Raw genomic sequence first — 57,671 nt, 5'->3', positions numbered from 1 at the left:
TTGGCAATCATCCTTTTTACTTTCGCCGCCAGGCGGTGCGGTGGGGGGTTGCGAAGCCTTGCGTCAAAAAGCGCTGCATAAGCTGTCTATTGTCATTTAACATCCAGTTTCGTGACTGTTCAGCCACAAAATGAACGGGTCCGCTTGACAAACGGGGCGCCTGATACGTATGTTTCAAACGTTCGTTTGTTAGGCAGAGAGCCATGGCCCAGTCGGAAACCGTTGAACGCATTCTTGATGCTGCCGAGCAGTTATTCGCAGAAAAGGGGTTTGCTGAAACCTCCTTGCGTCTCATCACCAGCAAGGCTTCGGTCAATCTGGCTGCGGTGAACTATCACTTCGGTTCGAAAAAGGCGCTGATTCAGGCGGTGTTCTCACGTTTTCTCGGCCCGTTCTGCATCAGTCTCGATCGCGAGCTGGAGCGTCGCCAGGCAAAACCCGAACACAAGCCGAGCCTGGAAGAACTGCTGGAGATCCTCGTCGAGCAGGCGCTTGTCGTGCAACCGCGAAGCGGTAACGACCTGTCGATCTTCATGCGTCTTTTAGGGCTTGCCTTCAGTCAGAGTCAGGGCCACCTGCGCCGTTATCTTGAAGACATGTACGGTAAGGTGTTCCGTCGTTACATGACGCTGGTCAACGAAGCCGCCCCCCGTATTCCGCCTATCGAGCTGTTCTGGCGCGTGCACTTCATGCTCGGTGCCGCTGCATTCAGCATGTCTGGCATCAAGGCCTTGCGTGCGATTGCCGAAACCGATTTTGGCGTCAATACCTCCATCGAGCAGGTCATGCGCCTGATGGTGCCGTTTCTGGCCGCAGGCATGCGTGCCGACACCGGCGTCAGTGACCCGACCATGATCGCCGCTCAACTCAGGCCGCGCAGCAAGAGCAGCGCCGGCACGCCTGCGGTCGCCAAGGCCTGACCCGCAAAGCCTTAATGTACCGGCGCATCGCATTGCGTCAGGCTTCAGGATCAAGCACCATGCCCGGATTGCAAATGGGCACTGGTGTGTAAGGGTTTTTTCTATGAGTTCTGGCCTGCAAGGCTCCCTGATGGTCGATGTCGCCGGCACCTGGCTTACCAGCGAAGACCGTCAGTTTCTGCGTCAGCCCGAAGTGGGCGGTTTGATTATCTTTGCCCGAAACATCGAGCATCCCCGTCAGGTTCGTGAACTGAGTGCGGCGATTCGCGCCGTTCGCCCGGACTTGCTGCTGGCAGTGGATCAGGAGGGCGGCAGGGTCCAGCGCCTGCGGCAGGGGTTCGTGCGTCTACCGCCGATGCGCGCCATTGCCGACAAGCCAGATGCTGTGCTGCTGGCCGAGCATTGCGGCTGGCTGATGGCCACCGAAGTATTGGCTGTCGGCCTGGACCTGAGTTTTGCTCCGGTGCTGGATCTGGACTACCAGCGCAGCGCGGTCGTCGGGACGCGTTCGTTTGAGGGCGACCCGGAGCGTGCTGCGCTGCTGGCAGGGGCGTTTATTCGTGGCATGAACGCGGCTGGCATGGCTGCGACCGGCAAGCATTTCCCTGGCCACGGCTGGGCCGAAGCCGACTCTCACGTGGCTATCCCGAATGACGAGCGCAGTCTGGAACAGATTCGCGCCAGCGATCTGGTGCCGTTCGCACGCCTGAGCCGACAGCTCGCTGCAGTGATGCCTGCTCATGTCATCTACCCGAAAGTCGATTCGCAGCCTGCCGGTTTCTCCAAGCGCTGGCTGCAAGACATCCTGCGCGACGAACTGAAATTTGACGGTTTTATTTTCAGCGATGATCTGTCGATGGCCGGTGCCCATGTGGTCGGTGATGCCGCCAGCCGTATCGAGGCTGCGCTGACGGCGGGTTGCGACATAGGGCTGGTATGCAACGACCGCGCTGCGGCAGAGCTGGCCCTCGGTGCGGCTCAGCGCCTGAAAGTCAGGCCTTCGCCGCGCATCGCGCGTATGCGCGGTCAGGCATCAGCCAGTACTGATTATCGGCAACACCCGCGCTGGCAGGCCGCGCTTCAGGCCCTGCGCGCTGCTCAACTGATCGATTAAGGATTTGCGATGACTGTTTACGCGATTATTGGTGGGACTGGCCTGACCCAGCTGGAAGGCCTGAACATTCGGCAGTCCTTGCCGATGAACACGCCTTATGGCGCACCTTCCGGCGAAATCCAGATCGGCGATTATGCCGGTCGCGAAGTGATGTTTTTGGCGCGGCATGGTCATCCGCACCGTTTGCCACCGCATCAGGTCAACTACCGGGCCAACATCTGGGCCTTGAAGCAGGCTGGTGCCGAAGCGATTCTGGCGGTCAATGCGGTAGGTGGCATACATCCTGCGATGGGCACCGGGCACTTTTGCGTGCCGCATGATCTGGTCGACTACACCAGCGGTCGCCAGCACACGTTCTTTGCCGATGATCTGGAAGAGGTCACGCACATCGACTTCAGCTATCCCTACAGCGAAGCGTTACGGGCGCGGCTGGTTGCAGCACTGGCCGCTGAAGGGTGCGAGTTCTCTGATCGGGGTGTCTATGCCTGTACTCAGGGGCCGCGCCTGGAGACGGTCGCCGAAATCATCCGCCTTGAGCGTGATGGCTGCGACATCGTCGGCATGACTGGTATGCCCGAGGCCGCTCTGGCCCGTGAGCTGGAGCTGGAATACGCCTGCCTGGCGCTGGTGGTCAATCCGGCAGCGGGCAAGTCGACCACTGTCATAACCATGGCAGAAATCGAACAGGCCCTGCGCGATGGTATGGGCAAGGTAAAAGCCACGCTCGCCCGGGTTCTGTCAGCCTCCTGACTTACAGCATGCGCTTGAGGGTATTGTCCTTGCGCACAAGGTGATGCCAGAGCGCGGCGACTACGTGCAGGGCGATGACGTAATAGAAGATCGAGCCCAGCAGCTTGTGCACATCTTCGAACGTTTCGGCCCTGCGATCCGAGGTCGGCAGGGGCCAGGGTATCTGCAGGTCGGTGAGGGGAATGGGTAACGCGCCTTTTTCCACCATCACCGTCAGCAGACCCAATAAAGGCTGAGCGAACAGGAACGCATACAGCGCGTAATGCGTAAGTGTCGCGGCTAAGCGCAACGCGCCTTCAAGCGGCGGCGTTATGCCGGGCGGACGATGCCGTCGACGTTCGGCGACGCGGAAAAACGCCATGGCCAGAATCACAATCCCCACCCAGAAATGGCTCTGCACGACCAGTGTGCGGTATTCAGAACCCTTGCCAAACTGACTGCGGCTCAGAATCAGGGTATACGCCAGCACAATCAGTATGGCCATGACCCAGTGCAGCCATCTGGCTCGTGCGGTGTAGCGTTGAGAAGTCGGTGCATCCACGGTTGGATTCCTTGTCGCTTTTTTACAGGTCCCGTAAGCAGTTTAGGCAGTTGCCGGGATCCTGCGTTTCATTTGTACGCGTTTTTTTCAGCGTCAGATCAGTGCCATTGAATATGCCCGACTGAATATGGCAAATACGCAGCACAGGCGACACGGGACGGAACCTGTGCCGATGGGTGGCTTCATATGACGTGAATATTCACCCGGGAGCGAGTCTTGACCAGTGCCAATCCGCCTGTCGGCCCAGCAACGCCAGTGTCCGCCAGTGTTTCATTGAATGTACTGACCATGAACATGCACATGGGCTTTGGCATTTTCAATCGCCGCTTCATTTTGCCGGAGTTGCGTGAGGCTGTGCGTACTGTATCGGCCGATATCGTGTTTCTTCAGGAAGTGCACGGCGAGCACCAGAGCCATGCGCGCAGCGTCAAGGACTGGCCGACGATTTCCCAGTACGAGTTCCTCGCCGACAGCATGTGGAACGACTTTGCCTATGGTCGTAATGCGGTGTACCCGGATGGCGATCACGGTAACGCGCTGCTGTCCAAGTACCCGATCATCCAGCACGAGAACCTCGACATTTCCATTCATGGCACCGAGCAGCGCGGTTTGCTGCACTGCATCCTGGAGGTGCCATACGCCGGTCGGGTGCATGCGGTGTGTGTTCACTTGGGCTTGCGTGAAAGCCATCGGCGTCAGCAGCTCAACCTGCTCGCCGAACTGATGGAGCGTCTTCCCGAGGGTGAGCCGGTGATCGTTGCCGGTGATTTCAATGACTGGCGTCAGCGCGCCGATGCTTTGCTGGAGGGCACCGGGTTGCACGAGGTTTTTGTCGAGCGCTTCGGCGCGCCGGCCAAAAGCTTTCCGGCCCGCTGGCCGTTGCTCCGGCTGGACCGGATCTATGTCCGCAACGCGACTTCCCACAGGCCGAAAGTATTGTCCAGCCGCCCGTGGTCTCATCTTTCCGATCATGCACCGCTGGCGGTGGAGTTGACCTTATGAGTAATACGACAGGGCAGTGGTGTGATGGCAACTCGGTAGAGCTGCTGATCAACGGTGAAGACTTCTACGCCCGGGTGTTCGAGTGCATACGGGCCGCGCGCAAAGAGGTGTTGATCGAGACTTTCATCATCTTTGAAGACCGGATTGGCGAGGGCTTGCAACAGGCGTTGCTCCAAGCTGCGGCCAACGGCGCGAAAGTGGTTGTCACGGTAGATGACTACGGGACATCGGACCTGAGTTCGGTGTTTGTCAAAACCATGATCGATGCCGGTATTCAGATTCAGCTGTTCGACCCGCGTCCGCGATTCATGGGTATGCGCACCAACCTATTCCGCCGTCTGCACCGCAAGGTGGTCGTCATTGATGGCGAACTGGGCTTTATCGGCGGCATCAACTACAGCGTCGATCACATGACTGACACGGGGGTGACGGCCAAACAGGACTATGCCGTTCTGGTCCGTGGCCCGATTGTTGGCGATATTCACCACAGCGCGTTGAACATGCTCAGCAAGGTCGTTCGTGACAAATTGCCACCCATTGCACTGAAGCTGGACCGCGCCGGTGACGCCAGCATGCTGCTCGCCGAGCGCGACAATGACGAGCACAGTACCGATATCGAAGAGCAGTACCTTGAGGCGATTCGCGCTGCGAAGCAACGGATAACCCTGGCCAACGCGTATTTTTATCCCAGCTACCGCTTTCTGCGTGAGCTGCGCAATGCGTCACGGCGGGGCGTCAAGGTCACCCTGATTTTGCAAGGTCAGCCCGACATGCCGTTCGTGCGGGTCTGCTCGCGGCTGACCTACACCTACCTGCTGCGCGACGGCGTGGTCATTCACGAGTACAAGCAACGTGCATTGCACGGCAAGGTCGCGCTGATCGATCAGGACTGGTCCACCGTGGGCTCCAGCAATCTCGACCCGCTGAGCTTGGCGCTGAACCTGGAGGCCAATCTGTTCATCCGTGATCGCGGGCTCAATGAGCATCTGCAAAACCATCTGATGGAGCTTGCCGCTGCGCACGGTAAGCAGATGAGCCTCAAGGGCGCGGCGCGTGGTCAGTGGTGGCGTGCGCCGATGATCGTTTTAAGCTTCTTTTTCCTGCGGCGTTTTCCGGCCATTGCCGGCCTGTTCCCGGTTCACGGTGTGCGCCTCAAGCCGTTACGGGCCGGTGACGTGGTGCCGGAAGCGAAAGTCATCGAACAGCAACAGAACAACCACGAGATGGACCAGGAGAAAATTTCATGACTCAGGCCGCAAATGCAGCGCCGCGAAGTGCGCAGGGAGCCAGATGGAAATGGGCAAAGCGGATATTCAATCTGTTTTTCTTCATTGCTGTCCCGGTCCTGTTGTTTCTGCTGGTCAAGAACCTTGACTGGCAAGAGGTCAAGCAGGCGCTGTCGTCCTACAAGTCCAGCACTCTGGCCATTGCCGCTGTTGTGGCCTTTGCCAGTTATGCAACCTATTGCGGTTTTGACGTACTGGCGCGGTATTACACCCGCCACACATTGTCGATCAAACAGATCGTGCCTGTGACCTTTGTCTGCTACGCATTCAACCTCAATCTCAGTTCATGGGTTGGCGGCATCGCCTTGCGTTACCGGTTGTATTCCCGGTTGGGGCTGGACGTGTCGACCATCACCCGGATTCTGAGCCTCAGCCTGATTACCAACTGGCTGGGCTACATGCTGCTGGCCGGTTTCGTGTTTTCGATGCGTTTTCTGGAGTTGCCAGAGGAATGGTCGATCGGCACCACGACCCTGCAATTGATCGGTTTCGGACTGTTGGCCGTGTGTGTTGCCTACCTGTTGGCCTGCCGGTTTTCCAAAAAGCGCTCATGGACCGTTCGTGATCAGGAATTCAATCTACCGTCGATGAAGCAGGCCTTGATGCAGGCCAGCCTGGGGGCTCTGAACTGGTCGCTGATGGCTGCGGTGATTTACACGCTGCTGCCCGACAAGGCGTTTTACCCGGCGATTCTCGGTGTGTTGCTGATCAGCAGCATCGCGGGTGTCATTACTCACATTCCAGCCGGGCTGGGCGTGCTTGAGACTGTATTCATTACCTTGCTGGCTCACCAGTTCTCCAAGGGCAGTCTGCTGGCAGCTCTGATCGGCTACCGCGCCATTTACTTCCTGCTGCCGCTGTTGATTGCATTGGTGGTGTATCTGGTGCTGGAAAAACGCGCGAAGAAAATGGGCCAGAAGAACCAGCAGCGAATGGGGCAGGAAGCGAAGACCTGAGGGCCGGGAATCTCAGCCCTCAATCATCAAACCCGACCTGCTCGTGGATCTCGTCGACTTTCAGCTCCAGCCGATACGCCACTGCAATGAACAGTGCCTGGCAGAGGCACAGGGTGGCGCTCAGCGAACGGAAGGCGAACGAGCTGCCTTCATTGACCAGCAACACCGAGTTAGCACGCTTGGCCAGCGGCGACAGATTGCTGTCGGTGATGATCAGCGTCTTGGCCTGATGATGCTGGGCGATGCGCAGGCAATGCTGGGTTTCCTTGCCGTAGGGCGTGAAGCTGATGGCAATCACCAGATCGTTGGCACGCACGCTGCGCATCTGCTCTCGATAGCTGCCCCCCAGGCCCGATATCAAGTGAATACGCTTGTTGGTATGTTGCAGGTTGTAGACCAGATAATCCGCCACAGCAAATGAGCGGCGCACACCCACCACGTAGATATTGTCGGCGTTGACCACCAGATCTACAGCCTTTTCGAACTCATCGTCGTCCAGCTCTGCACTCAAACGCTCCAGTCCGGAGAGCGTTGCGCTCACGCATTCGCGTGCCAGATCACCCGAGTGGGCCTTCTGAGACTTATTGGCGATCATGCTGCGGATGCGTTGCTGGTAGTTCTGCACCGGCGTGGTCTTGTGCGTGTAAGCCTCGCGAAACAACGCCTGCATCTCACTGAAGCCGCTAAACCCGAAACGCTGGGAAAAGCGCACGATGGCCGACGGGTGGACTTCGCACTCGCGGGCAATGTCACTGATCCGGTCAACCATGATCCGGTCGCTCTGCTGGCTCATATAGCTGGCGATGCGCTTGAGCTGACGCGGTAAACCGTCGTACTCATCAGTGATCAGCCTTAGCAGGCCTTCGGCATTGGTCGGCGGCATGTCGACGCTCGTCTCGGGCAGAGTGGGCTGATCGGCGCGGGTCATATTCAAATCCTTTCTACCTGTTCTTTCAGGGCAATTTCTTACAGGGCAACATCTTTCAAGGTAACGCAGTTGTGTGCCCGACGATGGAGGCTGCCTTGGGCCGGGACGACTATAGCTTACCCGTCTGTGCATTGTGCCAGCACTTGAATAGCGGTATGGAAAAAATATTCCACTAAAAATAATTATAGAATAAATATTGATTGATGAGGCTCGACGTTTTACGCTGCATTCACAAAGCAGCGTGTACACATGATGCAGGCGCTGCAGGCTGATAAAAATAACAGGAGCCACCATGGGCCAGACACGCTTTGCCACTGGGCGTCAGTTGGATCTGATCTGCCTCGGACGCCTGGGCGTCGATCTTTATGCGCAACAAGTAGGTGCGCGGCTGGAAGACGTTTCCAGTTTCGCCAAATACCTGGGCGGCTCATCGGCCAATATCGCATTCGGTACTGCCAGGCTAGGGCTCAGGTCGGCCATGCTGAGCAGGGTAGGTGATGACCATATGGGTCGCTTCCTGGTCGAGTCGCTGGCCCGCGAAGGCTGTGATGTCAGCGCTATCAAGCGCGATCCCGAGCGCCTGACCGCCATGGTGCTGCTGGGGCTGAAAGACCGCGAAACGTTCCCCTTGGTGTTCTACCGCGAAAATTGCGCCGACATGGCTTTGCGCGCCGAGGACATCGACGAACGGCAGATCGCGTCGAGCAAGGCGCTGCTGATCACCGGCACGCATTTTTCTACCGATCAAGTGTTCAAGGCCAGCAGCCAGGCGCTCGACTACGCCGAAAAGCACGACGTCAAACGCGTGCTGGATATTGATTATCGCCCAGTGCTCTGGGGCCTGGCGGCCAAGGCTGATGGCGAGACACGTTTTGTTGCCGATCAGAAGGTCAGTCAGCATGTGTAGCGCATCCTGCCGCGTTTTGACCTGATTGTCGGTACTGAAGAAGAATTTCAGATTGCCGGCGGCTCTACCGATTTGCTCACTGCCCTGCGTACCGTGCGCGAACTGACGGCCGCAACGCTTGTGGTCAAGCTCGGCCCGCAAGGTTGCACAGTGATTCACGGTGCGATTCCTGCGCGGCTTGAAGACGGCGCAATCTACCCCGGCGTGCGGGTTGAAGTGCTCAACGTGCTGGGCGCTGGCGATGCGTTCATGTCCGGTTTTCTCAGCGGCTGGCTCAAGGATGCCAGCGACGAGCGCTGCTGCCAGCTGGCCAATGCCTGTGGCGGGCTGGTGGTATCGCGCCATGCCTGCGCGCCTGCGATGCCGACGCCTGCCGAACTGGATTACCTGTTCAGCAGCCCGCACCCCATTACCCGGCCTGATCAGGATGTTGTCCTGCAACGGCTGCATCAGGTCAGCTTGCCACGCAAGCAGTGGCGGCAGTTGTTCATCTTCGCCTTCGATCATCGCGGCCAACTGGTCGAGCTGGCCCAACAGGCCGGGCGCGACCTGAGCAGCATCAGCCAGCTCAAGCAACTGTTCGTGCAGGCGGTTGAGCGGGTCGAAGCCGGCCTGCGCCAGCGTGGCATCGAAGCCGATGTCGGGCTGCTCGCCGATCAGCGCTTCGGTCAGGATTCACTTAACGCTGCGACCGGTCGCGGTTGGTGGGTGGCGCGTCCGGTGGAAGTGCAGGGTTCAAGACCCCTGGCGTTCGAGCATGGCCGCTCCATCGGCAGCAATCTGCTCGCCTGGCCGCAAGAGCAGATCATCAAGTGCCTGGTGCAATATCACCCCGATGACGAGCCCATGCTGCGTCTGGAACAGGAAGCGCAGATCAAGGCGCTCTACGACGCGTCGAAAGTCAGTGGTCACGAACTGCTGCTGGAAATCATTCCACCCAAGGATCACCCCTCGTCTCATCCTGACGTGATGGTCCGGTCGCTGAAGCGTTTGTACAACCTGGGCATCTACCCGGCGTGGTGGAAGATCGAGGCGCAGAGCGCGCAGGTCTGGCAGCAGCTGGACGAGTTGATCCAGCAGCGCGATCCGTATTGCCGTGGCGTGGTACTGCTCGGGCTCAATGCGCCTGTCGAAGACCTCGCTGCCGGTTTTGCCGAAGCACGACACAGCCGCGTCTGCCAGGGTTTTGCCGTCGGCCGGACCATATTTCGCGAGCCAAGCCGGGCCTGGATGGCCGGGGAAATAGACGATGCGGCGCTGGTCAGTCGGGTGCAGAGCACCTTCAACTGGTTGATCGAGTCCTGGCGCGAAAGCCGCGCCTGACTCTTTCTTGATCTGACGTCGCGATAACAACAAAAAAGGTGCAGCCATGCCCGTTTCCATTTCCACACCCAGGATCCGCATCGGCATCAACCCGATCTCCTGGAGCAACGATGACTTGCCGGCCCTCGGCGGAGAGACGCCACTGAGCACCGCCTTGAGCGAAGGCAAAGCCATTGGTTACGAGGGCTTTGAGCTCAACGGCAAATTTCCGAAAGATGCCAAGGGCGTCGGCGATGTGCTGCGGCCCTATGATCTGGCGCTGGTTTCCGGCTGGTATTCAAGCCATTTGGCGCGGCGCTCGGTGGCCGAAGAAATCGAAGCCATTACCCCGCATGTGCAATTGCTCGCCGAGAATGGCGCTTCGGTACTGGTGTACGGTGAAGTGGCTGACTCGATTCAGGGGCAGCGCATTCCGTTGGTTGAACGACCGCGTTTTCACACCGATGCAGCCTGGCTTGAATATGCCGAAAAACTCACCGAACTGGCGCGTTTCACCCTGTCCCGAGGGGTACGCCTGGCGTATCACCACCACATGGGCGCTTACGTCGAGTCGCCACAGGATATTGATCGGCTGATGACACTGACCGGCAAGGAAGTCGGACTGCTGTTCGATTCGGGGCATTGTTACATGGGCGGCGGCGAGCCTTTGCAGGTGCTGAGCAAGCACATCGAGCGCGTCTGCCATGTGCATTTCAAGGATGTGCGCAAACCTGTGGTGCAACTGGCACGCAACAATCTCTGGAGCTTTCCGGACTGTATCATCAATGGCACGTTCACGGTGCCAGGCGACGGTGATATCGACTTTTCTGCGCTGCTCAAGGTGTTGTTGCAAGCCAGCTACAGCGGCTGGCTGGTGGTCGAGGCCGAACAGGACCCAGCGGTAGCGCCGAGTTATGTGTATGCCAAAAAGGGCTATGACACCTTGCGCCAACTGCTGGCCGATGCGCAATAAGGAGGATTGAACCATGAATCTGCTGACCAAGAGCAAACCCCAGGGCCGTGACATCGTGACGCTGGCGCCTGGCTCGCTCGAGTACGTGAACTTTGCCGCCTACCGACTGGAGGGCGGAGAGCGCCTGCCTCTCGCTGCAGAAGAAAACGAACTGTGCGTGGTCTTGCTGGCCGGGCACGCCTGCGTGAATGGCGAAGCACCGGGGCAGGGCGCTTTCAGTTGGGAAAACATCGGCGACCGGCAATCGGTGTTCGAGGAAAAATCGCCGTTTGCGGTCTACCTGCCACCGCATAGTCAGGCAGAGTTCGTTGCGCGTGGTCCGCTGCATCTGGCCGTATGCACGGCGCCGGGCGATGCGGGCAAACAGCTTGCGGCGCGGCTGATCATGCCGGGCAGCATGAAACGCAGCGTACGCGGCAAAGGGGCAAACACCCGTTACGTGTGCGACATTCTGCCGGACAGTGAACCGGCGCATTCGCTGCTGGTGGTCGAGGTACGGACTCCTTCGGGACATTCGTCCAGCTACCCGCCGCACAAGCACGACCGGGACAATCTGCCCCACGAGAGCTTTCTCGAAGAGACCTACTACCACCAGGTCAACCCGCCGCAGGGTTTCGTTTTCCAGCGGGTTTACACCGACGACCGCAGTATCGATCAGGCCATGGCCGTGGAAAACAATGATCTGGTGACAGTGCCCAAAGGTTATCACCCGGTGTCTGTGCCCTACGGTTACGAATCGTATTACCTGAACGTGATGGCCGGTCCGACACGCGCCTGGCAGTTCCACAACGACCCGCAGCACAGCTGGCTGCTGGATCTTTGATTTCCCCTTTTTACTCTGGAGGCATGAGATGAACGAGTCACCGGTAATCGGCCATTACATCAACGGACACCTGAATGACGGCGATGGTGAGCGTTACAGCGATGTCTTCAACCCGGCAATCGGCACTGTTCAAGCGCGCGTTGCGCTGGCCAGCGTGAAAACCGTGGATGAAGCGGTCGCTTCGGCCAAGGCTGCTTTTCCCGGCTGGGCCGATCAGTCCTCGCTGCGCCGGGCGCGGGTCATGTTCAAGTTCAAGGAATTGCTGGACCGGCACCACGACGAGCTGGCGCAGATCATTTGCCGCGAGCACGGCAAGGTGCTGTCCGGTGCGCGTGGTGAAGTGGTGCGCGGTATCGAGATTGTCGAATTTGCCTGCGGTGCGCCCAGCCTGCTGAAAAGTGATTTCAGCGACAACATTGGCGGTGGTATCGATAACTGGAACCTGCGTCAGCCACTGGGCGTCTGCGCCGGGGTCACGCCGTTCAACTTTCCGGTCATGGTGCCACTGTGGATGATCCCTATGGCATTGGTGACCGGCAACTGCTTCATCCTCAAACCTTCCGAGCGCGATCCGGCGGCCAGCCTGCTGATGGCGCGCCTGCTCAAGGAGGCCGGTCTGCCTGATGGTGTATTCAACGTGGTGCAGGGCGACAAGGTCGCGGTCGATGCCTTGCTGCAGCACCCTGACATCGAGGCCATTTCGTTCGTCGGTTCGACGCCGATTGCCGAGTACATCCACCAGCAGGGCACAGCCCACGGCAAGCGCGTGCAAGCGCTGGGCGGGGCCAAGAATCACATGATCGTGATGCCCGATGCGGACCTGGATCAAGCCGCCGATGCCTTGATCGGGGCGGCGTATGGTTTGGCGGGTGAGCGCTGCATGGCGATTTCCATTGCAGTGGTGGTAGGCGATGTCGGCCAGCAACTGATCGACAAGCTGCTGCCGCGCATCGATCAGCTCAAGGTCGGCAATGGCATGCAGGCCGATTCGGACATGGGGCCGTTGGTCACCGCCATGCACAAAGCCAAGGTAAAGGGTTTCATCGATCAGGGCGTCAAAGAGGGGGCGAAGCTGATTGTCGATGGTCGCCACTTCAAGGTGCCGGGTGCCGAGCAGGGCTTTTTCGTCGGGGCGACGCTGTTCGACCACGTCACGCCGCAGATGCAGATCTACAAGGAAGAAATATTCGGCCCGGTGCTGGGCATCGTCCACGTTGCGGATTTCGCCAGTGCCGTCGAGCTGATCAACGCACACGAATTCGGCAACGGTGTGTCGTGCTTTACCAGCGATGGTGGTGTGGCCCGTGCGTTTGTGCGGACCATCAAGGTCGGCATGGTCGGTATCAACGTGCCTATCCCGGTGCCCATGGCCTGGCATTCGTTTGGCGGCTGGAAACGTTCACTGTTTGGCGATCACCACGCGTATGGCGAAGAAGGCCTGCGCTTTTACAGTCGCTACAAGAGTGTCATGCAGCGCTGGCCGGACAGCATCGCCAAAGGCCCCGAGTTCAGTATGCCGACTGCCAAATAGCCTTCATCAATGGAATGTTGCGGAGAACAAGAACAATGAACCAACCTCTGCGTTTCGCCCTTAATCGAATGGTCGCGCCGCGCCTGTCTCTGGAAGGTTTCGTCGATCTGGCGGTGAAGCTGGGTGCCGATGCCATCGAGATTCGCAACGACCTCAAGGGTATCGAGATCGAGGACGGCACTGCACCCCAGGTCGTTCGTGACCTTTGCGCTGCCCGGGGGGTAAAGGTGCTGTCCATCAACGCCCTGTACCCATTCGATGTCTGGAATGAAGAGCGCGCCGCCCAGGCGACGAAGCTTGCGCAGTACGCTCGCGACTGCGGTGCGCGCGGTCTGGTGCTATGTTCGCTCAATGACCGTGCAGATCCGCGTAACGGCGCGCAGCGCGCTTCGGGGTTGCGCACCGCGTTGACTGCGTTGGCACCGATTCTTCGTGAGCACGGCATTCTCGGCTTCGTCGAACCGCTGGGCTTCGAGGAGTGCTCGTTGCGCCTCAAACGTCAGGCGGTGGACGCAATCAGGGCGGTGGGTGGGCTGGACGTTTATCGGCTGGTTCATGACACCTTTCACCACCACCTGGCCGGTGAGGTCGAGCTGTTTCCAGAGTTGACCGGGCTGGTGCATATCTCCGGTGTCGAGGATGCGCAGGCACCGCTCAACAGCATTCGCGATGGCCATCGCGTGCTGGTCGGCGAAGCTGACATTCTGGGTAATGCATCGCAGATCGAGCGTTTGCTGGACAGCGGCTATGAGGGCCATCTGTCGTTCGAACCATTCGCCGAAAGCGTCCATGCGCTGGCCGACATCCCTCAGGCGATAGCGGCGAGCATGACGCACTTGTCACGAGCCGTTTCGCAGCGTCACTGACGTCAGCTGTCAGGCCACCTCAAACCCTGGCCACCTCAAACAACAACAAGGTGCGAACATGAGTACAACCCGACTGACCATGGCCCAGGCCCTGGTGAAGTTTCTCGATAATCAGTACGTCGAAGTCGACGGCGTGCAGAGCAAATTCGTCGCTGGCATCTTCACCATTTTCGGGCATGGCAACGTGCTGGGTCTTGGGCAAGCGCTGGAACAGGACAGCGGCGACCTGGTGGTTCATCAAGGCCGTAACGAGCAGGGCATGTGCCACGCCGCCATCGGTTTTGCCAAGCAGCATCTGCGGCGCAAAATCTACGCGTGCAGCTCTTCGGTCGGGCCAGGCGCGGCGAACATGATCACCGCCGCCGCAACCGCCTCGGCCAACCGCATTCCGCTGCTGCTGTTGCCGGGCGATGTCTATGCCAGCCGCCAGCCTGACCCGGTGCTGCAACAGATCGAGCAGTTTCACGACCTGAGCATCAGCACCAACGATGCATTCAAGGCGGTGAGCAAATACTGGGACCGTATCAACCGTCCCGAGCAGTTGATGAGCGCGGCGCTCAATGCCATGCGCGTACTGACCGACCCGGCTGATACCGGTGCCGTCACGCTGGCGCTGCCTCAGGATGTGCAGGCCGAGGCCTACGATTATCCGGACAGCTTCCTGCAAAAACGTGTGCACCGTATCGACCGCCGCCCGCCCAGCAAGGCCATGCTTGACGACGCGTTGAAGCTGCTGGCCGGCAAGCGCAAACCGCTGCTGATCTGCGGTGGTGGCGTGCGTTATTCCGGCGCAGCCGATGCCTTGCAAGCCTTTGCCGAGCGCTTCGATATCCCGTTCGCCGAAACCCAGGCAGGCAAGAGTGCCATCGTTTCGGCGCACCCGCTGAACATGGGCGGCATCGGCGAAACCGGCACGGTGGCGGCCAATCGGTTGGCGAAAGAGGCGGACCTGATCATCGGCGTCGGCACCCGCTATAGCGATTTCACCACCGCGTCGAAATGGCTGTTCCAGAACCCGGATGTGCAGTTTCTCAACCTCAATGTCGGTGCCTTCGATGTGCAGAAGCTGGATGGCGTGCAGGTCCTGGCCGATGCGCAGGTGGCATTGCAGGCACTGACCGAAAGCCTGCAAGCCAGCGGTTACCGTGCTGCCTGGGACGATGCGCCGCAGACAGCCCGTGCGCAGCTGGATGCCGAGGTTGATCGCCTGTATGCGGTCGAGTACCAGAGCGAGGATTTCGTCCCGGAAATCAACGATCACCTGGATCCGGCCGTGCTGCGCGAGTTCATCGAGCTGACCGGCTCGTGTCTGACCCAGAGCGGCGTACTGGGCATCCTTAACCAGAACCTGCCTGCTGACGCAGTGATCGTTGCGGCGGCGGGCAGTTTGCCGGGCAACCTGCAGCGTGCCTGGCGCAGCACCGGGGTCGACACCTATCACGTCGAATACGGCTATTCATGCATGGGCTATGAGGTCAATGCCGCACTGGGCGTCAAGCTCGCTGCGCCGCACCACGAGGTTTTCGCGCTGGTCGGTGATGGCTCTTACATGATGCTTCATTCAGAGCTGGCGACCTCGATTCAGGAGCGGCGCAAGATCAACGTGGTGTTGCTGGACAACATGACCTTCGGCTGCATCAACAACCTGCAGATGGAGCACGGCATGGACAGTTTCGGCACCGAGTTCCGCTTTCGCAATCCCGACACAGGCAAGCTCGACGGCGACTTTGTACTGGTGGATTTCGCCATGAGCGCTGCCGCCTATGGCTGCAAGACCTATAAGGTCAGCACCGCCGAACAACTGCGTCAGGCGCTCGTCGATGCGCAACGTCAGACGGTCTCGACGCTGATCGACATCAAGGTCCTGCCCAAGACCATGATCCACAAATACCTGTCGTGGTGGCGTGTCGGCGTTGCCGAAGTATCAACGACCGGCACCACAGACCAGGTTTACGAAAAACTCAACCGCGAACTGGCCAAGGCTCGACAGTACTGATCACTGTTTATCGTTCAGCGCCCGTGACCCGTTCACGGCAACATCCAATAAAAAAAGGAACATGAAAATGGCATTGAAACTCGGCGTGATCGGTACAGGCGCAATCGGTCAGGATCATATCCGGCGTTGCAGCAAAACGCTGGTTGGCAGTCAGGTAGTAGCGGTCACCGACATCAACCTGGAGCAGGCAGCCAAAGTGGTGCGCGAGCTGGACATCGGCGCCGAAGTGTATGCCGATGGCCACGCGCTGATTGCCGCGCCCGACGTCGAGGCGGTGCTGGTCTGTTCCTGGGGCCCCAGCCATGAAGAGTACGTGCTGGCGGCCATTGCCGCAGGCAAGCCGGTGTTCTGCGAAAAGCCTTTGGCCGTTACCGCCGAGGGTTGCCGGCACATTGTCGAGGCCGAGATCGCCAGCGGCAGGCGTCTGGTTCAAGTGGGCTTCATGCGCCCCTATGATCAGGGCTATCGCGCCCTGAAATCGGTGATCGACAGCGGCCGTATCGGCGAACCGCTGATGCTTCACTGTGCGCACCGCAACCCTCGGGTCGGCGAGAACTACAAGACCGACATGGCGATCACCGACACGCTGATTCATGAACTCAATGTGCTGCGTTGGCTGCTCAACGATGACTATGTGTCGGTACAGGTGGTGTTCCCGCGCAAGACCAGCAAGGCCCTTGCGCACATGAAAGATCCGCAGAACGTGATGCTGGAAACGGCCAGAGGCACGCGCATCGACGTCGAAGTGTTCGTCAACTGCCAGTACGGCTACGACATCCAGTGTGAAGTGGTCGGCGAGAGCGGCATTGCCAAACTGCCTGAGCCTTCCCAGGTGCAGTTGCGTAGCGAAGCGAAATTGTCCAACGCGATCCTGATGGACTGGAAAGACCGGTTCATTGCCGCCTATGACGTCGAGTTGCAGGACTTCATCGATGGCGTTAACGCCGGCACGATTTACGGACCTTCTGCCTGGGATGGCTATGCCGCTGCGGTGGCCGCCGATGCCTGTGTGCAAGCGCAGAACAGTGGAGCAGTCGTGCCGATTGCCCTGGAGATGCGTCCCGCGTTTTATGACTGACAGAGGTGTCTGGAATCGGGCTGTCTTTCAAACAGTAAAAGGGAGGGCATCATGCGCATCGCACTGGATCCTTATATGTATCGCCACCTGTCGCTGGGTGCGATGGTCGATAAGACGGCGGAACTGGGCTACGACTACATAGAGCTTTCACCGCGCGAAGATTTCATGCCGTTCTACAAGTACCCGCGCGTGGATCGTGCGCGAATCAGGGAGTTTCGCTAAGCCCTGAGCGATGCTGGTGTGAAACTCTCCTCGCTGTTGCCGCTGTACCATTGGGCTGCGCCGGATGAAGATTTGCGTATTGCAGCGGTGCGCAACTGGAAGCGCGCCATTCAGGTGGCCGTGGAAATGGACTGCGACCTTATGAATACCGAGTTCAGCGGGCAATCCGATCATGCACTGGTGTGCGAAAACCAGTTCATGAAATCCATGGATGAACTGATGCCGTACTTCGAGCGAGAAGGCATCCGGCTCGATATCCAGGCGCATCCTTATGACTTCTGCGAACGTAACAACGAGTCAGTCGACATCATTCGCGGCCTGGACCGGGACTGGATCAATTACCTGTATGCCGCGCCACACACCTTTTTCTACGATGATGGCGTGGGGGACATTGCCTCGATGCTGCGGTACGCAGGTGACAAGCTCACCCACCTGATCATTGCCGACACCTATAATCACCGGGCTTCGTCCAACCTGCGCTACATCGTCAACCCGCCTGGCGTCACGGCAACGGTGCATCAGCATCTGGACATCGGGCAGGGCGAGGTGGACTGGGACGCGTTCTTCTCGACATTGCGGGACATTGATTTCGACGGTATTGCCACAGTGGCCGTATTTGCCTGGGAGGAGCGTGCAGATGAATCGAGCCGATTCATGCTGGAGCGGGTCAAAAGCGAGCTGCTTCGTTGAAACGGTGGCATCCAATACACGACCGATGGCTGCGGCCATGAGGTTCATGGACTACAGGAGATATCCATGCGAGCAGGGCTGGTGGGCTACGGCAAAGGCGGGCGTTACTTTCATGCAACGCTGATTTCGAGTTTGCCCGGTGCCACATTTGCAGGCGTTGTCACCCGTTCACCCGAGCGAAAACAGGAAGTGGTCAACGATCATCCCGGCGTGGCAACCTTCGACACGCTGGCCGAGCTGATCGCTGCCGGGGTAGATGTGGTGGTGATTTCCACGCCCCTGGCTTCGCGCCGAGCGTTGATCCTTGAAGCTATAGAGCTGGGCGTCGGGGTGGTCAGCGACAAGCCCTTTGCCAGCGACGCCGCCCAGGCGCGCGAGCTGGTGGAAGCGGCCGAACGGCGGGGCGTGCTGCTTAGCGTTTATCAGAATCGGCGCTGGGATTCCGACTTCCTCACCGTACGCAAGTTGATAGACAACAAGGCGCTGGGGCAGATCAGCCGGTTCGAGTCCAGTATCGAGCGCTATTCGCCACGCTCGGTAGGCAAGGCCAGCGGTGGTGGCATGCTGCGTGATCTGGGCAGTCATCTGGTGGATCAGGCACTGGTACTGTTCGGGCCGTTCGAGCGGGTGTATGCAGAATTGCAGTTCGCTACGCCGCAAGACGAACTGGACCACACGTTCTTCGTGTCCTTGAGGCATGCCAGCGGTGTGACTTCGCACCTGTCAGGCAGTTGTCTGCAAAATACCCCCAAGCCGCGTTTCAGGGTCAGTGGATCAAAGGGCTGTTACAGCGTCGAAGGGCTGGACGGTCAGGAGGAGGCTGCGTTTGCCGGCCTCACGCCACGGTCCGAGGGCGAGCGCTGGGGTGTCGAAGAGCATCGGCGCTGGGGCTGGTTCGAGCAGGGTGACCATCGCGAGCGTGTGCCTTCGGAGCGCGGTTGCTGGCTTGAGTTCTACCGCCTGTTGCAGAGCGCCGTTGACGAGCAGGGCGGTAATCCGGTTGATCCTCATGATGCCATCGCATCGGCACAGGTCATGGATGCAGCTCGCTTGAGCGCCAGTGAAGGGCGGGTTGTGGTGTTGTAATCATCGCGTGCCACGCTGCACATTCAAGCCTGCCATCGGACAAAGCCCGACGCCTGACAAGCGTCGGGCTTTGTCGTATGTGCAGCCGAATAAAAATGAAATGGAATAAAATTCTAAAATCAGTTGAATTGGAAAATATTTTCCAATAGAGTCTTTTTCAGGTTACCGACTATCGAATCACTCGGGCTTTGAAGGTATTTCAAGTCACGAGATGCACACCAACAAAAACAAAACAAAAGATAGGTACTGTCGATGAAAACCCCTACCTCTGGCCTCACCGCCAAGCGTTCTGCCACCTCTTCATTCTGGATTCGGACCATGGAGCGATTTCTCACAATCGTTGCCCGTGGCATGTGCGTGCAACACAAGGACGCGCAACTGTTCTGCATTCCTGGAGCGACCGGGATCCGCCTGTCACGCTGATTCGCTGCATCCGAACAACAATAATTTGGAGACAGATCCTCATGAAGACCAAGATTGCTTTGACCTCATTGGCCATGGCGCTGATGTTGGGCAGCGGTGCAGCTTTGGCCGATATCAAGATCGGTGTGGCCATGTCGCAGTTCGATGACACCTGGCTGACCTACCTGCGTGACGACATGAATGCCAAGGCCAAAGCCATGTCCACGACCGAGAAAGTGGACCTGCAGTTCGTCGATGCCCGCGCGGACGTCAACAAACAGCTCGACCAGGTCAAGGACCTGATCAACAAGAAAGTCGACGCCCTGATCGTCAATCCTGTCGACACCGCTGCCACTGCACGGATCACCAAGGACGCGGTCGCCGCCGGCATCCCGCTGGTCTACGTCAACCGCCGCCCTGACGATCCGAAACTGCCAGCAGGCGTCGCCATCGTTACGTCGGATGACATGGAGGCAGGTCGACTTCAGGCGCAATACATCGCCGACAAACTGAGGCAAGGGCAGTGTCATGATTCTTCTGGGTGACCTGGCCAACAACTCCACGCAAAACCGCACCAAGGGCATCAAGGAGGTGTTGGCCAAGTACCCGGACATCAAGATAGATCAGGAGCAGACCGGCATCTGGCTACGCCAGAAGGGCATGGACCTGACCAACGACTGGCTTACCCAGGGCCGTAAATTCAACGCGGTGCTGGCCAACAACGATGAAATGGCCATTGGCGCGGCGATGGCGCTGAAGCAGGCAGGCGTGGATGTGGATAAAGGCAGCGTGTTAGTCGCCGGTGTCGACGGTACGCCAGACGGGCTCAGCGCCGTTACCAAGGGCGACCTCGCAGTCTCCGTTTTTCAGGACGCCAAGGGCCAGGCCGACGGGGCGATTGATGCCGCCGTGAAAATGGCGAAAAAGGAAAAGGTCGAGCCCCAGGCGATCATCATCCCTTATCGCCTGATTACGCCTGAAAACGTCGCCACCTTCAAATAACAGCAATCGGCAGGCCAGGGAGGATCGTTCCTCCCGCAGCCTGCCGGTTGAGGAGTTGTGATCATGTTCGGTTCAGCTACTGCCAACCCGCCCGCACAACGCGATCTGCCGTCCAGTGACAGCGATAGCCCGACGCCGGATGCCCAGCCGCCTTATCTGCTTGAAATCAGCCATATCAGCAAGGGCTTCCCCGGTGTCATCGCGCTCAACGACGTCCAACTGCGTGTGCGCCCTGGCAGCGTGCTGGCGCTGATGGGCGAGAACGGTGCCGGAAAGTCAACGCTGATGAAAATCATCGCTGGCATCTACCAGCCGGACTCGGGCGAAATCCGTTTGCGTGGTAAGCCGATTCGCTTCGAGACGCCACTTTCGGCCCTGCAGGCCGGCATTGCGATGATCCATCAGGAGCTGAACCTGATGCCGTTCATGAGCATCGCCGAGAACATCTGGATCGGTCGCGAACAGCTCAACGGTCTGCACATGGTCGATCACCGGGAAATGCACCGCTGCACTGCCGAACTGCTGGAGCGCCTGCGCATCAGGCTCGATCCCGAAGATCTGGTGGGCAACCTGAGTATCGCCGAGCGGCAGATGGTCGAGATCGCCAAAGCTGTGTCATATAACTCGGACGTGCTGATCATGGATGAGCCGACTTCGGCCATCACCGAAACCGAAGTCGCTCACCTGTTTTCGATCATCAACGACCTGCGCGCTCAGGGTAAAGGCATCATCTACATCACCCACAAGATGAACGAAGTCTTCGAGATTGCCGACGAAGTAGCGGTTTTTCGCGACGGCGCCTATATCGGCCTGCAGCGCGCCGAAAGTATGGACGGCGACAGCCTGATCACCATGATGGTGGGGCGTGAGTTGACCCAACTGTTTCCCGAGCGGGAAAAGCCGCCAGGCGAAGTGCTGCTTTCAGTCAGCAACCTGTGCCTGAACGGCATTTTCAAGGACGTGAGTTTCGATTTGCGTGCCGGAGAGATTCTTGGCATTGCCGGATTGATGGGGTCGGGTCGGACCAATGTGGCCGAGACCCTGTTCGGCATAACCCCCAGCGACAGCGGCGAGGTACGCTTTGATGGCGCTACGGTACACATTGCCGACCCGCATCAGGCCATTGATCTGGGTTTTGCGCTGTTGACGGAAGACCGCAAGTTGACTGGGCTGTTTCCATGCCTGTCGGTGATGGAAAACATGGAAATGGCCGTGCTCGCCAACTATGCCGGCAACGGTTTCGTGCAACAGAAGGCACTGCGTGCGCTGTGCGAGGACATGTGCAAAAAACTTCGGGTCAAGACCCCGTCACTGGAGCAGTGCATCGACACCTTGTCGGGCGGTAACCAGCAGAAGGCGTTGCTGGCACGCTGGCTGATGACCAATCCCCGGGTACTCATTCTGGATGAGCCCACCCGCGGCATCGACGTAGGGGCCAAGGCGGAAATCTATCGCCTGATCTCCCTGCTGGCCAGTGAAGGCATGGCCGTCATTATGATCTCTTCAGAGCTGCCGGAAGTCCTCGGTATGAGCGACCGGGTGATGGTCATGCACGAAGGCGAAATGATGGGGATCCTCGATCGAGGCGAAGCGACCCAGGAAAAAGTCATGCATCTGGCCTCCGGCCACAAGGTTCATTGAGTTCGCACTACAGGGCTCGGTAGAAGAAGAACAAAAGGGGAACGAACATGAGCAACGCGATTTCGCAAAACAAACCAGCCTTGGCACCGACCAGGAACAAACGGCGGCTGCCAACCGAGCTGAGTATTTTTCTGGTGCTGATCGGTATCGGTCTGATCTTTGAGCTGTTTGGCTGGATCGTCCGTGATCAGAGCTTTCTGCTCAACTCCCAGCGTCTGGTACTGATGATCCTTCAGGTGTCGATCATCGGCTTGCTGGCCATCGGCGTGACTCAGGTGATCATTACCACAGGCATCGACCTGTCGTCCGGTTCGGTGCTGGCACTGTCAGCGATGATTGCCGCGAGCCTGGCGCAAACCTCGGACTTCTCCCGGGCGGTATTTCCTTCCTTGACCGACCTGCCCGTGTGGATTCCGATCGTGGTCGGGCTCGGAGTCGGGCTGCTGGCGGGTGCCATCAACGGCAGCATCATTGCCATAACCGGTATTCCGCCATTCATTGCCACGCTGGGCATGATGGTCTCCGCGCGTGGCCTGGCGCGCTTCTACACCGAAGGTCAGCCGGTGAGCATGCTCTCTGACTCCTACACGGCTATCGGACAGGGCGCGATGCCGGTGATCATCTTTCTGGTGGTGGCGGTGATCTTCCACATTGCCCTGCGTTATACCAAGTACGGCAAATACACCTACGCCATCGGCGGCAACATGCAGGCTGCGCGTACTTCCGGGATCAACGTCAAGCGCCACCTGGTTATCGTCTATAGCATCGCCGGGCTGCTGGCCGGGCTGGCAGGGGTGGTTGCCTCGGCACGTGCCGCAACCGGGCAGGCCGGAATGGGCATGTCCTATGAACTGGACGCTATCGCTGCCGCAGTCATCGGCGGCACCAGCCTGTCCGGTGGAGTAGGGCGAATCACCGGCACTGTGATCGGTGCGCTGATTCTCGGCGTAATGGCCAGTGGTTTCACCTTTGTCGGCGTAGACGCTTATGTTCAGGACATTATCAAAGGCCTGATCATTGTAGTGGCGGTGGTAATCGATCAATATCGCAACAAGCGCAAGACCAAGCGCTGATATTCAATAATCTGCATCAAAGGGCCTTTTCAGGCCCTTTTGTGCGTTGAATGTTGCAGGAACCGATTAGCTGTCAGCAGGTCAGAGCCTCATCAAGCAGCATGCTGGCCGGGTCTTTCGCCCGCATTTCAAGGGTTTTACGGCAATTGTTGTACAAAAATCCTTCAATTGTGTTGCCGAGCCCGCTAGCCGGCCTTAGACTGCCGCCCCTCGTAAATTGAGTGCCAGGTGGCGCTTGGAGATTATTGGTTTGCACGGCAACGTCAAGCCGCTCCTCAATGCACGTTTTTTTATAGAGAAATAAATGACAAAGGAAAAGTTGCTGGCCATGCCGGCCGATGACTACATGAACGCCGAGCAGCACGCTTTCTTCGTCGAGCTGTTGCAGGGCATGAAGGTCGAGATCCACGAGCGAATCGAGCAGAGCCGTATTGCGATCGAGAGCCTGGACACGCCTGCCGACCCTGCAGACGCCGCTTCGGTTGAAGAGGAGCGTCACTGGCTGGTCAATGTGATCGACCGCGACCAGCGCATGCTGCCCCAGTTGGAAATGGCCCTCTCGCGTATTGCCGACGATACCTTCGGCTGGTGCGATGACAGCGGTGAGCCAATCGGCCTGAAACGCCTGCTGATCAGCCCGACGACCAAATATTGCATCGAGGCGCAAGAGCGCCACGAGCAGATCGACAAGCACCAGCGCCAGGCCTGATACGCAGGCAGCAGCTGAGTGACCGAACCGGGAGGCAAGCGATTGCCTCCCGGTTTTGTTGTGCCCGGAATTTGTCCAAAACGTATTGCTCGCTACGACCAACGGGGCATGGCATAAGGCCGTTATCTAGCGTTTAATAAACGTAATAATGATAAATACCGATGGGGTGACGCAGCATGGCCGAGAACCTATCCATGGCAGCCGGATTACCACTGGCCGATGCTCGCGGCGCTGCGTCGAAGTGGTGGGTGCCAGCGGTGCAAAGTATCGTGTTGTGCCTGCTCTTCGCCGCCATGAGCGTTATCGGTTTGTCTCTTTATATCGTCATTCCCGCAGCGCTGCTGGTCGCCTGGCTGCCGCTTTTGTTGCGCAGAAGGCAGCCTGGCTTGCAAGTCGAGGCAAGTGACAGTGATATCGCGCTGCTGACCCGCGACCTGTCGCGCACCACTAGCCACAACGCACTGTCGGCCGCTCAGGTGGCATTTTCTGTCGGGCAACTGGCGGGCAAGGTGCAGTCGCAGTTGGGTGCTGCCGGACAGATAGTCAACAGCGCTGAACAGATGATTGCGACCGAGCAGCAGACTGCCCAGTTGAGTCAACAGGCATTGGTTGCAGCCAGTGAGGCGCGCCAGCGCAGCGAATCGGGAAGCGGCGTTCTGAATGAGTCCATCGAGCGCATGCACCTCTTGAGCAAGCGTGCTGTCGGCAGTCGTGAGTTGATCGAGGCGTTGAGCCAGCGCAGTGAAGAAATCCAGCGTGTGACGCTGGTCATTCAATCCATCGCCAGCCAGACCAACCTGCTGGCGCTCAATGCGGCCATCGAAGCTGCCCGGGCAGGTGAGCACGGGCGCGGTTTTGCGGTGGTCGCTGACGAAGTACGCGGGCTTGCGGGCCGTACTGCCAGTGCTACCGGGGAAGTCGGGCAGATGGTGGCCGATATCCAGCAACGCACCGCACAGGTGGTGGAGCAGATTCGCGAGCTGTCTTCTGATCTCGATGCGGGGGTCGAGCAGGTCGAGCTGACCGGACAGCATCTGGGCAATATCGCCCGGCTTGCGATTGAGGTGGAAAGCCAGGTCAGCGAAATTGCTCAAGGCGCGAGGAGCAACCAGGACCAGTTGGCCAGCCTGTTCGATGCTGTCGAGCACATGCGCAGTGATCTTGCCGTCAGCGATGAACAAACCCGGCAACTGGCCAAAGCCGCAGTACAGATGGAGGGGCAGGCCGAGACCATCAGCCAGCGGCTGGCTCAGGTCGGTCTGGATGACTATCACCAGCGTATCTACGACCTGGCCCGCGAAGGTGCGCGGCTGATCGCGGAAAAATTCGAGGCTGACATTGTGCAGGGGCGCGTCAGCCTGGATGACTTGTTTGATCGCAACTACAAACCCGTCCCCAATACCTCACCCACCCGCTTTACCACGCGTTTTGATCGCTACACCGATCAAGTATTGACGGCATTGCAAGAACCGTTGCTTTCGCGCCATGAAGGTCTGGTATTCGCCATTGCCTGCACGCAGCAAGGGTATGTGCCGACGCACAACAACGCTTTCAGTCAGCCTTTGACCGGCGATGCGACGGTGGACAATGCGCGTAATCGAAGCAAGCGCAAGTTTGATGATCGTACCGGCATTCGCTGCGGCAGCCATCAACAGCCTGTTCTGCTGCAAACCTACACCCGGGACACCGGCGAACTGATGCACGACCTGTCTGTGCCTATTGTGGTCAACGGGCGACATTGGGGTGGTCTGCGCCTTGGGTACAAACCGCAAAGCCGCTGATTCTTTAAAACAGGCGGCTCAGGTTAGATCAAGTATTAAATAACCTGCCCGGTTGGTTTTTCTGTTTGGTGAAATTGCGGGTTCTGAAACCCGTTTGCACGAACGTGTAGGTGTTTGTTTATAAATAATAAATACCTGACGACAGAAGTTGTAGGAATACTCTGAATACACGCTGCATGACTTGACTGATCACCGTCTTTAAGCAAGCTGTTTAAATCAACGTTATTTACGTTTTGATTTAAGTGCGGCCTTTTCTTGGCCTGCCTCTAAGGATGGAAAAGATATGAACGATAAATGGAGTGCCGAACAAACAGCAGCAATCTCGGATGTGGTAACGCGGCGTGTTACCGCACGGATCGGAATTTTCTTCGACGGCACGGGAAATAATCGCGTCAACAGCCAGATCGGGGCTGACTGTCAGGCATTGATTGAAATGAATGGTGGTCAGCACATTAAAGAGTGTGCGGGTCGTCATGTTCATCCTGGCAGTAGTTATAGTAATGATCTGAGTAATATAGCCAGGCTGGTTGATCTTTATCGGCTGCAACGTGTCGCCGAAAATGACAGTGCAGGCTTGAAGGTGTACTACCCGATCTATGTAAGCGGGGCGGGTACTACCTCCGGCGGGCGTGATTCGGTATGGCCGGGACAGAGTTTCGGCCGTGGCACCACTGGTGTGATATGCAAAGTGGAAAATGCATTCAGAAAGCTTGAAACGGTATTGAAGGCATTTCCACACGACAACCCGGATTGTGTACTGGAAGCGCTTGAACTGGACATATTCGGCTTCAGTCGAGGGGCTGCGTCGGCCAGGCACCTGGCCAACGAAATCCTGAAACAGCGGGCAGGAATGCTTGAGCCGATACTTCAAAGCCGCAAAGTCAGGCTGAGTGAGCATTTCAGCTGGCGCAACGGCAGTGTACAGCTCAAGGTTATCGGCCTGTTCGACACGGTCGCCGCCATCGGCAGTTTCAGGGATATGGGCAATACCCGGGACGCGAGCAACAGGAGGGTCAATCTGTACCTGCCGCCGGGTTGTGCCCAACAGGTGCTGCATCTGGTTGCTCGTGATGAATCACGGCGCAACTTCGCGCTTAACAGCGTCCTGCCGGAATGGCCGAAAGAAATCGTTTTACCCGGTGCCCATTCCGATATCGGCGGTGGTTATCCTCCTCAGATGGAAGAAAGCGTGTTGCTCACGCGTCCGCAAAGCAGCCTGGTCAACCGTGACAGCCCGTGTGAGGCGGCGCCTTGCTGGAAGAACGCCCAGGCCCTGTTAAGTACCATGAGCCGGGATGACTGGATCGACCCGCTGGACAGACAGGCATTTCTGAGGGTTCAGACCTGCGAAAGCAAATGTTACCCGTGCAAAAAAAAACCTGAGTGGCATGAAAACGATCGTTGCTGCAGTGGGTATGAACCGCCAGGTCTTTGGTCACATGTCGAGGGTGTCGTTACAGGTCATGCATGCACTGGCCTGTGATGAGGGGGTACCTTTCGACCCGGTGCCGAACAGCCCTGAATTTCAGCTTCCTCCCGAGCTCGAAGGCATTTCAGCCCGCCTGATCGATTATGCGCGAGGCGGGCCTTACTTACTGGACAGTCATGAAGAGCAGCTATTGCGCTGGCGCTATATCCATCAGTCTGCGCACTGGAACGCAGTGGTGGGCAGAATGGGCACCTTTAGTGACGCTGTTTTTGTGCATGCCCCGCAACCGGGTGGCAGGACATTGCACCCCAATGTCGGCCAGCCCGGTTATCCGCAATAGGAATCAACGCCCGAGTGGTTCACTCGGGCTTTTTGTGAAGGCGCACATTCAGTTCGTCGACCACCATCGCCCATTCGGCATCCTCATGCAGCTGCTCCTTGAGAAAGTCAGCCTGCCGCGGCGTCCAGAAGTCGGCATCAATCAGCTTTACGTCGTCAGGCAGGGGGTGGCTGGCGATGAACGCTTCGATGCTCTCATCGTCCGAATCCAGTGCCAATTGGGCGAACAGGTCGTTGATGGTCGTTGTAGTCTGTTCCATGTCATCTCCTCGCCGGGGGATATCCCCGTCTTCATCAGTTCTTATGGGAGTGGCCGACGCACGCAAGAGTTCGATGCATTTGGCCTTATGAGAAGATGGCCTTTTGTGCTCTGCCTACAAGTGATATGTTTCCAGTATCGCCGAATGCACATTGATCGCTTGGCTGGAACCCGTCCAGCCTTTAAGTCGTGGTCAAGCTGGCCGCCGGTTTCAGGGCTCCAGCGCTTTTGCGACACTGCAGTGTACAAAAGGTATATATCCCGTAGCTGCCATGAGCCGGTAGAATCCGCCACCCGCCTGCACAAGGTTTGCGGTGGCGCTTTCAGCGCTTCCGCGTGCAGCGTGCCGGAAAAAATCCGGTCGCTTGACGCGGTCTATGGATTAACCACTTTCTTGACTGCCCTGACATCAGGCAGCCTCATTTTTATGTTTGAGGGTTTGTACTTTGGCTGTAAGTAATCTGGATACACATGCCTTGTTCGTGCTCGGCGATCTCCGCGCACAGTTGGTCAAGCAGTTTCAGTCCCGTTTTGTCTACATCACCGAGCAGTCAGCCGAAGGTATTTATATCGCTGAAATCGACACCGAAACCGCTCTGGTCGTCGACGACAAGCCGCGCCTGGAGCTCAAGGTGGGCGATCATTTCCGCGCGTCTGTATTGCCAAGCCGTGAAGGCGGCAAGCTCGAATTGAAATTCCGTGAAATCAAAATGACTGTGTATGGATTGGGCGAATATGCATTCGTCGATATCCCTGAAGGCCACGGCATTGTGTTCAAGGAAGGTCAGGCTGTGGTCATGGTGTTTGCCGCAAAAGAGCAGCTGCAGACCGGTATGAGCAAGGTTCTCAAAGGCGCAGTCGGCAAGGCCGCCAAATGGCGCAAGGGCGAGCTGACCTTCAAGGCCAGCGAGTAACGCTGGCCAGGCTGAAGATTCAGCCGCCTGCCGATTCTCCATTGCCAGTGCCGCTACTGACTTCTGCGGGCACATCGTCACCGGCCATGCGCTTGCGGAACAGCGCCGTACGTGCCAGCAGCAGCGTGGTCACAGGTACGGTGATTGCCAGCAGCACCGGAATCAGCCAGGCGTGAATCACCGGCTCTGCCTTCAGTGCAGAGAAATAGATGATCGACGCCAGCGCAACGCACCAGGCGCCCAGCGTCGACGCGAGGGCTGGCGGGTGCATGCGCTGGAAGAAGTCCTTGAGGCGCAGCAGCCCGAGGGCACCGGTCAAGGCAAACAGACTGCTGGCGATCAGCAGCCCGGCGGTCAGTATCTCAGCCCAGAAGGGCACGGTGTTCGGCAGTCCGGTCATTCGATCACTTCTCCGCGCAGCAGGAATTTGGCCAGAGCGAAGGAGCCGACAAAGCCGAACAGGGCAATCAGCATGGCGGCTTCGAAGTACGTGTCACTGGCGTAACGGATGCCGAGCACCAGCATCATCAGCATGGCAATGATGTACAGGTAGTCCAGCGCCAGCACCCGGTCCTGGGCTGAGGGACCCTTGAGCAGGCGCAGCAGGGTGATCACCATCGCCAGGGCGAAGATCAGCAGGCTGATCAGGATCGCGTTGTCGAGCAATGCACTCATTGAAAGATCTCCATCAACGGTCGCTCATAGGTGGTCTTGAAGTGTTCGATGAATTGCGCTTCATCCTCCAGATCAAAAACATGCATCAGCAGCACACTGCGATCCAGCGCCAGTTCCGACCATACCGTTCCGGGTACGACCGTGGTGACCATCGCCAGCGCGGCGAGGCCATGGGCATCGTGCAGGTCCAGCGGGATACGCACGAAAGCCGAGCGTGGCGGACGACTTTCGAGCCGCCATACGCTCAAACCGACCTGAAGATTGGACACCACCACATCCCACCCGACCAGGCACAGAAACTTCAGGATTGTGCCAGGTTTGCGGATGCGCACCGGCAGCGGGCGCAGTGGTGCCATCAGCAAGGGCGCGAGCAAGCCCAGCACCGCACCCAGTAGCAGGTGGCCGGGGCTGATCGACAGGTTCAGCACCAGCCACAACAGCCACAGTGCCAAAGAAAGCAGAGGAGCCGGAAACAGGCGCTTCATGGCTGCCCCTCCGAACTGATTTTCTGGCTGGTAGGGCCGGGTATCGGGCGTGTGGCAAGCACCGACTGCACATACTGTTTGGGCTCGTGCAGCGCGGCGGCGGTGTCCTGGGTATAGCGCAGCAAAGGCTCGGCCTTGAACGTCAGCGCAACGCACAGGCCCAGCAGGATGATGATAGGCAGGCATTCGTTGCGGCGCAGCAATGGCGAAGGACGCTCGTGCGGTGTCCAGAAGCGCTGTGTGCCGAGCCTGGAAAAAGCGATCAGCGACGCCAGCCCGGAAAAGATCAGCAGGCCGATCAGCAGCCATGCCTGGGTCGAGAGCGCTTCTTCCTGCGCGACGTCCAGCCCCAGCGGGTTCATCAGGGCGCTGAGCAGCGTGAGTTTACCGATGAACCCCGACAGCGGTGGCATGCCGATAATCAGCAACGCACAAGCGATAAAGCTCAGGCCCAGAAATGCCATGGTCATGGGTATGACTTGACCGACCACGACTTTCTGCTCGTCGTCCAGGTTGGTGCCGGGTGGCGGATGCAGCGACTCAAGGGTGCGGGGCAGTTGATCCACGTCGTACTCCAGAGGGATCTCGTTGGCCGAGCGGGAACGCTCGACCAATTCGCCCAGCAGGAACATGGCGCTCAGCGCCAGCGTCGAGCTGACCATGTAGAACAGCGCGCCCGAGGTCAGGCTAGGCTGGGCGAAACCGACCGCAGACAGCAGAATGCCCGCTGACACCAGTATGCTCAGACTGGCGAGGCGCTCCAGGCGCTGGGCAGCGATGATCGCAATCGCAGCGGTGAAAATCGTCGCCATGCCGCCGTAGATCAACCAGTCGCCGCCGAAGAATGCCGAGGCCCCGGCCTGCCCGGAAAACAGCAGCGTCCACAGGCGTAGCAGGGTGTAAACGCCCACTTTGGTCATGATCGCAAACATTGCCGCTACCGGCGCGCTGGCTGCTGAATAGGCCGGGACCAGCCAGAAATTCAGTGGCCACATGCCTGCCTTGGCCAGAAATGCCGTGGCCAGAATGGCAGCGCCAGCATGCAGCAGGCCCAGATCTGACTCTGCCACTTGCGGGATCTTGATCGCCAGATCGGCGAAGTTCAGCGTGCCGGTCACGCCGTAGATCAGCGCAGCGCCGATCAGGAACAGCGACGAAGCCAGCAGGTTGATCGAAATGTAATGCAGGCCGGTCGACACCCGCGCCCGGCCGGAGCCATGCAGCATCAAACCGTATGACGCTGCCAGCAGGACTTCGAAGAATACGAACAGGTTGAACAGGTCTGCGGTCAGGAATGCGCCATACAGCCCCATAAGCTGGATCTGGAACAGTGCGTGGAAACTGGCGCCGGCCCGGTCCCAGCGCGCCAGCGCGAACAACAGGGCGCAAACACCGATGATGCCGGTCAGCACCAGCATCAGTGCCGACAGGTGATCCACCACCAGCACGATACCGAACGGCACACCCCAGTTGCCTGGCAGGTAGACACCGATCGAACCACTGCTGCCGCTGTGCTGTACCCAGAGAAACAGCACCACGGAAATGCCCAGCCCGAGGATGCTGGAAAACAGATTGATACGTCCCTTGAGCGGCCGATGTTTCTCGCCCAGCCAGAGCATCAGCCCTGCGGTCAGTAACGGCAGCAGGATCGGCGCGATGATCAGTTGATTCATCCAGCTCATGCCTTGGGCTCCCGGCCATCTACATGGTCGGTGCCGGTCAGGCCTCTGGAGGCGAGCAGTACCACCAGAAACAACGCGGTCATGGCGAAGCTGATGACGATTGCTGTCAGTACCAGCGCCTGCGGCAGTGGGTCAGTGTAATTGAGCAGGTCCTGAGGAATACCGTCCTTGATGATCGGTTCTCTGCCGATGAACAGGCTGCCCATGCTGAAAATGAACAGGTTGACCCCGTAAGACAGCAGGCACAGCCCCATGACCACCTGAAAGGTGCGTGGCCGCAGGATCAGCCAGACGCCCGAGGCGGCCAGCACGCCGATGGCTATTGCAATGACTTCTTCCATCAGAGGATTCCTTGCGGGTTGGCAACGGGTTTGGGCAGTTGCGTCGGACGGTGGCTGCGCACCGACTGGTGAGCCAGCGCGGTGAGGATCAGCAGCGTCGAGCCGACGACTACGGCGTACACACCGACATCGAAGAACAGCGCACTGGCGATGTGAATATCGCCCAGAATCGGCAAATCGACATGCGCGGTGTGCGTGGTCATGAACGGATAACCCAGCACCATGGAACCCGCTCCGGTCAGAACCGCGCACAACAGGCCTGTGCCCATCCAGCGTAACGGACGCAGGCTCATTTGCGCCTCGACCCATTGGGTACCTGCCACCATGTATTGCAGAAGGAACGCCACCGACATCACCAGACCGGCCACAAATCCGCCACCTGGCTGGTTATGACCACGAACGAACAGGTACATCGAGATGATGAAGGCAATCGGCAACAGTAATCGCACCAGCGCTGCCGGAACCATCATGAAACCGAGTGCGGTATCGCTGGCACTGCGCGGGTTAACCAGATCAGTCACCACGTCACGGGCCAGCAGGCGTTGCTGTGTGGGCAGCAGAATGCTTTCCTTCGGCGGGCGGAAGCGTCGCAACAGGGCAAACACTGTCAGCGCTACCGCCGCCAGCACGGTGATTTCGCCAAACGTATCGAAGCCGCGGAAATCCACCAGCATCACGTTGACCACGTTGGTACCACCGCCCTGAGGCAGCGCGCGGCTCAGGTAAAAGGACGAAATAGCGTTGGGTGTCTGACGGGTCAGCATGGCGTAGGACAATATCGCCATACCCAGGCCGACAAGAACCGCCAGCCCGAAGTCGCGTATTCGCCGGGTACGAGCGCGCAGGCGCGCGCTCAATGGGGCGAGGTCTTCATTGCGTCGCGGCAGCCAGCGCAGACCGAGCAGGATAAGTACCGTCGTCACTACCTCCACGACCAGTTGAGTCAGCGCCAGATCAGGTGCCGAGAACCAGACGAAGGTGATGCAGGTCATCAGGCCGCAGACGCTGACCATGACCAGTGCTGCCAGACGGTGATACTTGCCTTGCCAGGCTGCACCTATTGCGCAGGCAATTGCGATAAGCCAAAGCGTGACAAACACCCCGGAGCCCGGAATCTTCGGCCGGTCGCCCCAGGTCAGGCCACTGAAATACATCGGTATGAAGCCGCCCAGTACGGCTGCCAGTACCAGCAGAAACAGTTGCGGCTGCAAGCGACGAGTGCTGACCTTGCGCTCGAAACGCCGCGCCCAGTGCATCATCACCACCTGACTGCGTTCGAAAAAGCGCTTGCCGTTGAGTCTGCCCACCAGCGGCGGGGCAGTAATGCGCTCGTGCTTGAGAGGTTTGCGCAGCAATAGATACAGGATGATACCGCCAGCCATCGCCACCAGGCTCATGACCATCGGCAGGTTCCAGCCGTACCAGATCGCCAGGCTGTATTCGGGCAATGTTCCGCCGACTACCGGACGCGCAGCGGCGGCGAGCAGGGGAGCGACCGATTGCGCCGGGAAAATCCCCACGATCAGGCACGTCAGCACCAGCAGTTCTACCGGCGCACGCATCCAGCGCGGCGGCTCATGCGGCAAGTGCGGCAGGTCCTTGGCCGCCGGACCGAAAAACACATCGACCGTGAAGCGCAGCGAATAGGCAACGCTGAATATCCCGGCGATGGTCGCGATCACTGGCAAGGCAATTTCGACCCAGGCAGTGGCGGAAATGAACACGGTTTCGGCAAAGAACATTTCCTTGGACAGAAACCCGTTGAGCAGCGGCACGCCTGCCATCGATGCACTGGCGACCATCGCCAGTGGTGCGGTGTAGGGGAGCAGCTTCACCAGCCCACTGAGACGCCGGATATCTCGCGTTCCGCTCTCGTGGTCGATAATCCCGGCGGCCATGAACAGCGAGGCCTTGAAGGTAGCGTGGTTGAGAATGTGAAAGACCGCAGCTACCGCAGCCAGCGGGCTGTTGAGGCCCAGCAACAGCGTGATCAGGCCCAGATGACTGATGGTCGAGTAGGCCAGCAGGCCCTTCAGATCATTTTGGAAGATGGCCGCGTAGGCACCCAGAATCAGCGTGCAGGCACCTGCGCCGCTGACGATCCAGAACCATTGCTCAGTGCCGGACAACGCAGGCCACATTCGTGCCATGAGAAACACCCCGGCCTTGACCATGGTCGCCGAGTGCAGATACGCCGACACGGGTGTAGGGGCGGCCATTGCGTGGGGCAGCCAGAAATGGAACGGGAACTGTGCGCTTTTGGTCAGCGCGCCGATCAGAATCAGGGTCAGTAACACCGGGTACAGGGCATGCGCACGAATCGCGTCGCCGGAGGCCAGGACACGGTCCAGGTCGTAACTGCCGGCCACATGGCCGAGGATCATCATGCCGGCCAGCAGCGCCAGCCCCCCCGCGCCGGTGACCATCAGCGCCATGTACGCGCCGCGCCGTGCATCGGCGCGGTGGTGCCAGTAGCCGATCAGCAGGAACGAGAACAGGCTGGTCAGCTCCCAGAAAAACACGATCTGAATCAGATTGCCGGACATCACCAGGCCGAGCATGGCGCCCATGAAAGCCAGGAAAAACGCGAAGAAACGCGGTACCGGATCATCTGGCGACATGTAGTAGCGGGCGTAGAGCGAGACCAGCGCACCAATGCCCAGCACCAGCATCGAAAACAGCCAGGCGAAGCCGTCGATACGCAGAACGAAGTTCATCCCCAGGCTCGGCAGCCAGAAGTACTCTTCGCGAATAACGCCGCCGTCGGCGATCTGCGGGAACCACAATGCCATCTGGATAGCGCCGATGAGGGCGACCAGACCGGCCAAAAACGATTCTGCGTTACGCGCGTTGTGCGGCAAAAAGGCCGCCAGACAGCTGCCGATGAAAGGCAGAAGCAGTAGAACTATCAGGGACATAGGCTTCTAATCTGCAGGGGAATGTCAAGCATCATACGTGCCAGACACCCCGATACCAAAGGGACTGTTTCCGAAATTTCCTACAAAAAGTGTCTGCTGTTTTTAAGACAGCAAAAAGTTGTCACGGGACATGTGTTTCACGGCGCACAATAGCCGCCGTTCACTCGGCTTTGCGCATGCCATCTTCTTCAGCAAGGCTCTGTTCACCGGGGGCAGAACGCCGCTTCATTTCGCTGACGATCACCCCGGCCACAATCAGTGCTGCGCCCAGCAGGGCGATAGCCGGCAAGCGCTCCCCGGCAAGTCTTCCGACAATCCCGGCCCAGACCGGTTCACCGGCATAAATCACGGTGGCGCGTGTAGGCGAAACACTTTTCTGTGCCCAGTTCATGGCAATCTGTATCGCCGCACTCATGGTCCCAAGTCCCACGGCACTGAGCACCAGCAACCAGGAAAAGTCCGGCAAGTGTTCCTCGGTTGGAACGATCATCAGAAATGCCAGCGCTGAAGCAGTGGCCAGTTGCACCACCGTGACTCGACGCACATCGACCTAACCGGCATAGGCGCTGATCATGATGATCTCGGCGGCAATGGCCACCGTGCTGATCAGCGTCACGATTTCGCCGGAACTGAGTTGCAGGGATGCGCCTTGCGGCCCCGCTACCAGCATCAGCCCGGTGAAAGCCAGGATGATGCCCAGTGTCGGCATCAATCCTGGTCGTCGACCGAGTACCAGCCATTGCAACAAAGGCACGCAGGGCACGTAGAGTGCCGTGATGAACGCGGACTGGCTGCTGGGGATAGTCTGCAGTCCGATCGTCTGCAAACCGTAACCGAGCATGATCGCGGTGCCGATGAAGACGCCCGCCTTGAGTTCGAGGAAGGTAAGACCGCGCAGCACCTTTATTGAAAACAGCGCTACGATAAGCGCTGCGGCGGCAAAGCGCAGGCCGACGAAGAACATCGGCCCGCTGACGGTCATCGCATGCTGGACCAGCAGAAAGGTGCCTCCCCAGAGCATGGTGATCAGAATCAGTACGGCTTCTGCCTTGCTGATGCGGGGTATGCGGCTGATAGACTTCATGTCAGCTCCTGGTTCCTGTTAATTGCCATGCGCGCGGTGAAAGGCGGAACAACCTGACAGTGTCCCTGGGCTGGGCAGTATAATGCGCAACGGTTTGATGTGAGCACCTGCATGCACAAAGAAACTCCCAGCGCCCTCCGGTGCTGCAGCACGTCAGCCAGAACGTCCGGCGTCTGCGTAACAGTGCGGACCTCAGCCAGACGGCTCTGGCGGAAAAGTCCGGAGTCAGCCGACGCATGCTGGTCGCTATCGAGGCCGGCGAAAAAAACGTCAGCCTGGCGACACTCGACCGCGTGGCCGAAGCCTTGGAAGTGGCGTTCAGCGACCTGATCCAGGCACCTGAAAATCGTGATTACAGCCGCATCAACGAGCTGGCATGGGCCGGTACGATCGTCGGCAGCAAGGCGGTGCTGCTGGCCAGGGCCGTTGCCCGGCGCGAGGTGGAGTTGTGGGAATTCTGCCTGCAGCCTGGGGACGCCTATGTCTCGGAGGCCGATCCCGATGGCTGGAGTGAACAGGTCTACGTCGTCGAAGGGCATCTGACGTTGCGCTTTGCCGACCCTGCGGCCGTGCAGCAGGTCGGGGCGGGCGAGTTCTTCATGTTTCCCAGCAACCAGCCGCACCGCTACTGCAATGACGCCGATGTGCCCCTGCGCTTCGTGCGTAATGTCGTGCTCTGACCTTTCCGATTCTTTATCGCAACTCGACCGAGGCGCTGTTCGATGACCGAAGATTCCCACCAGACGGCTGACATTCTGATCATCGGCGGCGGTCTGAGCGGCACCATGCTGGCGGCGCAACTGTTGCGCAGACCGGGCCAGCGCCGAATCCTGATTATCGAAACCCGCAGCGAACTCGGCCGGGGCGAGGCCTACAGTGCGACGGAGCCGGGCCATACACTCAATGGCAACGCTGCGCGGATGAGCGTCGATCCGGATAATCCGGATGACCTCACCCAGTGGCTGACTGACTATCTGGCCGCCGGGGGCTGGCCTGAAGCTTATGAGCAGAGGGTCCCGGTCGCCGAACTGTTTCCGCCACGCGGTGTGTTCGGGCTTTATGTTCAGCAGCGACTGCGTGAAGCCCTAAGCGCTGCTGAAGCCTTTGGCTCGACCGCCGTGCATGTGCCCGGCGAGGCAGTCGACCTGCAGGTCCATGAAGGTGGGGTCAGTGTCTCGCTGGCTGACGGCCGTAAGTTGCGCGGTAGCCGTGCCGTGCTGGCGACCGGCATGTACGCGGCTTCACGCACCCCGCGACGCGATTCGAACGAGCTGAACACGGCAGCGCTGGACCCTTGGGATGTGGCGGTGATGAAAAAGCTTGATCCGCAGTCAAAGGTGCTGATCATCGGTTCGGGGCTGACCATGGTCGATGCGCTGGTCTCGCTGGAAACGGCGGGGCACCGCGGGCCCATTCAGATTTTTTCCCGGCACGGCCTGCTGCCGCACGTTCGGCGTCAGCCGCCGGAATGGTCTGATTTTCTTGCTCAGGACCCGAGTATCCGCAGCACTCGCCAACTGGTACGCAAGGTGCGCGAGCAGTGCGAGCTGGCCATCGAAAGCGGCATTGACTGGCAGGCCCCGCTGGACACTGTGCGCGCCAACATCGGCAGGCTATGGAATCAGGCCAGTGACAGGCAGCGCCGCCAGTTTGTCCATCATGTACGGCCATGGTGGGAGAGTCATCATCATCGCTCGCCGCCGCCCAGCGCCGCACTGCTGGCGCAACTGATCAGGCAAGGTCGGCTGAGCATTGACGCCGCTTCGTTGCAGGCTGTTGCGAGCCTGCCGTCAGGCCAAGTGCAGATCAGCGTGCGTCGGCGCGGTGATAGCGAACCGACGCAGATCGTTGGCGATGCCTTGATCAACTCCACCGGCATCGAGTACGACTGGCGACGCGTGGATCGCCCGTTGCCTCGGCAATTGCTGCTGCGAGGTTTGATTCAGCCCGGACCGCTTGCGCTGGGCATTGCTGCCGACGCCGGTGGCGCGGTGCTCGACGCGCAAGGTCACTGCTCGTCACGCCTGTTCGCCATGGGCCCGCCACTGCGCGGCATGTGGTGGGAAAGCACCGCAGTGACCGACGTGGCGATTCAGGCTAAGGCTCTGGCGATGCGTTTGTCGTGAAGTGCCGCGTGATCAGGAGAGGACGCAGAGCGTCCAGAAAGGCATACCCACGCGGAGCATGGGCACGATAGCGTTCTTACGGATGGCGAGCGTTCCTCAGGCTCCAGCATGGAAATACCGTCCATGATGCTCCGCGTCAGCTTTTGGCGCCGCACCGTTTGCTCGGGAGAAGACGCAGAGCGTCCAGAAAGGCATACCCACGCGGAGCATGGGCACGATAGCGTTCCTGCGGACAGTGCTCATTCCTCACGCTCCAGCGTGGGAATGCCGTTCATGACGCTCCGCGTCATCGGTCTGGATCTTCACACCGACAAATGCAGCATCCGGTCGCCCTGTATATTTTCACCCGGTCTGCGTTTGTTGACTGCCAGCTCACCGATCTTGATCAGACGCGTACGCGTGACGTTGCGGGTCAGGCCCAGCAGGCTGGCGGTGTGTACCTGGTTGTGATGGCAGTAGCGATACGCGGTCCTGAGCAGCGTGTCTTCGACCTTCTCGTGCAAGGCTCCCGCCTGTTCTTCAAACAGCTTTTGAAACGCCCGATTGAGTAACTGTTCGGCTGATTCGTCAACCGGATTCTGTTCGTCCTGACGCTCGATCCTCAGGTTCGACAGGCGCAGGTCGTCACGCTGAATGACTCCTTCGCGGCAGACCAGCAAGGTGTGATGAATAACGTTTTCCAGCTCGCGAATATTGCCCGGCCAGCTGTAGGTCTTGAGCTTGTGCTCGGCTTCGGCGCTGATGCGCACCGGGCCATGGCGCAGACGCTGGCTGTAGACCTCTATGAAATGCCGGGCCAGCGGCAGGATATCGCCGGGCCGGTCGCGCAGCGGGCTCAATTCCAGATTGACCACGTCCAGCCGGTAGTAAAGGTCCTCGCGAAAATGCCCGGCATTGATGGCTTTTTCCAGTTGTACGTTGGTTGCTGCGAGCACCCGCACGTCAATCGGCACGCTCTTGCGCGAGCCCAGGCGGACCACTTCACGTTCTTGAAGTACGCGCAGCAGCTTGACCTGGAGAGTCATGGGCAGGTCGCCGATTTCATCGAGAAACAGCGTGCCGCCATTGGCCTCTTCGAACCAGCCGGCCTTCGCGCTGATCGCGCCGGTGAAGGCGCCTTTCTCGTGGCCGAACAACTCGGCCTCGATCAGGTTCTCGGAGAACGCGCCGCAGTTGACCGCCACGAACGGTTTGTCGCGACGGGCACTCAGTTCGTGGACGTGCCGTGCCACCAGTTCCTTGCCAGTGCCGGTTTCACCAATGATCAGTACGCTGGCATCGCTGGGCGCCACCTGGCGTACGTGAGCGAGCAGATCCTTGGATTTGGGGTCCTCGAATACCTGCGCAGTGGCTCTGATCGAGGTCGCCAGCGCAGGCGAGTGCGGTAAGGTCAGCAGTTGCCCTGACATCACTTGGCCTGCGGGGGCAGATCGTTGGCGATCATTTCGCCGAACGGGCCCGTCAAATTGGTGATGCCGCGCCCGGCGAGGCTGGCGTAAGGCTCAGGCAGCAGCGGGAAGACCAGTTCGGCAAAGCGGTACGCTTCTTCCAAGTGCGGGTAGCCCGAGAAAATGAAGCTCTCGATGCCCAGGTCTGCGTATTCCTTGATGCGTGCCGCGACTTCCTGCGGGTTGCCGACCAGTGCCGTGCCAGCACCGCCACGAACCAGACCCACGCCCGCCCACAGGTTAGGCGCGATTTCCAGGTTGTCGCGGCGTCCGTCATGCAGCGCAGCCATACGGCGTTGACCTTCGGAATCAAAGCGCGAGAAAGATTTCTGGGCCGCAGCGATGGTTTCGTCGCTGATGTGTTCGATCAATGTGCTGGCGGCTTTCCAGGCTTCTTCACTGGTTTCGCGCACGATGACGTGCAAGCGAATGCCGAACTTCACGGTACGACCTTTGCGGGCTGCCCGTTCACGCACATCGGCCAGCTTTTGGGCCACAGCTGCCGGAGGTTCGCCCCAGGTCAGGTAAACGTCCACCTGATCGGCCGCAAGGTCATGCGCGGCATCGGAAGAGCCACCAAAGTACAGCGGCGGATAGGGCTTTTGAATCGGTGGATACAGCGCTTTGGCATTCTGCACGCGCAGGTGCTTGCCTTCGAAGTCGACTGCTTCGCCCTGTAATACGCGACGCCAGATCTTCAGGAATTCGTCGGTGACTTCATAGCGTTCGCTGTGATCGAGGAAGCTGCCGTCGCCACGGTTCTCGTCCGGGTCGCCACCAGTCACCACGTTGATCAGCAGTCGGCCGCCGGATAAACGATCCAGCGTGGCCGCCATGCGTGCCGAGACGGTAGGGGAGATGATTCCCGGACGGATCGCCACCAGGTACTTCAGACGCTCGGTCAATGGCACCAGTGCCGAGGCGATGACCCACGAGTCTTCGCAAGAGCGACCGGTCGGAATCAATACCCCGTAGTAGCCCAGGTCATCGGCGGCCTGCGCCACCTGTTTCAGGTAATTGAGGGTGACGGGACGTGCGCCCTTTGTCGTGCCCAGATAATTGCCGTCGCCGTGAGTCGGAAGAAACCAGAAAACGTTCATGACAAATCCTTGGGAGTGATCAGCTGAGTGAAAGCTGACGGGACCAACTGTTGATTCGCAGACAGTTCGCCAACAGCGTTCGGGGTGGGGCCATTTATAGAACGTCTGATTTATTCCGCAAAAGAACGTTAAACCATATTTTTAGATCTTAAACGCATATGTGACTTGAAAAATCCTGCTTCTCTTTGCGCGAACCCCTCTACTACAAGGCTTTGACGGCTCTAAGCATCCCGTTAATACAGTTCGCACCAAAAGCCAAAACGTTGACAGTCAGATTGCCAAGATGAAAAACGCGTTGCGCCTGCGCGGGTTTTCCGGCGCTCGTCAGGCCGGCGAAACTTTTCTTCGACGGGTCCAGTCACTTTTTCAGGACTAACAGGAGTCAGACCATGGCAAGGGCAATCTGGAAGGGCGCAATCAGCTTCGGGCTGGTGCATATACCGGTCGCACTGGTGTCGGCGACAACGTCAACCAGTGTCGACTTCGACTGGCTCGACAAGCGCAGCATGGACCCGGTCGGCTACAAGCGAATCAACAAGGTCACCGGCAAGGAGGTGACCAGCGAAAATATCGTCAAGGGCGTGGAGTACGAAAAGGATCGTTACGTCGTACTCAGCGAAGAAGAAATTCGCTCCGCGCACCCCAAATCGACGCAGACCATCGACATATTCGCCTTTGTCGACAGCCAGCAGATTCCTTTGCAAAACATCGACACGCCTTATTTTCTGACCCCGGATAAACGCGGCGAAAAAGTCTATGCGCTGCTGCGTGAAACCCTTGTCGACACCAAAAAGGTGGCACTGGCCAATGTCGTGCTGCATACCCGCGAACACCTGGCGGCGGTCATGCCGCTGGAGTCGGCGCTGGTCATGGTGATCCTGCGCTGGCCTGCCGACGTGCGTGAGCTGGACACACTGGAACTGAGTGAAGCAGTGACGGACGCACAGTTGAACAAGAGCGAACGCGACATGGCCAAGCGTCTGGTCAAGGACATGAGCGCCGACTGGCAGCCTGAGCAGTACCGCGACACTTTTCAGGAAAAGATCATGCACCTGGTCAAAACCAAGGCAGACGAAGGCGAGATCGAGGATGTCGAGACGGATCCGGCCGAGGAAGAGCGCAAAAGTGCCGATGTCATTGACCTCACCGACTTGCTGCGACGCAGCCTGGCGGGCAAGGGGGGCGTCAGTAAAGGCAAAGCGAGCAAGCCCGCAGCAAAAGAAAAACCTGCTGACAAGGCCGCGGCCAAGCCCAAGCGGCCCGCAGCCCGCAAGAAAACCAGCAAAGCCTCTTGAGCCAGACGGAGACACCGGACATGGCCAAGCCCGCCAGTGAATACACGCGCAAGCGCAATTTTGCCATCACCTCCGAGCCTGCCGAAAGCACGCGCAAAGGCAAGTCTTCGTCCAAGGCCAAGGCGCTGGGTTTCGTGATTCAGAAGCATGACGCACGCAACCTGCACTACGACTTTCGACTGGAGCTGGATGGCACGCTCAAGAGCTGGGCGGTGCCCAAAGGCCCGAGCCTGGACCCCAAGCAAAAACGTCTGGCGGTGCATGTTGAAGACCACCCGCTGGACTATGCCGATTTTGAGGGCAGCATCCCGAAAGGGCAGTACGGCGGCGGTGATGTGATTGTCTGGGACCGTGGCGTCTGGCAGCCGCACGGTGATCCGCAAAAAACCTATGAGGAAGGCAAACTCAAATTTACCCTGGTCGGCGAGAAGCTCAGCGGCGACTGGGCGCTGGTGCGCACGCGGCTCACGGGCAGCGGCAGCAAGGAGCAGTGGCTGCTGATCAAAGAAAAGGACGCCATTGCGCGACCTGCCGCCGAATATGACATCACTCTGGAGCAGCCGCAGAGCGTGATCAGCGGCGCGCACGTAGGGGCAGGGCGTGCAGCGCCAGCGAAGCCAAAAGCCAGCGCCGCAAACGAAAAAGCCAAAGCCGGTGCAGCGAAGCCTGCGCGCAAGCCCGCGCAAAAGAAGTCGAAAACGGTTTTCCCGGAAACCCTTTCGCCGCAACTGGCCACGTTGGTAGATGCACCGCCAGAGGGTGACTGGCTGTATGAGATCAAGTTCGATGGCTATCGCATTCTGACCCGCATTCAGGGCGACGAAGTGCGCCTGTTCACCCGTAACGGCCACGACTGGACCGAACGGCTGCCCGAGCTGGTCAAGGCGCTCAAGGGCCTGAAATTGCAAAACAGTTGGTTCGACGGCGAAGTAGTGGTTCTCGACGAGCAAGGGTTGCCCGACTTTCAGGGGTTGCAGAATGCCTTTGACGCAGGGAACAGCAAAAACATCCTGTATTACCTGTTCGATATGCCGTTCCTGAGTGCGGAGGATCTGCGTGAAGTACCCCTTGAGCGGCGCCGCGACGCCTTGAAGCAAGTGCTCGACGCCCAGCGCAGTCGCTTGCTGCGTTATTCGGATGCGTTTCAGGCCGGGCATCAGGATATTGTGGAAAGCGCTGCGGCAATGGGCCTGGAAGGTGTCATCGGCAAGCGGGCCGGCAGTGTTTATATCGGCAAGCGCAACGCCGACTGGATCAAACTCAAATGCCGGTTGCGTCAGGAACTGGTGATCGTCGGCTACACCGCCCTACAAGGCAGCCGCTCCGCATTCGGGGCCTTGTTGCTGGCGGTCAATGAAGGCGATGAAGGGCTGGTCTATGCCGGGCGGGTGGGCACCGGCTTCAGTGAGGTGACGCTTGAACAGCTTTATCAACAACTCAAACCGCTGCAGCGCAAGGATTCGCCCCTGGCGAAAAAACTGACCTCGGCTCAGGCCCGCGGCGTGCAGTGGGTAGAGCCGCAGCTGGTCTGTGAGGCGGAATTCGCCCAGTGGACCCGCGAAGGCATTGTGCGACAAGCCGCATTTGTTGGGTTGCGCAGTGACAAGCCTGCCAGTGAGGTGGTGCGCGAAGACGCTCAGCCCGCCAGGGTTGCCAGCCAGACCCGGACGCAATCGACATCGGCAGCGCCGCGTTCAGGCAAGAAAACCGCTGCCGGCAAAGGCAAAGTGGACGTGGAGGGCACGGGCATCAGCCATCCGGATCGGGTGATCGACAGCAAGACCGGCACCAGCAAGGTCGAACTTGCGCAGTTCTACGCGTCTATTGCCGAATGGATTCTGCCTTATCTGAACAAGCGTCCTGTGGCATTGTTGCGTTGCCCGGAAGGCATCGACGGCGAGCAGTTCTTCCAGAAGCACGCCGAGCATCTTGCGATTCCACACATCAAACAGCTGGATCGTGCTCTGGACCCCGGGCATGCCGCGCTGATGGAGATCGATTCATTGCAGGCGCTGGTCGGTGCCGCGCAAATGGGGGCCATCGAGTTGCACACCTGGGGCGCTACGCGTGACAGGATCGAAACGCCGGATCATTTTGTACTGGACCTTGATCCCGACCCGGCGCTGCCCTGGCGCAGCATGATCGACGCCACGCAAATGGTGCTCGCCGTGCTGGAGGAACTTGGGCTGGAAGCTTTTCTCAAGACCAGCGGCGGCAAGGGCATGCACATCATCGTGCCATTGGCGCGGCAGGCTGACTGGGACACGGTTAAAGCCTTCGCCAAGGCTATCGCCGAATTCGTTAGCCGTCAGTTGCCCGAACGCTTCACCGCGACCATGGGGCCGAAAAATCGGGTAGGGAAAATTTTCATTGATTACCTGCGCAACAGCCGTGGCGGCAGCACCGTGACTGCGTATTCGGTGCGCGCCCGGCCAGGTTTGCCGGTCTCGGTGCCGATTGCTCTGGATGAACTGGCAGGCCTGAAATCCTCGGCGCAGTGGGACATCACCAACCTTGAGCAGCGTTTAAAGAAACTCAAGGCCGACCCGTGGGCAGGCTACAGCAACCGCCGCAAAATCACGCAGAAGATGTGGAAGCAGTTGGGGGCGAAACGTCCCTGACACACCCTGTTTCTTTGGTTGTATGGCCGACATGCCAGGCATGTCGGCCTCAGGCTTGAGGGGCAGAGTATCCGGTACAGCAATCGCTCGACCCGCACACGGCTGACGCGCTTGAGGAATTTGCGTACCCCTTCGGGATAATTGGCCAGTGTGTCGAGTTCGTCGTACTGGTTGACGCGTTGGGTGTTGCGCATCAAATGGGCGATTTCCGCCTCGCGCGTTTCGCTCCACTGGCCCTGCGGATCATCGATCAGCAAGGCGTTTTCCAAATCAAGATTGAAGGCGCGAGGGTTCAGGTTGTTGCCTGTCAGCAGCGTATAGCGCTGATCGACCCAGATGCCTTTGAGGTGGAACGTATTATCGCCGTGTTTCCACAGGTGCACGTTGAGGCGGTTCTGCGCGATTGCCTTCTGATGCTTGTGGGCAAAGCGTCGCAGGCTGATTTCATACAGATAGGGCAGGGCCGAGATCACCTTGAACGGCTCGTCCGGGTCGATGAAGAAGTCGTTGGCGGTTTTGTCACCAATGATGATATCGACCTGCACACCGCGCTTGAGCGCCCGATTGATTTCGCGGGTGACCGCCACCGGCAGGTTGAAATACGGCGTGCAGATGGTCAGCTGGATCTTGCTCGAGGCGATCAGGTCGCAGATGGCACGATTCAGATTGTTACGCGGCCCGACGCCCAGCAGCGGAATCACCCGCAGCTCGCCGTTTTCCTTTTCGCCTGCTGAAGTGTCGTACGCAGCGCGTTTCAGGTCCGCACGAAAAGCGCGAATCTCGCTGCGAATGCTGCGCGAGCCAGGTGGCGATTGCAGGTCGAGGCGGTGCACCGCCGGTGAGGGGAGTATTTCGCGCTGGACCAGGTTCTGGAAAGCGTCGGCCAGTGGCGCACTTTCGATCAGGTGGTAACGGTCCAGACGGTATTTGTCGAGCTTGTGCAGGTAGACGTTGTTGATGCTTGCGCCACTGTAGATCACACAATCGTCGATCACGCTGCCCTTGAGGTGCAGCACGCCGAATAGCTCACGGGTTTGCACCGGCACGCCGTAGATCGGCACTTCTTCATCGTATTCAAGGTTCTGCGCCTGATACCAGGTCGAGTTGCCCGGTTGCCGCCCGGCACCGATCAGACCCCGCTGCGCGCGGAACCAGTCAACCAGCACCACGACATCCAGCTCGGGCCGTGCAGCCTTGGCCGCGTACAGTGCGTCGAGGATCTCCTGACCGGCTTCATCCTGTTGCAGGTACAACGCGATGATATAGATGCGCCGGGTGGCCGAAGCGATCCTTTCCAGCAGACAGCGCCGATAGTCGGCGGCAGAAGGAACAATGGAGATTGCATCGCTCGGCAAGGCAAAACCACGAAGTGCTGCCAGTGTCGAGCGTCGGAAAGTGGATTGCATAGGCCTCTCGATGGGAAAACCAATAGCGTACGAGCTTACACGAGAGTCGCACTCAGGTGGCTGTCCCCTACCTGTTTCAAAGCATTGCTGTGTGAGACGTAGCGATGAGCGTTGGTTATGTGACGCCCTGCACACAAATTAATGATAAGCATTCCCAGTAACATATGGTAGCATTTCGCATCCACTGAGTCGGTCATCTCCAGGAAGGTTTCTTCCGATCTCGCTCATCTCGTCAGCAGGACCTTTTCATGCACATCCCATCGATCCCGATGCGCCTCACGTTGCTCGCATTTTGCTGTTCCATTGGTTCTCCGGCCTGGGCCGCTACTGCTGCCGCCAGTCAGCAGGAAGGCCCGATGGTTCTCGGAGAGACCGATATCAGTGCCGACAAGGCCGACCCGCACGCGCTACCGCCCGTGTACGCAGGCGGGCAAGTGGCTCGTGGCGGGCAGTTGGGCGTTCTGGGCAATGCCGACGTCATGGACGTGCCGTTCACCATGACCAGCTACACCGAACAATTGATCGAGGACCAGCAGGCCGAAGACATCGGCGATGTGCTGCTCAATGATGCATCGGTTCGCCAGTCAAGCGGCTATGCCAACGCCTCGAAGATCTTCGTCATTCGTGGCCTCAAACTGACCACCGATGATATTTCCTACAACGGCCTCTACGGCGTGCTGCCGCGCCAGATCATCTCCACCGATGCGCTGGAGCGGGTTGAGGTTTTCAAAGGCCCCAATGCCTTTATCAACGGCGTGACACCGACCGGCTCCGGTATTGGCGGTGGCGTGAACCTGCAACCCAGGCGCGCGCAGGACACGCCGACACGGCGTTTTACCACCGACATCAGCAGCGACGGCCGGATCGGCGAACACCTGGACCTTGGTCAGCGCTTTGGCGAAGACAATCGATTCGGCGCGCGTCTCAACCTGTCTCAGCGCGAAGGCGAGACCGGCGTTGAAGACGAAGAGCATCGCAGCAAGCTGTTCGCGCTGGGGCTTGATTATCAGGGTGACAACTTCCGTCTTTCCGGCGATTTTGCCTACCAGAAGCAGCGCATCAATCAGAATCGCAACATGGTGTTCGTTGGCAGTGGCCTGACCCGTGTGCCGCATGCACCGGATGCCGACACCAATTACGCGCCGAACTGGACCTGGACCGAAACCGAAGACACCTTCGGCATGAGCCGGGCCGAATACGACCTCAACGATGACTGGACGCTGTACGCTGCAGCCGGTGCCAAGCACACCCGTGAAAACGGTATCTATGGCTCGCCGACTATCAATGACGCCGCAGGCAACATCACGGCGTCACCGTCTTCCATTCCGCATGACGAAGACAACAAGACAGCCATGGCCGGCATCAACGGCAAGCTGCAGACCGGCGCGGTCAGTCACAAGGTCAACTTCGGTCTGTCCGGCATCTGGACCGAGCAGCGCAGTGCCTACCTGTTCGGCAGTCCGGCTGGCAGCAACCTGTACAACCCAGTGGAAACAACACGTCCTGCGCTGGACAGCTTCTCGGGTGGCGATCTCAGTGATCCCGGTATCGTCGGCAAGAGCCGTATGCGCAGCGTAGCGTTCTCCGACACGCTGGGCTTTTTCGATGATCGCCTGCTGCTGACCGCAGGCCTGCGTCGCCAGCAACTGCGCGTCCAGGGCTACGACTATGGCAGCGGCCCGCGCAACGCACTGTATGACGAGGCAATCACCACGCCGGTCTACGGGCTGGTGTTCAAGCCTTGGCGCTATGTGTCGTTCTATGCAAACCGCATTGAAGGCCTTGCGCAGGGGCCGACGGCGCCGAGCACCGTGACGATCAACCCTGGCGAGGTGTTCGCGCCGGCGCGTTCAAAACAGATTGAAGCGGGCGTGAAGCTGGACATGGGCACCTTCGGTGCAAGCCTGGGTGTATACCGTATCGAACAACCGACTGATGGCTACCAGATTCAGGATGGCAGCGGAACGCGCTACGTCCGTGATGGCGAGCAGCGCAACCGTGGCGTGGAAATGAACGTGTTCGGAGAGCCTGTCAGCGGCCTGCGTCTGCTGGCCGGTCTTACTCTGATGGACACCGAGGTGAGCGGCACGTCGGGTGGCAGCAACGATGGCAACAGGGCCATTGGTGTGCCGACCTTTCAGTTCAATGCGGGTGCCGACTGGGATGTTCCAGGCATCGCAGGCGCAGCCATCAACGCGCGCATGCTGCGCACCGGCGGGCAATACGTCGACTCTGCCAACAATCTGAGCATTCCGACCTGGAACCGTTTCGATCTGGCCGCGCGTTATACCTTCAACGTTGCGCAAAAGGACGTCACGCTGCGTGCCAACGTCGAAAACCTGATGAACAAGGATTATTGGGCATCGGCCAATGGGGGTTATCTGACTCAAGGCGAGCCACGCACCTTGAAGCTGTCCGGCACCATCGATTTCTGATCAATCGGCGCTGGCCGCATCGCAGGATGCGGCCAGCCAGTCGATCAGTAGCCGTTACGCTTCAGAATCGTCTCGATGCTCTCTTTCGCTGGCCGCCCGTAGAACTTCAACAGTTCGGCAGTGCGGTTGGTGAAGAAACCGTCAACCCCGTCATTACTGATCCGCTTGAAGTCCTCTGCGTCGTCCACCGTGTAAGGGTGGATCACCATGCCTTTCTCGTGGGTCAGGTTGTTCATCCAGGGTTTTACCAGGTCCATGTAGCTCTGATCGCCACCCTTGGCCAGTTGCGAAGAAGGGCCGGTGCCGATCGCACCATGAGCCTTGGCCCAGTCAATCCACTTCTGGAATTCCTCCGGCGATTTGACTTCCTGCGCTGCGTAGTAGCTGGCCTTGTCCTTGGCCCCCGAGTCTTTGAACGCGACGCTGGATTTAGGCTCTATCGAGCCTTCGCCAATCCATAGCAGCATGACCTTGGGCACTTTCGGCATTTCTTTTTGCAGCAGCTCCAGGCTCTGCTTCTCGAACGTCTGCAATACCACGCGCCCCGACATGTGCGCTACGTTCACATGACCAGCCGCTGCGGCCGGACGCTGAGCCAGCCAGCCACGTTTGGTCAGCACCTTTTTAAGATCGGCTTCGACACCGGGAAACTTGTTCGGCACCTTGGTCTCGATATACAGCCCAGGCTTGTTCGCGCCGCCTTCGGCGATGTCGATGACCTCATCCAGCGTCAGGATCTGCAACCCGCTGTAGCTTGCGCGCGCCCGGTCGGGGTAAGCCTTGTTGAACCATGAGCCGGCGTCCAGTTGCTTGAGCTCCGCCAGGGTGAAGGTGCTGACCGGGTCCTTGACCCGTGTCGGGAACACTTCGGCAATATTGGTCGTGCGTTCCAGTACGTCATCGTGCAGCGCTATCAGCACGCCATCTTTAGTGCGCTGGATGTCCATCTCCAGATAGTCCGCGCCCAGGTCGCGTGCCAGGGTATACGCCGGAATGGTCTCTTCCGGAGCATCGAACGAAGCTCCGCGATGGGCGATCACGGCTGGCCAGGGCAGACCGTATTTTTCGCTCAGCACCTTGCCCGGTGCATCCGCCGCCGCTGCCATACCGGATGACAGCATCAGGCCCGACATGACCGCTGCGCCCAGGAAGGTCTTTTTCAACAGGGTTGTGGTCGACAGAGTGGCGGAAAATCCTTGCATGGGCGGTTGGTTCCTTATGGTTGGAAGGTGTTCGACTGCACCAGCCAATACCGTTACTGGTCACAGCGTTGCACGCAACGATAGCGCACTATCGCGTTGGCGAGGTTGCTTGTAACGCAGTCTGTCCGGCAAATGCGTCCACTTCATGAACACCTGGTGTTATCGCGAAAGGTTTTTTCCAACGAGCGCCATTGTCTGTGCAATTGGCTCTGCACAAGCGCACGAAGTCGCGTTACTGTCAGCGTTTTGCTGACCGAACGGGAGTGCGCATGACAACGGTATTGGTGCTGGTGGAAAATCTGGACATGTATTTGCCGATTCTGGAAAGCAGCGGTTATCAGTTGATTCGTGCGCCGACGGCCGAACTGCGTGCCGAGGCAATTGCTGCACACGGGAAGAGCATCAGCGCCGTGATGACGCGTGGGCCACTGGGTTTTTTCGCCGAGGAAATGGATGCACTGCCGAACCTGCGCATCATTTGCGTGAGCGGTGCCGGCTACGAGAAGGTTGATTTGCCCGCCGCGCAGGCACGCGGCATCACCGTGACCAATGGTGCAGGCGTCAACGCCGCCACAGTGGCTGACCATACGCTGGCGCTGTTGCTGTCGCTGGTACGCGACATCCCGCAGGCCGATGCGTCGGTACGCCGTAGCGAGTGGCGCAAGGTGGTTCGACCGTCGCTGGCAGGCAAGCGCCTGGGAATCGTCGGACTGGGGGCGGTTGGGCTGGCGATTGCCAGGCGTGCAGCTGCGTTCGACATCGCCATCGGTTATCACAATCGCAAGCCGCGCACCGACTGCGATTACACCTGGCACGCCACCGCACAGGCGCTGGCTGCGGCGTCGGATTTCCTGATCATTGCCACACCCGGTGGCAGTGGCACGCAGCACCTGATCGATGCCGGTGTGCTTGAAGCGCTGGGCCCTGACGGCTTTCTGGTCAACATTGCGCGTGCCAGTGTGGTGGATACCCATGCGCTGGTCAGTGCACTTCAGAACGAGCAGATTGCCGGGGCTGCGCTGGATGTGTTCGACGATGAGCCCGCTGTGCCGGACGTACTCAAAACGCTGGGCAATGTTGTGCTTACGCCCCATGTTGCAGGCCTGTCGCCCGAGGCTTCCAGAGACAGTGTGCAAATGGTCAACGATAACCTGCTGGCGTTCTTTTCCGGGCAGCCGGTGCTGACGCCGGTAACTGGCTGAAGAAACGTGCAGCGCTGCACGCCAGGCATTGCTGCAATGCCCATTCTGCTGGTTTTGCTGCCTGTTTATAGTCCGCCCGGGTTATACGAAATCGAACAGGGGGCAGGGCATGGGCACAGTCAATAACGTACGCAACACTTTGCAGATCGGGCTGGTGGGCGATTTCAACGCCGATGTGCCAGCCCATCAGGCCATTCCCCTGGCGTTGGAGATGGCGGCTGAGACCGTTCACGTGCCGGTCAGCTTCGAATGGCTACCGACGCCACAGATCGGCAGCGGTGCACGGCTTGGCGAATTCGACGGTCTGTGGTGTGTACCGGCCAGCCCGTACCTGGACATGCAGGGCGCTTTGACGGCCATTCGTTTCGCACGCGAGCGTCTCGTACCGTTTCTGGGGACGTGCGGCGGCTTTCAGCACGCACTGGTGGAGTACGCCCGCAATCAACTGGGCTGGAAAGACGCCGAGCACGGCGAAACTGCGCCGCAGGCGGCAAACGTCATCATCGAACCATTGAGCTGCTCGCTGGTTGAATCCGTGGCGGCGATTCACCTGCAACCCGACACTTTGATTGCCCAAGCCTACGGCACGCTGAATATCGAGGAGCGTTATCACTGCCGCTACGGTCTGCGTCGTGAGCTTGAGCCAGCGCTGTTCGGCGATGCATTGAAAGTCAGCGGCCGCGGCCCTGAAGGCGAAGTGCGCAGTATCGAATTGCAGGGCCACCCGTTCTTCGTCGCCACGCTGTTCCAGCCGGAGCGGGCTGCGTTGCAGGGCAAGGTATCTCCTGTGGTTGCTGCGTTCGTCCGCGCGTGCAGCCAGGCCGCGCAGAGTAATCAGTTATGATGGCAGCGCGCTTTCCCACACCCTACTTTGCGGTGGTGTTCACCTCACTGCGTACGTCTGAAGAGGGTCAGGCGTACGCAGACGCGGCGCAGCGGATGGTAGAACTGGCCAGGCAGCAGCCCGGCTTTCTGGGCGTGGAATCGGCTCGCGACGAACACGGACTGGGCATCACCGTGTCCTACTGGAGCGACGAAACCGCGATTCTGGCCTGGAAACAGCAGGCCGATCACGCCCAGGTCCGCGAACAGGGACGCGCGCGCTGGTATCAGGCGTTCACCACGCGAATCTGCAAGGTCGAGCGTGACTACTCGTTCAATGGCTGACGATCAGGGCATTACCGGTGGCGTATAGACCAGCGTAGTGCCCAATACCCAGAGCAGAAACAGCACCAGCGGCGTGTGGACCAGCAACTGCACGAACGAGAAACCGATCAGGTCACGTGCCTTGAGGCCCAGTACGCCCAGCAGCGGCAGCATGTAGAACGGATTGATCAGGTTGGGCAGCGCTTCGGCTGCATTGTAGATCTGCACCGCCCAGCCGAGGTGATACTGCAGGTCGTTGGCGACTTGCATCACGTAAGGCGCTTCAATGATCCACTTGCCGCCGCCCGACGGAATGAAGAAGCCCAGAATGGCCGAATAGACGCCCATCAGAATCGCGTAGGTATCGTGGGAGGCAATGCTGGTAAAGAATGTCGAGATGTAGTGCGCCAGGGTCTGCGCATCAGCGCCTTTGACTGTGGTCAGTAACGCAGCAATCGAACCGTAAAGGGGGAATTGAATCAACACGCCAGTGGTGGTGGGTACGGCCCGCGCTACGGCATCGAGAAAGCTGCGTGGTCGCCAGTGCAGCAACGCACCGAGCATGATGAACAGAAAATTGTAGGTGTTGAGTCCGGAAATTGCGGTGATCGCCGGTTTGCTCGAAAACTCGCTGAACAGCCAGCCGACCCCCAGCAGCACCATCAGGATGATCAACAGCGGGCTGTATTCCAGCCATTCGCCGGGCCGTGTGCGAGGTGCCAGTGGCGGCAGGCTGAATGCCGGGTCGACACCGCAGGCCTTGGCGTCCCGGGCGCTGTTCGGGCCAGGGGCGGTGGCATAGGCCACGATCAACGATATGACTACCAGCGCGGCGAGCATGACCCCGGATTGCCAGAGAAAGATGGTTTCGGTGAAAGGGATCACGCCGGTTATCGCCAGGATCGAAGGCGGCAGACTCGCCGGATTGGCCTGCAACTGTGCAGCCGAAGAAGACAGCCCCAGCGCCCAGACTGCGCCCAGCCCCAGATACGCGGCAGCACCGGCCGCGCGATAATCCATACGCAGATCGGTACGGCGGGCGAGGGCGCGCACCAGCAGGCCGCCGAACACCAGTGACAGCCCCCAGTTGAGCAGCGAAGCCAGCATGGAAATCAGCGCCACCCAGGCCACCGCCGAACGACCGTTACGCGGCACCCGGGCCAGCCGGTCGATCAGGCGCACCGCTGGCGGCGAACTGGCCACGACGTAACCGCCGATGACCACGAAGGCCATTTGCATGGTGAACGGAATCAGGCTCCAGAACCCGTCACCGAACGCTTTGGCAGCCTCGGCCGGACGTGCGCCAATGGCCAGTGTTGCCAGTGTGACGATGACCACCGCCAGCGCGGCAAATACCCATGAATCGGGAAACCAGCGTTCAGCCCATGCGGCGCAGCGCAAGGCGAATCGGGCAGAGCGGCTTTCTTCTATGTTGGCGGCCATCGGGGGCACCTCTTTTTGTAATTATTATCGGGGAGTTACTTGAACAGCCGACTATTGCGGACGCAGAGTGTCCAGAACGACAAATCCTGTGAGAGCGCAGAGGCCAGTACAGTCCCTGGATATCGAGTGTTTGAACCAATGTCTTCGTGAGCAAGCTCACTTCCACAACTGTCCGGAATCTGTGGGAGCGGACTTGTCCGCGAACTGCCGGGAACCGGCAGCAAAACGAAATCATAGAATCTCCCACAGAGATGTATCCATCCTGCTCGAAGATGCCTGAGTTCAGAAACTCATCTCGATCACATCATCCGGCACGATCAGTTTGCCTGCGGTTTTTGCCACGATTTCTTCCACGCTGACCCCCGGCGCACGTTCGCGGAGGATGAAGGCACCATTGTCGATTTCCAGATACGCCAGGTCAGTCAGAACCTTGCGGATGCACGCCGCGCCGGTCAGCGGCAGGCTGCAGCGAGGGAGCAGTTTGGATTCGCCATCCTTCGAGGCATGGGTCATGGTCACGATGATGTTGTCGGCACCTGCCACCAGGTCCATTGCGCCGCCCATGCCTTTGACTAGCTTGCCGGGGATCATCCACGACGCGATATTGCCCTCGACATCCACCTCGAAAGCACCGAGCACCGTCAGGTCGACATGACCGCCGCGGATCATGGCGAAGGATTCGGCAGACGAGAAAATCGACGCGCCGATACGCGCCGTAACCGTCTGTTTGCCAGCATTGATCATGTCCGCGTCTATGGTGTCTTCGGTCGGAAATGCGCCCATGCCCAGCAGACCGTTTTCCGACTGCAACATGACGTCGATGTCGTCCGGTACATAGTTGGCCACCAGGGTCGGAATCCCAATGCCCAGGTTCACGTAATAACCGTCCTTGAGTTCACGGGCGACGCGTTGAGCCATTTGTTCGCGAGAAAGTGCCATGGTCTGAAATCTCTTTGTTGTTGTATGGCCGAGCTGCTCTGTCAGGATTTTCTGACGGTGCGCTGTTCAATGCGCTTTTCGAAGGTGCCCTGAATCACCCGGTCGACGTAAATGCCAGGCGTGTGGATCTGAGTGGGCAAGAGTACGCCGGGCTCGACGATTTCCTCGACCTCAACCACCGTGATCCGCCCTGCGGTGGCCACTACCGGGTTGAAATTCTGCGCGGTATGACGATAGATCACGTTGCCGAAGTGGTCGGCTTTCCAGCCCTTGACCAAGGCGAAGTCGCCGGTAATGGCCTCTTCCAGGATCACATTGCGGCCATTGAACTGCCGGGTTTCCTTGCCTTCAGCCACTGGCGTGCCATAACCGGTCGCGGTGTAGAACGCAGGAATGCCTGCGCCGCCTGCGCGCAGTTTTTCCGCCAGAGTGCCTTGCGGGGTGAGTTCGACTTCCAGCTCGCCGCTGAGCAACTGCTTTTCGAACAAGGCGTTCTCGCCGACATAGGACGAAATCATTTTCCGGATCTGCCGGTCCTCAAGCAGGATGCCCAGGCCGAAGCCGTCAACGCCACAGTTGTTGGAAACGACGGTAAGGCCCTTGATGCCCATACGCTTGATCTGCGCAATGAGGTTTTCCGGAATGCCGCACAGACCGAAACCACCGCAGAGTACCGTCATGTTGTCGGTCAGCCCGGCAAGGGCTTCTTCGTAGGTCGTTACTCGTTTATCGAGTCCAGCCATGTTGATCCGCCTTTTATAGTTGTTGACCGACAGTCGCACTGTCGGAGGATCGGGTGACTTGCATCTTCTCTCGGGTCGACTGATTTGTTAATTTTGTTTTACTGATCAATTGATAAGAAAAACAAATATATGAACGTCAAGCAGCTTCGGGCTTTTCTGGCAGTGGCGCAGTACCTGAGCTTCGCCCAGGCCGGGGAACGACTGAACATCTCGCAACCGGCGTTGAGCCTGACCGTCAAGAGCCTTGAGGAGGACCTTGGCGGGCAATTGCTGACACGCACTACACGTAACGTCGGCCTGACACCCGAGGGCGAAACCCTGTTGCCGCTGGCGCGCCAGTTGCTGGCTGACTGGGACAACACCGAAGAGCTGCTGCGACAGCGGTTTACCTTGCAGACGGGCCGGGTTTCGGTCGCCGCAATGCCTTCATTTGCTGGCAATCGATTGCCGGCAGCGCTGAAGGTGTTTCGCGGGCGCTACCCACGGGTCAATGTCGCGGTGCATGACGTGATCAATGAGCAGGTGCTGGAGATGGTGCGTCACCGCCGTGTCGAGCTGGGCATCGGCTTTGAGCCCGAGTCGAACAGCGCTTTGTTGTTCACTCCGTTTTATATGGATCGCTTCGTGGCTGTGGTCTCGAAGGATTCGCCGCTGGCCGGGCTTGGCGAAGTGTCCTGGGCCGAGCTGTTGGGCAAAAACTTCATTGCCCTGCAAAGGCCTTCGGCTGTGCGTTTGCTACTGGAGCAGGCCATCGAGCCGATGCACGGCAAACTGGCAGTGGCGTTTGAAAGCCATCAGCTGTCCACCATCGGGCGCATGGTTGCCAATGGCCTGGGTGTCAGCGCGGTGCCGTCGCTGTGCATCGGGCAGATGCAGGAACTGGGTGCTTGCTGCATCGCGCTGGTAGGACCGCGTATCGAGCGTCGTATCGGCCTGATGATACTGGCCGATCACAAGCTTTCCGCTGCGGCTCAAGCGTTGCGCGAGGTATTGATCGAGGATGCTCGCGATAGTCGATAGCGACTATCACGGCGGATGATTTTTGCTGCGTCGGGGGCGGGCGTAACCTTGCGTCATTCCTGAAATGAAGCCTGCCCCGGAGGCCCCAGATGAACCGTATACTTGCCCTTGCGCTTGTCCTCACATTCACCGTTGCATTGCTCTCCGGCTGCTCCACCCACCATGCTGTCGAGCAGCGTCCCTTCAGCGCCGAAGAAAGCCATCAACTGGCGCTTGAAGACCTTAACCGGCGCGGCCTGTCGTTTGATGAATACCAGGCACGCAAGGCGCAATTGATGGCTGATCCGCAGGCACAGCAGGCGCGCGAATTCGATGATAAAGGCGAAGCAAGCGTTGACCTGAATGTGACTGGCCAGCAGCCACAAGGGTAACAGTCCGCTTTAAAAGAGTTTTTTATCAAACTGTACGGTAATAATTACCGGTCAACTGTCCGTGTGTTTCCTGCAGCGCCTTCTATAGGGTAAGTGCCTGACCCACTGATCCGGACAAGCTGTATGGTGCTCTCTTTCGATTTGCTTCTTGCCTTCACACTCTTCGCGTTCGTCACCTCTATTACCCCCGGCCCGAATAACATGATGCTGCTGGCCTCGGGCGTCAATTTCGGTTTCAGCCGTACGTTGCCGCACATGCTGGGTATCAGCATCGGTTTTTTTGTCCTGGTGCTGGCCGTCGGTTTCGGGCTGGGTAGCGTGTTCAAGGCATGGCCGCTTCTCTACACCATCCTGCGCTATGTCGGCGCCGCTTATCTGTTGTACCTGGCGTGGAAAATCGCCACGTCAGGTCCTGCCTCCGATAACGTCGACAGTCAGGGCAAGCCGCTGAGTTTCATGAGTGCAGCGCTGTTTCAATGGGTCAACCCCAAGGCCTGGATCATGGCGATTGGTGCCATTAGCACCTACACGCCGATGCAGGGCTATTTCTACAATGTGGTGGTGATCTCGGCGGTGTTTGCGCTGATCAACCTGCCCAGTGTCGGCATCTGGGCAGGCTTTGGCAGTTTGTTGCGCAATGTTCTGCGTGACCCGCTGGGGTTGCGCATCTTCAACGGCGTGATGGCCGTGCTGTTGGTGGCCTCGTTGTATCCGCTGTTTGTCGAGCATTGATGCCGGGCTATAAAGCCAGTTGCAAATGCCCGCCGGCCTGCTTGTGACGTGCCTGCAAGCGACGTTGCAGGCCGTGATGGAAATGCTCCAGCCCCTCATGCAGGCGCTCGGTGAGGATTTCGTCCAGGGTGCCGCCTTCTTCGTTGTCGTCGTAGCTGATCTGGGTATCGATGGCGAAGATGCCGTGCAGCACTTCCTGCGATTTGAGCGCCGACAGTACCGGTTTGAGGGCGTAATCCACGGCCAACATGTGCGCGATACTGCCGCCGGTGGCCAGCGGCAGGACCACTTTGCCATGCAGTGCGCGCTCGGGCAGTAAGTCGAGCAGGGTTTTCAGTGCGCCTGAAAATGACGCCTTGTAGACCGGCGTACCAATCAGCAGGCCATCTGCTTGCCTGACCGCTTCGATAAATTCCAGCACTTGCGGGCTGTCGAAGCGGGCGAAAAGCAGGTCCTCGGCATTGAAGTCGCGTATGCGCAGCGTGGTGACTTCCACCCCGTGGCTTTGCAACCAGCGGCTGGCATGGGCCAGCACTACGCCGGAACGGGATTTTGGGGAGGGGCTGCCGGAAAGTGAAACAACGAGCATATGGGATTTCCTTGCGATAAGCGTGTGTCTGTAAAGCAGCTTGTGTGCCAGCCTTCGCAAGGTCCGGTGATGGCCCGCAGGTGAACCGCCCCGGGTTTCTCGGAGACTCCAACCTTTGAGAGGATGGAGCGATGAAAAAACTACCGAA

Annotated in this window: 46 protein-coding genes and 6 pseudogenes; 34 read left to right on the top strand and 18 right to left on the bottom strand. The window is 59.0% G+C overall.

The genetic code is table 11. From position 1 onward, the window contains the following. Nucleotides 1–203: 203 nt before the first annotated feature. The 3 genes from psrA (at nt 204) to AO277_RS02125 (ending at nt 2,784) form a co-directional block, all read left to right on the top strand. The gene (gene psrA / locus AO277_RS02135; protein WP_044317789.1) at nt 204–920 is read left to right on the top strand and encodes a transcriptional regulator PsrA; all 717 of its coding nucleotides are present in this window, start codon (nt 204–206) and stop codon (nt 918–920) included. Nucleotides 921–1,023: 103 nt separating this feature from the next. Further along, entirely contained in the window at nt 1,024–2,034 is a 1,011-nt protein-coding gene (gene nagZ / locus AO277_RS02130) for a beta-N-acetylhexosaminidase (RefSeq protein WP_044317790.1), read from the top strand. Between the two features lie 9 nt (nt 2,035–2,043). Next, nucleotides 2,044–2,784, top strand: coding sequence for an S-methyl-5'-thioinosine phosphorylase (locus AO277_RS02125; RefSeq protein WP_002554097.1), 741 nt, complete (start codon nt 2,044–2,046; stop codon nt 2,782–2,784). Between the two features lies 1 nt (nt 2,785). Here AO277_RS02125 and AO277_RS02120 read toward each other — a convergent pair whose 3' ends face one another. Then, a complete protein-coding gene (locus tag AO277_RS02120; protein WP_004656874.1) occupies nt 2,786–3,325 on the bottom strand; it encodes a cytochrome b in 540 nt (179 codons plus the stop codon). Nucleotides 3,326–3,541: 216 nt separating this feature from the next. Here AO277_RS02120 and AO277_RS02115 point away from each other — a divergent pair, with 216 nt between their 5' ends. Genes AO277_RS02115 through AO277_RS02105 form a run of 3 tightly spaced genes read left to right on the top strand, consistent with a single transcriptional unit; the run spans nt 3,542 to nt 6,569 of the window. After that, nucleotides 3,542–4,327 carry an endonuclease/exonuclease/phosphatase family protein gene (locus AO277_RS02115; protein WP_002554095.1) on the top strand — a complete coding sequence of 262 codons (786 nt, stop codon included), beginning with the start codon at nt 3,542–3,544 and terminating at the stop codon, nt 4,325–4,327. After that, entirely contained in the window at nt 4,324–5,574 is a 1,251-nt protein-coding gene (clsB, locus tag AO277_RS02110) for a cardiolipin synthase ClsB (protein ID WP_044317791.1), read from the top strand. Before AO277_RS02115 ends, clsB begins: the two co-directional genes overlap by 4 nt. Then, nucleotides 5,571–6,569 carry a lysylphosphatidylglycerol synthase domain-containing protein gene (locus tag AO277_RS02105; RefSeq protein WP_044317792.1) on the top strand — a complete coding sequence of 333 codons (999 nt, stop codon included), beginning with the start codon at nt 5,571–5,573 and terminating at the stop codon, nt 6,567–6,569. The genes clsB and AO277_RS02105 overlap by 4 nt, the downstream gene beginning before the upstream one ends. Nucleotides 6,570–6,588: 19 nt before the next feature. On the opposite strand, the gene AO277_RS02100 is transcribed toward AO277_RS02105, so the two are convergent. Continuing rightward, on the bottom strand, nt 6,589–7,497 hold the full coding sequence (locus tag AO277_RS02100) for a MurR/RpiR family transcriptional regulator (RefSeq protein WP_002554092.1): 909 nt from the start codon (nt 7,495–7,497) through the stop codon (nt 6,589–6,591). A 292-nt stretch (nt 7,498–7,789) separates the two neighbouring features. On the opposite strand from AO277_RS02100, the pseudogene AO277_RS02095 reads away from it, so the two are divergent. The 16 genes and pseudogenes from AO277_RS02095 to AO277_RS02020 all read left to right on the top strand — a co-directional run bounded on the left by AO277_RS02095 (nt 7,790) and on the right by AO277_RS02020 (nt 27,348). Then, a pseudogene (locus tag AO277_RS02095) lies at nt 7,790–9,727 on the top strand (bifunctional 5-dehydro-2-deoxygluconokinase/5-dehydro-2-deoxyphosphogluconate aldolase). Between the two features lie 46 nt (nt 9,728–9,773). After that, entirely contained in the window at nt 9,774–10,679 is a 906-nt protein-coding gene (gene iolE / locus AO277_RS02090) for a myo-inosose-2 dehydratase (protein ID WP_004665739.1), read from the top strand. Nucleotides 10,680–10,692: 13 nt separating this feature from the next. Next, nucleotides 10,693–11,502, top strand: coding sequence for a 5-deoxy-glucuronate isomerase (gene iolB / locus AO277_RS02085; RefSeq protein ID WP_044317793.1), 810 nt, complete (start codon nt 10,693–10,695; stop codon nt 11,500–11,502). 28 nt (nt 11,503–11,530) lie between these two features. After that, nucleotides 11,531–13,033 (top strand): CoA-acylating methylmalonate-semialdehyde dehydrogenase, encoded by a 1,503-nt coding sequence (locus tag AO277_RS02080; protein WP_044317794.1) that lies wholly within the window; start codon nt 11,531–11,533, stop codon nt 13,031–13,033. A 35-nt stretch (nt 13,034–13,068) separates the two neighbouring features. Then, the gene (locus AO277_RS02075) at nt 13,069–13,899 is read left to right on the top strand and encodes a TIM barrel protein (RefSeq protein ID WP_044317795.1); all 831 of its coding nucleotides are present in this window, start codon (nt 13,069–13,071) and stop codon (nt 13,897–13,899) included. 58 nt (nt 13,900–13,957) lie between these two features. Then, the gene (iolD, locus tag AO277_RS02070; RefSeq protein WP_044317796.1) at nt 13,958–15,895 is read left to right on the top strand and encodes a 3D-(3,5/4)-trihydroxycyclohexane-1,2-dione acylhydrolase (decyclizing); all 1,938 of its coding nucleotides are present in this window, start codon (nt 13,958–13,960) and stop codon (nt 15,893–15,895) included. Between the two features lie 67 nt (nt 15,896–15,962). Continuing rightward, entirely contained in the window at nt 15,963–16,973 is a 1,011-nt protein-coding gene (iolG, locus tag AO277_RS02065; RefSeq protein WP_044317797.1) for a bifunctional inositol 2-dehydrogenase/D-chiro-inositol 1-dehydrogenase, read from the top strand. A 51-nt stretch (nt 16,974–17,024) separates the two neighbouring features. Then, a pseudogene (locus AO277_RS02060) lies at nt 17,025–17,885 on the top strand (sugar phosphate isomerase/epimerase family protein). Nucleotides 17,886–17,951: 66 nt separating this feature from the next. Then, nucleotides 17,952–18,971 (top strand): Gfo/Idh/MocA family protein, encoded by a 1,020-nt coding sequence (locus AO277_RS02055; RefSeq protein WP_044317798.1) that lies wholly within the window; start codon nt 17,952–17,954, stop codon nt 18,969–18,971. 252 nt (nt 18,972–19,223) lie between these two features. After that, nucleotides 19,224–19,394, top strand: coding sequence for a hypothetical protein (locus AO277_RS28375; RefSeq protein WP_154618444.1), 171 nt, complete (start codon nt 19,224–19,226; stop codon nt 19,392–19,394). Nucleotides 19,395–19,435: 41 nt separating this feature from the next. Further along, nucleotides 19,436–20,375, top strand: a pseudogene (locus AO277_RS02045) (sugar ABC transporter substrate-binding protein). 63 nt (nt 20,376–20,438) lie between these two features. After that, on the top strand, nt 20,439–22,016 hold the full coding sequence (locus tag AO277_RS02040) for a sugar ABC transporter ATP-binding protein (RefSeq protein ID WP_044317799.1): 1,578 nt from the start codon (nt 20,439–20,441) through the stop codon (nt 22,014–22,016). Between the two features lie 47 nt (nt 22,017–22,063). Then, entirely contained in the window at nt 22,064–23,089 is a 1,026-nt protein-coding gene (locus tag AO277_RS02035; RefSeq protein WP_002554079.1) for an ABC transporter permease, read from the top strand. A gap of 304 nt (nt 23,090–23,393) precedes the next feature. Beyond that, entirely contained in the window at nt 23,394–23,798 is a 405-nt protein-coding gene (locus AO277_RS02030; protein WP_002554078.1) for a TraR/DksA family transcriptional regulator, read from the top strand. 176 nt (nt 23,799–23,974) lie between these two features. Beyond that, nucleotides 23,975–25,579, top strand: a complete 1,605-nt coding sequence (locus tag AO277_RS02025; protein WP_044317800.1) for a methyl-accepting chemotaxis protein — start codon at nt 23,975–23,977, stop codon at nt 25,577–25,579. Nucleotides 25,580–25,862: 283 nt separating this feature from the next. Beyond that, a pseudogene (locus AO277_RS02020) lies at nt 25,863–27,348 on the top strand (T6SS phospholipase effector Tle1-like catalytic domain-containing protein). A gap of 19 nt (nt 27,349–27,367) precedes the next feature. Here the strand turns inward: AO277_RS02020 and AO277_RS02015 are convergent. Further along, nucleotides 27,368–27,607 (bottom strand): DUF2789 domain-containing protein, encoded by a 240-nt coding sequence (locus tag AO277_RS02015; protein ID WP_002554074.1) that lies wholly within the window; start codon nt 27,605–27,607, stop codon nt 27,368–27,370. Between the two features lie 445 nt (nt 27,608–28,052). Between AO277_RS02015 and AO277_RS02005 the strand changes: the two genes are divergently transcribed. Then, complete coding sequence (locus tag AO277_RS02005) at nt 28,053–28,520, top strand: hypothetical protein (protein ID WP_002554073.1); 468 nt, start codon at nt 28,053–28,055, stop codon at nt 28,518–28,520. Between the two features lie 19 nt (nt 28,521–28,539). Here the strand turns inward: AO277_RS02005 and AO277_RS02000 are convergent, their stop codons facing one another. From AO277_RS02000 to AO277_RS01970, 7 genes and pseudogenes are all read right to left on the bottom strand, one after another. Then, nucleotides 28,540–28,920, bottom strand: a complete 381-nt coding sequence (locus AO277_RS02000; RefSeq protein ID WP_002554072.1) for a Na+/H+ antiporter subunit G — start codon at nt 28,918–28,920, stop codon at nt 28,540–28,542. After that, nucleotides 28,917–29,195: a K+/H+ antiporter subunit F gene (locus AO277_RS01995; protein ID WP_002554071.1), complete on the bottom strand. Its 279-nt coding sequence runs from the start codon at nt 29,193–29,195 to the stop codon at nt 28,917–28,919. Before AO277_RS01995 ends, AO277_RS02000 begins: the two co-directional genes overlap by 4 nt. Next, nucleotides 29,192–29,680 carry a Na+/H+ antiporter subunit E gene (locus AO277_RS01990; RefSeq protein WP_005732668.1) on the bottom strand — a complete coding sequence of 163 codons (489 nt, stop codon included), beginning with the start codon at nt 29,678–29,680 and terminating at the stop codon, nt 29,192–29,194. Before AO277_RS01990 ends, AO277_RS01995 begins: the two co-directional genes overlap by 4 nt. After that, nucleotides 29,677–31,362 (bottom strand): monovalent cation/H+ antiporter subunit D, encoded by a 1,686-nt coding sequence (locus AO277_RS01985; RefSeq protein ID WP_044317801.1) that lies wholly within the window; start codon nt 31,360–31,362, stop codon nt 29,677–29,679. The genes AO277_RS01990 and AO277_RS01985 overlap by 4 nt, the downstream gene beginning before the upstream one ends. Beyond that, nucleotides 31,359–31,703, bottom strand: a complete 345-nt coding sequence (locus AO277_RS01980) for a Na+/H+ antiporter subunit C (RefSeq protein ID WP_002554068.1) — start codon at nt 31,701–31,703, stop codon at nt 31,359–31,361. Before AO277_RS01980 ends, AO277_RS01985 begins: the two co-directional genes overlap by 4 nt. Next, nucleotides 31,703–34,621: a monovalent cation/H+ antiporter subunit A gene (locus AO277_RS01975; RefSeq protein ID WP_044317802.1), complete on the bottom strand. Its 2,919-nt coding sequence runs from the start codon at nt 34,619–34,621 to the stop codon at nt 31,703–31,705. The genes AO277_RS01980 and AO277_RS01975 overlap by 1 nt, the downstream gene beginning before the upstream one ends. A 160-nt stretch (nt 34,622–34,781) precedes the next feature. Continuing rightward, nucleotides 34,782–35,705: pseudogene (locus tag AO277_RS01970) on the bottom strand (DMT family transporter). Nucleotides 35,706–35,812: 107 nt separating this feature from the next. On the opposite strand from AO277_RS01970, the gene AO277_RS01965 reads away from it, so the two are divergent. Both AO277_RS01965 and AO277_RS01960 read left to right on the top strand, forming a co-directional pair. Continuing rightward, nucleotides 35,813–36,385, top strand: coding sequence for a helix-turn-helix domain-containing protein (locus AO277_RS01965; protein ID WP_044317803.1), 573 nt, complete (start codon nt 35,813–35,815; stop codon nt 36,383–36,385). A 42-nt stretch (nt 36,386–36,427) separates the two neighbouring features. Next, entirely contained in the window at nt 36,428–37,831 is a 1,404-nt protein-coding gene (locus tag AO277_RS01960) for an FAD/NAD(P)-binding protein (RefSeq protein WP_044317804.1), read from the top strand. 302 nt (nt 37,832–38,133) lie between these two features. Here the strand turns inward: AO277_RS01960 and AO277_RS01950 are convergent, their stop codons facing one another. Both AO277_RS01950 and ssuD read right to left on the bottom strand, forming a co-directional pair. Continuing rightward, nucleotides 38,134–39,240, bottom strand: a complete 1,107-nt coding sequence (locus tag AO277_RS01950; RefSeq protein ID WP_044317805.1) for a sigma-54 interaction domain-containing protein — start codon at nt 39,238–39,240, stop codon at nt 38,134–38,136. Further along, on the bottom strand, nt 39,240–40,379 hold the full coding sequence (gene ssuD, locus AO277_RS01945) for an FMNH2-dependent alkanesulfonate monooxygenase (protein ID WP_044317806.1): 1,140 nt from the start codon (nt 40,377–40,379) through the stop codon (nt 39,240–39,242). The genes AO277_RS01950 and ssuD overlap by 1 nt, the downstream gene beginning before the upstream one ends. Nucleotides 40,380–40,768: 389 nt before the next feature. On the opposite strand from ssuD, the gene ku reads away from it, so the two are divergent. Then, entirely contained in the window at nt 40,769–41,674 is a 906-nt protein-coding gene (gene ku, locus AO277_RS01940) for a non-homologous end joining protein Ku (RefSeq protein ID WP_044317807.1), read from the top strand. Nucleotides 41,675–41,694: 20 nt separating this feature from the next. After that, entirely contained in the window at nt 41,695–44,295 is a 2,601-nt protein-coding gene (gene ligD / locus AO277_RS01935; protein ID WP_044317808.1) for a DNA ligase D, read from the top strand. A gap of 65 nt (nt 44,296–44,360) precedes the next feature. On the opposite strand, the pseudogene pssA reads toward ligD, so the two are convergent. Then, nucleotides 44,361–45,701: pseudogene (gene pssA / locus AO277_RS01930) on the bottom strand (CDP-diacylglycerol--serine O-phosphatidyltransferase); the annotation flags it as partial. 248 nt (nt 45,702–45,949) lie between these two features. On the opposite strand from pssA, the gene AO277_RS01925 reads away from it, so the two are divergent. Beyond that, a complete protein-coding gene (locus tag AO277_RS01925; RefSeq protein ID WP_044317809.1) occupies nt 45,950–48,136 on the top strand; it encodes a TonB-dependent receptor in 2,187 nt (728 codons plus the stop codon). 44 nt (nt 48,137–48,180) lie between these two features. Here AO277_RS01925 and AO277_RS01920 read toward each other — a convergent pair whose 3' ends face one another. Continuing rightward, nucleotides 48,181–49,338, bottom strand: a complete 1,158-nt coding sequence (locus tag AO277_RS01920) for a glycerophosphodiester phosphodiesterase (protein ID WP_044317810.1) — start codon at nt 49,336–49,338, stop codon at nt 48,181–48,183. Between the two features lie 269 nt (nt 49,339–49,607). Here AO277_RS01920 and AO277_RS01915 point away from each other — a divergent pair, with 269 nt between their 5' ends. From AO277_RS01915 to AO277_RS01905, 3 genes are all read left to right on the top strand, one after another. Then, nucleotides 49,608–50,540: a 2-hydroxyacid dehydrogenase gene (locus AO277_RS01915; protein WP_005744425.1), complete on the top strand. Its 933-nt coding sequence runs from the start codon at nt 49,608–49,610 to the stop codon at nt 50,538–50,540. Between the two features lie 109 nt (nt 50,541–50,649). Beyond that, nucleotides 50,650–51,384 carry a CTP synthase C-terminal region-related (seleno)protein gene (locus AO277_RS01910; RefSeq protein WP_044317811.1) on the top strand — a complete coding sequence of 245 codons (735 nt, stop codon included), beginning with the start codon at nt 50,650–50,652 and terminating at the stop codon, nt 51,382–51,384. Further along, nucleotides 51,381–51,707, top strand: coding sequence for an antibiotic biosynthesis monooxygenase family protein (locus AO277_RS01905; RefSeq protein ID WP_005734325.1), 327 nt, complete (start codon nt 51,381–51,383; stop codon nt 51,705–51,707). Before AO277_RS01910 ends, AO277_RS01905 begins: the two co-directional genes overlap by 4 nt. A gap of 3 nt (nt 51,708–51,710) precedes the next feature. Here the strand turns inward: AO277_RS01905 and AO277_RS01900 are convergent, their stop codons facing one another. From AO277_RS01900 to AO277_RS01890, 3 genes are all read right to left on the bottom strand, one after another. Next, nucleotides 51,711–53,129: a short-chain fatty acid transporter gene (locus tag AO277_RS01900; protein WP_044317812.1), complete on the bottom strand. Its 1,419-nt coding sequence runs from the start codon at nt 53,127–53,129 to the stop codon at nt 51,711–51,713. A 282-nt stretch (nt 53,130–53,411) separates the two neighbouring features. Next, a complete protein-coding gene (locus tag AO277_RS01895) occupies nt 53,412–54,068 on the bottom strand; it encodes a CoA transferase subunit B (protein WP_005741198.1) in 657 nt (218 codons plus the stop codon). A gap of 41 nt (nt 54,069–54,109) precedes the next feature. Further along, the gene (locus tag AO277_RS01890) at nt 54,110–54,811 is read right to left on the bottom strand and encodes a CoA transferase subunit A (protein ID WP_005734327.1); all 702 of its coding nucleotides are present in this window, start codon (nt 54,809–54,811) and stop codon (nt 54,110–54,112) included. 129 nt (nt 54,812–54,940) lie between these two features. Here AO277_RS01890 and AO277_RS01885 point away from each other — a divergent pair, with 129 nt between their 5' ends. The 3 genes from AO277_RS01885 (at nt 54,941) to AO277_RS01875 (ending at nt 56,934) form a co-directional block, all read left to right on the top strand. Then, complete coding sequence (locus AO277_RS01885) at nt 54,941–55,831, top strand: LysR family transcriptional regulator (RefSeq protein WP_044317813.1); 891 nt, start codon at nt 54,941–54,943, stop codon at nt 55,829–55,831. Between the two features lie 89 nt (nt 55,832–55,920). Next, on the top strand, nt 55,921–56,202 hold the full coding sequence (locus AO277_RS01880; protein WP_002554048.1) for a hypothetical protein: 282 nt from the start codon (nt 55,921–55,923) through the stop codon (nt 56,200–56,202). Between the two features lie 123 nt (nt 56,203–56,325). Then, on the top strand, nt 56,326–56,934 hold the full coding sequence (locus tag AO277_RS01875; protein ID WP_004661013.1) for a LysE family translocator: 609 nt from the start codon (nt 56,326–56,328) through the stop codon (nt 56,932–56,934). A gap of 7 nt (nt 56,935–56,941) precedes the next feature. On the opposite strand, the gene ssuE is transcribed toward AO277_RS01875, so the two are convergent. Further along, a complete protein-coding gene (gene ssuE / locus AO277_RS01870; protein WP_002554046.1) occupies nt 56,942–57,523 on the bottom strand; it encodes an NADPH-dependent FMN reductase in 582 nt (193 codons plus the stop codon). Nucleotides 57,524–57,671 lie beyond the last annotated feature (148 nt).

The organism is Pseudomonas amygdali (genome assembly GCF_002699855.1).
Lineage (GTDB): Bacteria > Pseudomonadota > Gammaproteobacteria > Pseudomonadales > Pseudomonadaceae > Aquipseudomonas > Aquipseudomonas amygdali.
The sequence above is the reverse complement of the archived record's forward strand: the minus strand, read 5'-3'. Positions and strand labels throughout refer to the sequence as shown.

What these genes read in the sequence shown, in the direction of transcription:
- AO277_RS02015 (WP_002554074.1), bottom strand. Translation starts at nt 27,607, where the DNA reads ATGGAACAGACTACAACGACCATCAACGACCTGTTCGCCCAATTGGCA.
- AO277_RS01880 (WP_002554048.1), top strand. Translation starts at nt 55,921, where the DNA reads ATGAACCGTATACTTGCCCTTGCGCTTGTCCTCACATTCACCGTTGCA.
- AO277_RS01900 (WP_044317812.1), bottom strand. Translation starts at nt 53,129, where the DNA reads ATGGCCGCCAACATAGAAGAAAGCCGCTCTGCCCGATTCGCCTTGCGC.
- AO277_RS02000 (WP_002554072.1), bottom strand. Translation starts at nt 28,920, where the DNA reads ATGACCGGACTGCCGAACACCGTGCCCTTCTGGGCTGAGATACTGACC.
- clsB (WP_044317791.1), top strand. Translation starts at nt 4,324, where the DNA reads ATGAGTAATACGACAGGGCAGTGGTGTGATGGCAACTCGGTAGAGCTG.
- ligD (WP_044317808.1), top strand. Translation starts at nt 41,695, where the DNA reads ATGGCCAAGCCCGCCAGTGAATACACGCGCAAGCGCAATTTTGCCATC.
- AO277_RS02100 (WP_002554092.1), bottom strand. Translation starts at nt 7,497, where the DNA reads ATGACCCGCGCCGATCAGCCCACTCTGCCCGAGACGAGCGTCGACATG.
- iolE (WP_004665739.1), top strand. Translation starts at nt 9,774, where the DNA reads ATGCCCGTTTCCATTTCCACACCCAGGATCCGCATCGGCATCAACCCG.
- AO277_RS01915 (WP_005744425.1), top strand. Translation starts at nt 49,608, where the DNA reads ATGACAACGGTATTGGTGCTGGTGGAAAATCTGGACATGTATTTGCCG.
- nagZ (WP_044317790.1), top strand. Translation starts at nt 1,024, where the DNA reads ATGAGTTCTGGCCTGCAAGGCTCCCTGATGGTCGATGTCGCCGGCACC.
- iolB (WP_044317793.1), top strand. Translation starts at nt 10,693, where the DNA reads ATGAATCTGCTGACCAAGAGCAAACCCCAGGGCCGTGACATCGTGACG.
- iolG (WP_044317797.1), top strand. Translation starts at nt 15,963, where the DNA reads ATGGCATTGAAACTCGGCGTGATCGGTACAGGCGCAATCGGTCAGGAT.
- ku (WP_044317807.1), top strand. Translation starts at nt 40,769, where the DNA reads ATGGCAAGGGCAATCTGGAAGGGCGCAATCAGCTTCGGGCTGGTGCAT.
- ssuE (WP_002554046.1), bottom strand. Translation starts at nt 57,523, where the DNA reads ATGCTCGTTGTTTCACTTTCCGGCAGCCCCTCCCCAAAATCCCGTTCC.
- AO277_RS02075 (WP_044317795.1), top strand. Translation starts at nt 13,069, where the DNA reads ATGAACCAACCTCTGCGTTTCGCCCTTAATCGAATGGTCGCGCCGCGC.
- AO277_RS02125 (WP_002554097.1), top strand. Translation starts at nt 2,044, where the DNA reads ATGACTGTTTACGCGATTATTGGTGGGACTGGCCTGACCCAGCTGGAA.
- AO277_RS28375 (WP_154618444.1), top strand. Translation starts at nt 19,224, where the DNA reads ATGAAAACCCCTACCTCTGGCCTCACCGCCAAGCGTTCTGCCACCTCT.
- AO277_RS01895 (WP_005741198.1), bottom strand. Translation starts at nt 54,068, where the DNA reads ATGGCACTTTCTCGCGAACAAATGGCTCAACGCGTCGCCCGTGAACTC.
- AO277_RS02040 (WP_044317799.1), top strand. Translation starts at nt 20,439, where the DNA reads ATGTTCGGTTCAGCTACTGCCAACCCGCCCGCACAACGCGATCTGCCG.
- AO277_RS01975 (WP_044317802.1), bottom strand. Translation starts at nt 34,621, where the DNA reads ATGTCCCTGATAGTTCTACTGCTTCTGCCTTTCATCGGCAGCTGTCTG.
- AO277_RS01995 (WP_002554071.1), bottom strand. Translation starts at nt 29,195, where the DNA reads ATGAGTGCATTGCTCGACAACGCGATCCTGATCAGCCTGCTGATCTTC.
- AO277_RS01885 (WP_044317813.1), top strand. Translation starts at nt 54,941, where the DNA reads ATGAACGTCAAGCAGCTTCGGGCTTTTCTGGCAGTGGCGCAGTACCTG.
- AO277_RS01920 (WP_044317810.1), bottom strand. Translation starts at nt 49,338, where the DNA reads ATGCAAGGATTTTCCGCCACTCTGTCGACCACAACCCTGTTGAAAAAG.
- AO277_RS01905 (WP_005734325.1), top strand. Translation starts at nt 51,381, where the DNA reads ATGATGGCAGCGCGCTTTCCCACACCCTACTTTGCGGTGGTGTTCACC.
- ssuD (WP_044317806.1), bottom strand. Translation starts at nt 40,379, where the DNA reads ATGAACGTTTTCTGGTTTCTTCCGACTCACGGCGACGGCAATTATCTG.
- AO277_RS01875 (WP_004661013.1), top strand. Translation starts at nt 56,326, where the DNA reads ATGGTGCTCTCTTTCGATTTGCTTCTTGCCTTCACACTCTTCGCGTTC.
- AO277_RS02055 (WP_044317798.1), top strand. Translation starts at nt 17,952, where the DNA reads ATGCGAGCAGGGCTGGTGGGCTACGGCAAAGGCGGGCGTTACTTTCAT.
- AO277_RS01890 (WP_005734327.1), bottom strand. Translation starts at nt 54,811, where the DNA reads ATGGCTGGACTCGATAAACGAGTAACGACCTACGAAGAAGCCCTTGCC.
- AO277_RS02105 (WP_044317792.1), top strand. Translation starts at nt 5,571, where the DNA reads ATGACTCAGGCCGCAAATGCAGCGCCGCGAAGTGCGCAGGGAGCCAGA.
- AO277_RS01910 (WP_044317811.1), top strand. Translation starts at nt 50,650, where the DNA reads ATGGGCACAGTCAATAACGTACGCAACACTTTGCAGATCGGGCTGGTG.
- AO277_RS02080 (WP_044317794.1), top strand. Translation starts at nt 11,531, where the DNA reads ATGAACGAGTCACCGGTAATCGGCCATTACATCAACGGACACCTGAAT.
- AO277_RS01950 (WP_044317805.1), bottom strand. Translation starts at nt 39,240, where the DNA reads ATGTCAGGGCAACTGCTGACCTTACCGCACTCGCCTGCGCTGGCGACC.
- AO277_RS01960 (WP_044317804.1), top strand. Translation starts at nt 36,428, where the DNA reads ATGACCGAAGATTCCCACCAGACGGCTGACATTCTGATCATCGGCGGC.
- AO277_RS02025 (WP_044317800.1), top strand. Translation starts at nt 23,975, where the DNA reads ATGGCCGAGAACCTATCCATGGCAGCCGGATTACCACTGGCCGATGCT.
- AO277_RS02030 (WP_002554078.1), top strand. Translation starts at nt 23,394, where the DNA reads ATGACAAAGGAAAAGTTGCTGGCCATGCCGGCCGATGACTACATGAAC.
- AO277_RS02035 (WP_002554079.1), top strand. Translation starts at nt 22,064, where the DNA reads ATGAGCAACGCGATTTCGCAAAACAAACCAGCCTTGGCACCGACCAGG.
- AO277_RS01990 (WP_005732668.1), bottom strand. Translation starts at nt 29,680, where the DNA reads ATGAAGCGCCTGTTTCCGGCTCCTCTGCTTTCTTTGGCACTGTGGCTG.
- psrA (WP_044317789.1), top strand. Translation starts at nt 204, where the DNA reads ATGGCCCAGTCGGAAACCGTTGAACGCATTCTTGATGCTGCCGAGCAG.
- AO277_RS01980 (WP_002554068.1), bottom strand. Translation starts at nt 31,703, where the DNA reads ATGGAAGAAGTCATTGCAATAGCCATCGGCGTGCTGGCCGCCTCGGGC.
- AO277_RS01985 (WP_044317801.1), bottom strand. Translation starts at nt 31,362, where the DNA reads ATGAGCTGGATGAATCAACTGATCATCGCGCCGATCCTGCTGCCGTTA.
- iolD (WP_044317796.1), top strand. Translation starts at nt 13,958, where the DNA reads ATGAGTACAACCCGACTGACCATGGCCCAGGCCCTGGTGAAGTTTCTC.
- AO277_RS01925 (WP_044317809.1), top strand. Translation starts at nt 45,950, where the DNA reads ATGCACATCCCATCGATCCCGATGCGCCTCACGTTGCTCGCATTTTGC.